The sequence below is a fragment of the Pseudomonas sp. K2I15 genome, from assembly GCF_002204795.1.
Taxonomy (GTDB): domain Bacteria; phylum Pseudomonadota; class Gammaproteobacteria; order Pseudomonadales; family Pseudomonadaceae; genus Aquipseudomonas.
This window is the reverse complement of sequence record NZ_NIXO01000049.1, coordinates 1-49,006: the sequence shown is the minus strand read 5'-3', so window position 1 is coordinate 49,006 and position 49,006 is coordinate 1. Positions and strand designations below refer to the sequence as shown.

The window sequence follows — 49,006 nt, the reverse complement described above, 5'->3', positions numbered from 1 at the left end:
CAACATTTCCATGCTGATCACCCTGTGTTCTCCTGCTCGAAAAGTGAGCAGAAGCAGTTGAACACCTGGGTCAGTTTTCAGTCGGCAGAACAGCCTCTATTGGGTCAGTTTTCGGTCAGCGGCAACACTCACCTACTAGTAGGGACTCATCAGGTCCCGGCATCGCCCTTCTTACGGGGCCTCAAAACTGACCAAGTCGAAAACTCGAAAGATTCAATCATCTGAAGTGAAAGCTCGGAACCAGGAGCATAGTTCCGAAATGGGTAGGTATTTGCTGTTACTGTCCGAGTCCGATACGGGTATTGGAATAGCACGAGTGGGGCCTCCGAATGCTCGTACAGACTGTGAGGGCAGATCAAGGCACTCAGCAATTTGCATAAATAACACACCACAAAATGCCGACATCAGAAACGGGAAATATATAAAAATCAGAGGGTTAGCCTGGCATATTTCGGTAGTACTAACACGTGACCTTCGCGTTACGAGTGCGCTGCTCTACCGGCTGAGCTACACGGGCGGTGGGCTAAAGCTAGCACTGCCTTGGACGTCCGGCAACTCACTGCTTTTCAAGGGCAATCACACCCTGCACCCAAAAGCGCGGCTGCAGGTGATCTTTGCCGGAGCCCATGTAGTGCTGGATACGCTCCGTGAGGTGGGGCACGTCACGAATCGCGACGAACACCAAAAGGCCGACGGCCATGACACCCGCCGCCGTCCACATTTTGTACAACATCGGCACAGGGGCTGCCGGCGAGGTTCGCCACACATGCAATGCCATCAGCCACCCGACCACCAGCGCCAGCCAGAGTTGCGAGACGGGCATCACGATCACGCCATCCACCATGGCCTGGGTCAGCGCACCGATCAGCGAGGCGAACAGGCACAGGCGCAGCAAGTCCACGGGCACTACAGACAACGCACGCTCACGCACTACTCCCAGGGTCGTCCAACCCGCCCGCGTAGCCAACGCGATCACACACAGCGTCGACGGCACACCCCATTCGCTGGCCCACTGCAGAATCGCCTGATGAGGGTGAGCGGCAATGTCGTTGGCGATATCGGCGAAATGCATCGGCCCGAAGCCCAGCCAAGGCCGCTCAACAATCATATTCCAGGCCTGCCACCAGATAGGCCCGCGCGCTGACAAGGTGGTCGTCAGGCGGTCTGCGGCACCGTTGGAAATCTGAATCCCCAAGTACCCTGTCAGCACGGTGAACACCAACCAATACAGCAACAACCCGCAGGCCAGCGCCGCCAACTGCCACGCCAGCCAGCGGCGACCCGAAGCCCCCAAAAACACCAGAGCAGTGCCGGCGATGCCCATGCCTAGCCACGTGCCACGAGTACCGCCGCTGATCGCGATCAGCCACCAGACACACAGCAGCGCAAACACCATTGCCCGCGCAGTACGCGAGACATTTGAAAGCAGCAAGGGAAGTGCCAGCAGCGGCAGGGTGAAGGTCTGGAACTGACCAAAGAAGCGTTTGTTGGAGAATCCGGACAACAGCAAGTCGGTGTTCAATACCGCTTCGCCGCGGGTAAACGCGAGGAGGCCGGCGTGCAGATATTGAATACTTTTGATCATGCACAGCAGCAATACGAACAGGATCAAAACGCGATCCAGGGACTCATCACCATTACGTCTGACCCGGCTGAAAGCAACGGCAGTGGCACCGCAACTGATGACCATCGCAAACTCGGTCAAGGCCCAGAGTGGCTGATGAGCCAGCACTGCAGAAACCAGGCCCATCACCCCAATCAGCGACACCCCGAGCGCTGTCGGCCTATCGACGTATCGCTCTGCCTGCGGCAAGCACAGCCCATACACCACCGCACATACTGCCACCGATATCTGCACCACTCGTTGCCAATCGTGGCTACTGAACGGCGCGCAGATAGCCAGCGTCAGCAGGCACATAACCACGACGAGGAATGTGTTCCCCCGCTGCTGAACGGACAATGTCATAGGCAACCTCTACTTCCTTGTGGCGGGTTGGAGCGGTTACGCACACGCTCTCCATTGTTGCGTAAACAGTAGACGACCTTACGATCAGGCGCCGCCGGCAGTACAACCTTTGACAGCGTATTGGTCTTCTGCCGTGGTGGTGCACTTCCAACCGGTCGTGGCACTACGGGTCAAGGTGATGGTCTTGCCCAATACCGGTGCGGGCGCGTCGAGGATTTCACAGGCAATCGTGCCGGCGCCGGTGGCGATATCGCCGGTCACGTCAATCTTGCAGTTGGCCGTTGGGCTGGTTCCGCCAATCAGGCCCAGGGTCGGCGACGTACCTTGGTTCAGCGTGTCTTCAAATCCCGCCTTCAACGCGGAGACCTCGGCCAGCCCTGCGGTGAACTTGGCCTTGGCCTGGTGCTTGGTGTACATGGGCAGGCCGATGGTGGCCAAAATGCCGATGATCGCCACGACGATCAACAATTCGATCAAGGTAAAGCCTTTCTGACGCATCACATTCACTCTCCAGAATAGAACCTGTCGCGAGGCGTATCCTGCACCCCGTCTCGGTAACCGCGCCAGTGTACTCACCCCCGCGCAGCCAATCCTGTACAAGACGCACAAACTGACATTTTTTCGCTCAAGCCCCCCCGCCCAAATCCGTCACCTGACTAAGCTATAAATCTTCCACTGTCTGTGTGCGGAACTGCGAAATGAATGATGTTTCAGCGATCTATGCCTGGGAAGGCGTCAACCGCAAAGGGCGCAAGGTATCTGGAGAAACCAGCGGTCACAATCCTGCATTGATCAAGGCACTGTTGCGCCAGCAAGGGATCAGTCCTGGCCGCGTACGGAAAAAATTCGTGGGCTGGCCGAGCCTCGCGTCGCCGGTCAAACCGGCAGAGATCGCCCTTTTCACCCGCCAATTGGCAACACTATTAAAGGCCGGTATCGCGCTTCTACAAGCGTTGGATATCATCACCGAAGGCTTCGACAACCGGCATATGCGCGCGCTGGTACAAGGTTTGAAGCAGGAGATCGCCGCCGGCAGCAGCCTGGCGGTCGCCCTGCAGAAACAACCACGTTACTTCGACGAACTTTACTGCAACCTCATTGCTGCGGGGGAGCAGGCGGGCGCACTTGAAGCGCTGCTGGAGCGGGTCGCCACCCACCTGGAAAAAAGCGAACAACTGAAAGCCAGGATCAAGAAGGCCATGACCTACCCCATGACGGTGCTGGCAGTCGCCACCCTTGTCAGCGCGATCTTGCTGATTCACGTCGTGCCGCAGTTCCAGGGCCTGTTTGCCGGCGTCGATGCCGAACTGCCGGGCTTTACCTTGGGGGTCATCAGCCTGTCGGAGTTCATGCAGCAAAACTGGTGGGTGCTGATTTTGGCCGCAGGGGCCAGTTTCGCAGGGCTGCGTAAAGCCTATCGGTCATCCACAGGCTTTCGGCATTGGCTCGATGCCAGTTTGTTGAAAGCCCCGGTGGCAGGCACACTGCTGAAAAAATCCGCGGTCGCCCGCTACGCCCGCACGCTTTCAACCACCTTTGCCGCAGGAGTACCGCTGGTACAGGCATTGGATTCAGTAGCCGGCGCCACGGGCAATGGGCTGTTCAAACAGGCAATCAATCGTATGCGGCACGACGTATCAACCGGAACTCAACTGAATGAAGCCATGGCCGCAAACGGTCTGTTTCCGGGCATGGCGATCCAGATGACCGCTATCGGCGAAGAGTCGGGCACGCTGGACAACATGCTGGAAAAAGTCGCCAGCCACTACGAGGCTGACGTCGATAACCTGGTGGATAACCTCACCAGCCTGATGGAGCCGCTGATCATGGTGGTACTCGGGGGTATCGTCGGGGCATTGGTGCTCGCCATGTACCTGCCGATCTTCCAACTCGGTACAGCATTTTGAGCCTGCCCCTGACCGAAATTCTTGTTTATCAGCCATGGGTGTTTGTATCAGGCGCGCTGGTGCTGGGCCTGATTGTCGGGAGTTTTCTCAATGTGCTGGTGTGGCGCCTGCCGAAGATGCTGGAGCGTGAATGGCGAGCCCAGGCCCATGAGGTCCTTGGCCTTCCCGCCGAGCCCGTCGTCGCCCCCTATAACCTGATGCACCCCAACTCCTGCTGCCCGCACTGCAACCACCCGATTCGCCCCTGGGAAAATATTCCACTGCTGAGCTACGTGTTGCTCAAGGGCCGCTGCTCAAGCTGCCATCAACCTATCAGCGCGCGTTACCCCGTCACAGAGTTGGCGTGTGGATTGATCTCGGCGGTTGTTGCCTGGCATTTCGGCTTCGGCTGGGCGGCCGGCGCGATGATGCTGTTGAGCTGGGGCTTGCTGGCGATGAGCCTGATTGATCTAGACCACCAACTGCTGCCGGATGTGCTGGTGTTGCCGTTGCTCTGGTTGGGGCTGATCCTGAACAGTTTTGGCGTTTTTGTGTCACTGCCCGATGCGTTGTGGGGCGCAGTAGCCGGCTATATGAGCCTGTGGTCGGTGTTCTGGCTGTTCAAGCTGATCACCGGCAAGGACGGTATGGGCTACGGTGATTTCAAGTTATTAGCAATGCTAGGCGCCTGGGGTGGCTGGCAAATCCTGCCGATGACGCTGTTGCTGTCGTCCCTGGTGGGCGTGATGGGTGGCCTGACTCTGTTGCGCCTGCGCAAAGCCCAAGCCTCCACTCCAATGCCTTTTGGTCCGTATCTGGCAATTGCCGGCTGGATTGCATTGCTCTGGGGTGGTCAAATAACCGACTTCTATTTGCAGTCTGTCGGTTTCAGATGACCACTTCTGTTGCAACACCCTGGATTCTTGGCCTCACTGGCGGCATCGGCAGTGGCAAAAGCGCGGCAGCCGAACACTTCGTACGGCTTGGCGTGGACTTGATTGACGCCGACCACGCCGCGCGCTGGGTAGTCGAACCCGGGCGCCCGGCCCTGGCGCAGATTGCCAAGCATTTCGGTGCAAGCGTGCTGCAGCCTGACGGGCAACTGAACCGTGGGGCGCTGCGCAAGCTGATCTTCGAAGTACCCGACGAGCGCCGTTGGCTGGAGGCGTTGTTGCACCCGCTGATCACTGAGGAAATTCGCAGCCATCTGGCGCGCGCCAAATCGCCTTACGCGATTTTGGTGTCACCGTTGCTGATCGAGTCCGGCCAGTACACCATGACCCAACGGGTGCTGGTGATCGATGTGCCGCAATCGTTGCAGATTCAGCGTACCCTGCAGCGCGACGGCATCAGCGAAGAGCAGGTGCAGGCGATTCTCAAGGCCCAGGCCACCCGTGAAGACCGCCTGCGCCATGCCGATGACGTGCTGGTCAATGACCAGGACCTGGCCCGGTTGCATGCCGAGGTCGAGCGACTGCACCACTTTTACCTTACTTTGCGTGGAGGCCGATCATGAGCCAACCCTTGACCGTCGAATGCCCAACCTGCGGCGCACCCGTGGAATGGAAAGCGAACAACCCCAACCGCCCGTTCTGCTCGGACCGTTGCAAACTGATCGACCTGGGCGCCTGGGCGTCGGAAGAACACAAGATCCCGGTCAGCCCGGACGCCGAAGACGAACTGTTCTCCGAAGACTTTCAGCCCAAACACTAAGGCCGCATAAAGCCATAGTCCTGCTGGTCATCGAGATTCTCTGCAAGGTATTGCAGCTCGTCGGCCAGGTCTTCAAAACTGCGCACGCCCTTGCTCTGCTGCACCACCGCACTGAGCATGGCGCGCAGGGTCAAGCCCGGGTCAAAGCCGATTTCCTGCGCCGCGTCCTGGCTTCTGTGTAACTCCTGCCGTGCCCACTCGTACACACTCATGATTGCGCGCTCCTGAAAGTTTTGCAGAGCATGAGACCACTCACGTGTTCAGGATTTGACCTGGATCAAGACCGTGGATCGTCGTCCTTCCAGGGCGCCGAGAGGTAGCGGGTACGGTTGAACGTCTCCAGCCACTCCGGGCAAAACACCACCAGGGCGCTGATCACCATGCCGTTGATAAAGGCCTCGGGGAAAATGATCAGCCATAAGTAGCCGACGAAATCCTCGATCCACTCCGGCATCGCGAAACGGCCGTCGAACCACAGCAAACCCATGCCCGCCAGCAGGCACAACAAGGCCGACAGCGCTGCCGCGAAAAAGCCCGAACAGAAGATATACACAAACGGATTACGCGGCCTCGCACGCTCCACCAGCAGCGCGCAGCCTTCGGTGACCAGCACCGGCAACAGGATCAGCAGCATGCCGTTGATGCCCACGGCAGCCAGGTCCTGGCGGCCAAGCAGCACCAGGCCGAGCTGTGCGGCAAAGCCACCCACTATCGCCAGAGGCCAATCGAGCAGCAGGGTCACGGCGGTCATGCCGATGAAGTGATAGGACACGCCCGTGTCGAAATCCCGGCGTACCAACCACAACATGAACAGCGCGAATACGGTGCCAAACAGCAAATGCTGGCGCCGCCGGTCGGCAAACAACTCGACCCACGGCGAACGCAGGAGCGCCCACATCACCACCGGCGCGTACAGCAGCCAGCCGATGCTGAGGGTTTCCGGCGCCAGTACCGCTGCGCTGATCACGGCTGTACCTGCTCCAGGGCCTGGCGCAGTTCAGCGGCGGAGTCGTACTCGTGCTGCGCCACCAACTTCCCGTGATCCAGTTGCAGCCACAGCACTTTATCCACAGGTGCCGGATAGCCCGGGGTTACACGGGCATCGCGGTCAAGCATCACGCGATAGTTGTAGGCCTGCATGGCCGGCACCGCGAACATCTTCGCAATCAGCCGGGGCATGCGCTGGATATCGGCCAAAAACACCGTGTGCCGGGCCTCCAGATAACCCTTGAGCTGGCCTTGCAGCGCGGCATCAACGATTTTCGCCGCGTCCATGCTGCGCGCTACCAGCAAGGTTTGCGCCTGGTCATCCAGGGTGTAGGCCTGGTCGAACTGGTCAAGCAGCGTCCAGGGCGCAACACGCTCACCCACTTCGAGGGCCTGGGCCCACAAGGGCAAAAGACTCAAGAACAGCACCACAAAAAACTTCACTGCACACACCTCTTAGCCCGGGAAACTGTCGAGTGGCCAGTCTACACCGACCTTTTGACGCGGGACTTCCTGTGGTCATCATTTGGACGCTAAGCTGGTGACATGGATGACTCAGATTATTTGCGCCTGCTCACCGTAGCGGCCGAACAAGCCAACGCGTTCCTGTCCAATGCCCGCAAATGGGAGCGTGAGCGTTGGGTCTGCCAGCGCCTGTTGCAAGGCTTGAACGTGCCCTACCGCGCCGAAGAGTTCCACGCCGCCGGGCAAGAGCCGCCGGACGTGCTGTTTCGCGATGCCAGTTTCGAGGTGTTTTTCGTACTCGACGAAGGCCGTCGCCTGAACGATGAGTGGCGCGACGAGCTGTTGCGTCGACGCAGCGCCTTTTCCCTGAGCCAGTTGGTCCGCCGCGAAGCCAAACCCCGGCGCATTCCCGCCCACGAATTTCTGCTGCGCCTGGCGCCGACCCTGCGCAAGAAGGCTCACAACTATAAAGAGCGCGGGATGGATCTGGGGGAGCTGGACCTGATCGCCTTCGCCAGCCTCAAGCGCGAAGTGCTAGACCTCAACAGTCATTTCCCGCCGCCCACCGAGTACCTGCGCCAGGGCTGGCGCTCGTTGTCCTTGGTGGGCCCGACGTTTGCCCGCGTATTGTTCGCTCATCCGGACGCTCCGGACTTCTTGCGCAACAATCTGGGCCGCAGCATAGTGTTTGATGTGGGCATCAGCCTGTGATCGGGTTGGCGACTATGCTTCTGGCAATGCCGCCAATCCCACGACTGTAACGTGGCGCCCTTTAGCAACGTCTACCTGACGAGGCCTTTATGACCAGCCGCCTGAACCCCGACGACCAACAGCATGTCGAAGAGTACCTGCAACTGTCCCAGAACCAAGTCGAGCGCAAGCCTTTCCGGCCGTGGCTGCTCCTTGCCGTGGTGCTGGTTGCGGTGATCGGCCTGGGTTTGCTGAGCCGCCTTTTGAGTTACCTGACGCTATGAGCTGCCTTGCGCTCGCTCGGGTAACCGCACCGATTTCTTTTAGCCTTGCGAGATATCCCCATGACCCATCGTATTATTATCGTCGGCGGCGGCGCCGGCGGCCTGGAGTTGGCTACCCGCCTGGGTAAGACTCTGGGCAAGCCCGGCACCGCCAGCATCACGCTGGTGGACGCCAACCTCACCCACATCTGGAAACCCTTGCTCCACGAAGTGGCGGCCGGCTCGCTGAACTCTTCGGAAGACGAACTCAATTATGTTGCCCAGGCAAAATGGAACCACTTCGAGTTCCAGCTGGGGCGCATGAGCGGGCTCGATCGTGAGCAGAAAAAAATCCAGCTGGCCGCCACCCTCGACGAAGAAGGCCGCGAACTGGTGCCCGCACGTGTGCTGGGCTACGACAGCCTGGTGATCGCGGTCGGCAGCACCACCAATGACTTCGGCACCGAGGGCGCGGCGCAGCACTGCCTGTTCCTCGACACCCGCAAGCAGGCCGAGCGTTTCCACCAACAGTTGCTCAACCACTACCTGCGCGCCCATGCCGGGCAGACGGATGTGGTGGAGCAGATCAGCGTCGCCATCGTCGGCGCCGGTGCCACCGGTGTGGAGCTGGCCGCCGAGCTGCATAACGCTGCGCATGAGCTGGCAGCCTATGGCCTGGACAAGATCAAGCCGGAAAACATGCACATCACCCTGATCGAAGCCGGCCCACGGGTCTTGCCTGCCCTGCCGGAGCGCATTGGCGGGCCTGTGCATAAAACCCTGGAGAAACTCGGGGTGACGGTGCTGACCAACTCCGCGGTAAGTGAAGTGACTGCCGACGCCCTGATCACCAGCAGCGGCCAGGTGATTCCGGCCAGCCTCAAGGTCTGGGCCGCCGGGATTCGTGCGCCAGGGTTCCTCAAGGATATCGACGGACTGGAAACCAACCGTATCAACCAGCTGCAAGTACTGCCGACCCTGCAAACCACCCGCGACGAGAACATCTTCGCCTTTGGTGACTGCGCGGCCTGCCCGCAACCTGGCACCGATCGCAATGTGCCGCCACGTGCCCAGGCGGCGCACCAGCAGGCGTCGCTGCTGGCCAAATCGCTGAAACTGCGGATCGAGGGCAAGGATCTGCCGTCGTACAAATACACCGACTACGGCTCGCTGATCTCGCTGTCGCGTTTTTCGGCTGTGGGTAACTTGATGGGCAACCTGACGGGCAGCGTAATGCTGGAAGGCTGGCTGGCGCGGATGTTTTATGTGTCGCTGTACCGCATGCACCAGATGGCGCTGTATGGCTTCTTCCGTACTGCGATGTTGATGCTGGGGAGCAAGATTGGTCGAGGGACTGAGCCGCGCCTTAAATTGCACTGATAACACGGTCCCTGATGGGACTCCGGTAGTGTGGGAGTGGGCTTGCTCGCGAAAGCGGTGTGTCAGTCAGTACACCTGGCACTGAAGCACCGCTTTCGCGAGCAAGCCCGCTCCCACATTTTTTGTGGTGAGCCCAGGATTTTCGCGCAAAAAAAATCCCCGTATCTTTCGATACGAGGATTTTTAATATGGTCGGGGTAAGGGGATTCGAACTCCTGACATCCTGCTCCCAAAGCAGGCGCGCTACCGGACTGCGCTATACCCCGGTAAAAAAAAGGCGACCTTTCAGTCGCCTTCTTCGATCAGCGCTTTTGGCCTCTGATCTTAAGATTCGATTCCAGCGTTAACTGGTCTCAAAAATGGTGGGTCGTGTGGGATTCGAACCTACGACCAATTGGTTAAAAGCCAACTGCTCTACCAACTGAGCTAACGACCCAAATATGGTCGGGGTAAGGGGATTCGAACTCCTGACATCCTGCTCCCAAAGCAGGCGCGCTACCGGACTGCGCTATACCCCGGTTTTGAAATTGGCTCCGTGACCAGGACTCGAACCTGGGACCCAATGATTAACAGTCATTTGCTCTACCGACTGAGCTATCACGGAACTACATATTTCAAAGTGTTACGTTGTTGCTTGTTACCTTCTCTTCAACGCTTCCGTATCGCTACGTTAGTGCCTCTGAGGCGCGCTATTCTACAATCTTAAAAAACCCTGTCAACCCTTTAAATTGCTTTTAAGACAATGATTTGCGCTTGTTTCTGATTTCTCCTTGGGGAGAAGAAACCGTTGGGCTGACGTTGCTGCGGGGCGCACTTTACAAGCCTTTGCCTTACAGTTCAACGCCCTATCGAAAAAAAAGGCCCCGCAATGCGGGGCCTCTTCTTATAGCTGTGGCGCTTGGGCTCAGTGGAAGACGATTTCGTCGTTTTCCACGGTGGCCTCGACGCTGGTGCCCGGCATAAAGCTGCCCGACAGGATCAGCTGTGCCAACGGGTTTTCGATCCAGCGCTGGATCGCACGCTTCAACGGCCGTGCGCCATACACCGGGTCGTAACCGACGGCGATCAGCCTGTCCAACGCCTCGCGGCTCAGGTCCAGCGACAACTCGCGCTCTGCCAGGCGGCTGCGCAGGCGACCCAACTGGATCTCGGTGATGCCCGCGATTTGATCCCGCGCCAAAGGCTCGAAGATCACCACTTCGTCGACCCGGTTGATGAACTCCGGCCGGAAGTGGCTGGTCAGCGCGTCCATCACCGCTGCACGCTGGGCTTCACGATCACCTACCAATTCCTGGATCTGTACCGAGCCCAGGTTGGAGGTCATCACGATCACCGTATTACGGAAATCCACGGTACGCCCGTGGCTGTCCGTCAGCCGGCCGTCTTCCAGCACTTGCAGCAACACATTGAACACATCCGGGTGGGCCTTCTCGACCTCGTCCAGGAGGATCACCGAGTAAGGCTTGCGCCGTACCGCCTCGGTCAGGTAACCGCCCTCTTCGTACCCTACGTAGCCTGGTGGCGCCCCAATCAGCCGAGCCACGGAGTGTTTCTCCATGAACTCGGACATATCGATCCGCACCATGGCCTCTTCGGTATCAAAGAGGAACTCGGCCAAGGCCTTGCAGAGCTCGGTCTTACCTACGCCGGTCGGGCCGAGGAACATGAACGAGCCGCTCGGACGGTTAGGGTCGGACAACCCGGCCCGGGAACGCCGCACCGCGTTGGATACCGCGACCACCGCCTCGTCCTGGCCGATGACGCGCTGGTGCAACAGGCTTTCCATCTTCAGCAGCTTGTCGCGCTCGCCTTCGAGCATTTTCGACACGGGGATACCGGTCCACTTCGAGACGACTTCGGCGATTTCTTCCTCGGTCACCTTGCTGCGCAGCAACTGGTTCTCAGGCTTGCCGTGCTGGTCGACCATCTGCAGGCTGCGCTCCAGGTCCGGGATCACCCCGTACTGCAACTCGGCCATGCGGTTCAGGTCGCCTTTACGGCGGGCCGCTTCCAGTTCCTGACGGGACTGCTCGATCTTTTGCTGGATCTGCGCAGAACCCTGCACTTCGGCTTTTTCCGAGGTCCAGATTTCCTCGAGGTCCGAATACTCGCGCTCCAGGCGAACAATTTCTTCCTGGAGTTTTTCCAGGCGTTTCTTCGCCGGTTCGTCCTCTTCTTTCTTCAGGGCCTGGGATTCAACTTTCAGCTGAATCAGGCGCCGATCCAGACGGTCCAGCACTTCGGGCTTCGAATCGATCTCCATCCGAATACGGCTGGCCGCTTCGTCGATCAAGTCGATGGCCTTGTCCGGCAGCTGACGGTCGGTGATGTAGCGATGGCTCAACTTCGCCGCCGCAATGATCGCGCCGTCGGTGATCGCGACTTTATGGTGGACCTCATACCGCTCTTTCAGGCCACGCAGGATCGCGATGGTGTCTTCTTCGCTTGGCTCTTCCACCAGCACTTTCTGGAAGCGACGCTCAAGGGCCGCGTCTTTCTCGATGTACTGGCGATATTCGTTCAGCGTGGTCGCACCGACGCAATGCAACTCGCCACGCGCCAATGCAGGCTTGAGCATGTTGCCCGCATCCATCGAACCTTCGCCTTTGCCGGCGCCGACCATGGTGTGCAGTTCGTCGATAAACAGAATGATCTGCCCTTCCTGCTTCGACAGTTCATTCAGCAGGGATTTCAGGCGCTCTTCGAACTCACCACGGAACTTGGCGCCAGCAATCAGCGAGCCCATGTCCAGCGATAGCAGGCGCTTGCCTTTAAGGCCATCCGGCACTTCACCATTAATGATGCGCTGGGCCAGGCCTTCGGCAATCGCGGTTTTACCCACGCCAGGCTCGCCGATCAGCACCGGGTTGTTCTTGGTGCGACGTTGCAGGACCTGGATGGTGCGACGAATTTCGTCGTCACGGCCGATCACCGGATCGAGCTTGCCTTCTTCGGCGCGCTTGGTCAGGTCCACGGTGTATTTGTCCAGGGCCTGACGCGACTCCTCGTGGTTAGGGTCATTTACCGCTTCGCCGCCACGCAGGTTGTTGATGGCGTTTTCCAGGGCCTTTTTGCTCACGCCCTGACCCAGCAACAATTTGCCGAGCTTGCTGTTGTCGTCCATGGCGGCGAGCAGCACCAGTTCGCTGGAGATGAACTGGTCACCCTTCTGTTGGGCCAGGCGATCGGCCTGGTTAAGCAGGCGCGCCAAGTCCTGGGACATATTCACGTCGCCAGTAGGATTTTGGATTTTCGGCAGTTGGTCGAGCTCTTTGCTCAACTCCTTGCGCAGGCTGTTGATGTCAAAGCCTACCTGCATCAGCAACGGTTTTATGGAGCCGCCTTGCTGCTCCAGGAGCGCTTGCATCAAGTGCGCAGGCTCGATGGCCGGATGGTCGAGGCCAACCGCCAAGGATTGAGAGTCTGATAATGCCAACTGCAATTTGCTGGTTAAACGATCAATACGCATTAGTCACCTTCCTTTTGAGCAGGCCGGAGCTATAAAACATCCTGAATGAAGAAACCTGCCAGATACCCCTATAGATGTGGTCGATTCTGGAAGATTCAAGCTGCCGGCACTTGACGCAGGTCAGGAGAGTCTAGCGTTCCAGCCAGATAAGGGAGGCAAAGCGACCAGTGCGCGGGCTGCGACGGTAGGAATAGAAGCGAGGATCGGTCACGGTGCACAAGCCACCACCGTACACAGCAGTGACGCCGCGGGCTGCGAGACGCAGGCGGGCCAGCTGATAAATGTCAGCCATGAACTTGCCCGGGGTCTGACTGGGGACGAACGCGGCAATCGTTTCCGGAAGTTGCTGCAGAAAGGCTTCACGCACTTCCGGGCCGACTTCAAAGGCTTGCGGGCCAATGGCCGGGCCCAGCCAGACCAGCACTTCGCCCGGTTCAGTATCGAGACTTTCAAACGTCGCCTCCAATACACCAGCCGCCAGGCCACGCCAACCGGCATGGGCCGCAGCGACGCGGGTGCCGGCACGATTGCAAAACAAGGCAGGCAGGCAATCTGCCGTCATTGATGTGCAGGCGATGCCTGGGGTGCTGGTCCAACTGCCATCGGCTTCGGCAGTTCGGCCAGGATCGGCCTCAACCACAACGACACCGTGAACCTGACGCAACCAGGCCGGCTGAATATTGAAGGCATCGGTGAGGCGACGGCGGTTTTCGAGGACGGCGTCGAGGCTGTCCTCAACATGATCACCAAGATTGAAGCTGTCGAACGGCGCCACACTGACGCCGCCCGCACGGGTGGTAACGCAGGCTTTCACCCCGGCCGGCGCGGGCCAGTCAGGAATCAGCCAGTCACTCATCCGATAAACGCCTCGCGATCCTGCTTGAGCAGCAACAACAACCAGACAAAATCGTCTGGAAGTGGCGATTCCCAGCTCATCCGCTTACCGCTCGTCGGATGATCCAGCTCCAGGAAGCGGGCATGCAGCGCCTGCCGTGGGAAGGTTTTCAACGAATCAACCATGGTTGCACTGGCCGCAGGCGGAATACGGAAACGGCCACCGTAGGCCGGATCTCCGACCAACGGGAAGTTGATGTGCGCCATGTGCACCCGAATCTGGTGGGTACGACCGGTTTCCAGCTTCACCCGCACGTGGGTGTGGGAGCGAAAACGCTCAAGCACACGGTAGTGGCTGACAGCTTGTTTGCCGCCTTCCATCACCGCCATGCGCTGGCGCTGCTGGCCGTGGCGACCAATCGGGGCATTGATTTTGCCACCGGCGGTTACCACGCCGATCACGATGCATTCGTAGATCCGGCTGACGCTGCGGCTCTGCAGTTGTGTGACCAACTGCGTCTGCGCCTGAATGGTCTTGGCCACCACCATAAGGCCGGTGGTGTCCTTGTCCAGGCGGTGCACGATGCCGCAGCGCGGGACATTGATGATGTCCGGCACGTGGTGCAGCAAGGCATTGAGCAGGGTGCCATCAGCGTGCCCGGCTGCCGGGTGAACCACCAGGCCTGCGGGCTTGTTGATCACCAGGATGTCGTCGTCTTCATAGACGATGTCCAGTTCAATGTCCTGGGCGATCCATTCTCCCTGGGCTTCCTGCTCGGCAGTCAGCTCAAGAATCGCACCACCATGGACTATGTCTCGCGGGCGGATAACCGCTCCATCCACAGTCAGGCGGCCGTCTTTGATCCAGGCGGAAAGGCGCGAGCGCGAGTGCTCAGCGAATAATTGTGCGGCGACTTGATCGAGGCGTTGGCCGCCCAATTCGGACGGCACCTCTGCGCTAAGTTCAATTTTATCGGACATGCTCAGACTAGGCGTGGCACAGCCTTTGGTTTCGGCTGCGCGCTTGTGGTTAAATACGGCGTCTTTTGCCCCGAGGCTTTCCAAGGGGCGCTCATCATAACAGGACGGCCCCGCCCAAGACAGCGGCCGTCATAGGGACGCAAGCCGCCATGCAAGTGAAACACCTGCTGCTGATCGCCATCCTCGCCATGACTGCTGCTTGCTCGTCAACAAAGGAAGTCGTCGACGAAAACCTGAGCGAGGTCGAGCTGTACCAACAAGCTCAGACCGACCTGAACAACCACAGCTACACCAGCGCCACGGCAAAGCTAAAGGCACTGGAGTCGCGGTATCCGTTCGGGCGCTACGCCGACCAGGCCCAGCTAGAGCTGATCTACGCCAACTACAAGAACGCCGAGCCGGAAGCTGCCAAGTCCGCCGCCGAGCGTTTTATCCGCCTGCACCCACAACACCCGAACGTCGACTACGCCTACTACCTCAAGGGCCTGACCTCGTTTGACCAGGACGTTGGCCTGCTGGCGCGCTTCCTGCCGCTGGACATGACCAAGCGTGACCCGGGCGCTGCCCGCGACTCCTACAACGAGTTCGCCCAGCTGACCAGCCGCTACCCCAACAGTCGCTACGCGCCGGACGCCAAGCAGCGCATGATCTACCTGCGCAACCTGCTGGCTTCCTACGAGATCCACGTAGCCCACTACTACCTGACCCGTCAGGCGTATGTCGCTGCCGCTAACCGTGGCCGCTACGTAGTGGAGAACTTCCAGGAAACCCCATCGGTGGGTGACGGCCTGGCAGTGATGACCGAGGCTTACCAGCGCCTGCACCTGGACGCCCTGGCTGCAACCAGCCTGGAAACCCTGAAGCTGAACTACCCGAACCACCCAAGCCTGGTGGATGGCCAGTTCGTGCCGCAGGTTGCTGAAGCCGACAACCGTTCGTGGCTGAGCAAATACACCCTGGGCCTGATTGAGTCCCGTCCACCGCTGCCGCCGGGCGAAACCCGCGCCAACCAGGACATCATCAAGCAATACCAGGACGCCAAGGATTCGATTCCATCGGACCTCAAGCCGCGTGACGAAAACGGTGACCTGATCGAAGAGCAAGGGCCTCAAGCCCTGGGCAACAACGAAGATCGCTCGTGGTTCAGCTACATGACGTTCGGTGTTTTTGACTGATCGTTCGCCGCGATGCAAAAAGGGAGCTCCTCGGAGCTCCCTTTTTATTGCGCAGCATAATTGCGCTGTGCGCCTGTCACGTCCTTGGCTAAACTGCCTCATTCCTTGTCGAGAAGCTGCCCACCATGGTTCGTCTACTGTTCTGGATTGCCGTTATTGCTGCCGCGGTATGGTTTTGGCGCAAATTCAAAAGCCCGGCCGCCAAACAGCAGCGGCCCAGCGAACCAGGCACGATCCAGATGGTTCGTTGCGCCCACTGCGGCCTTCACCTGCCGCAGGAGCGAGCCTTGAGCCAGCGCCAGGAGTGGTATTGCACCCAGGCGCATCTGGAGCAGGGGCCGAAGTCTATCCAGCGTTGATTCGACCTGCGGGCGCGTAAGGCGCCGGATCAATGATCGGCGTACGCTCCAGCAACAAATCGGCGAACAACTGGCAGGACGCCGGCGCCAGCACCAGCCCATTGCGGTAATGCCCGCAGTTGAGCCACAGCCCATCAAACCCTGGCACCTTGCCAATATAGGGAATGCCTTCCGGCGAGCCGGGCCGCAAGCCGGCCCAATGCCCCACCACTTCGGCATCGGCCAGGGCCGGAATCAACTCGATGGCAGAGGCTTTCAGGCTTTCCAGTGCCGAATCGGTGGGCGTCTTGTCGAAACCCTCATGCTCCAGCGTGCTGCCGATCAGAATGTGCCCATCGCGCCGGGGAATTGCATAACGGCCCTTGGCCAGGACCATGCTCGATAAAAAGTCCGACGCGCATTTGTACAAAATCATCTGACCCTTGACCGGCTCCACGGGCAACGCCAACCCCAGGCTGCCCAGCAACTCACCGCTCCAGGCACCAGCAGCGAGCACCACTTGATCGCCATGGATCGGGCCAAGCGCTGTATTCACGCCAACAACTTTACCGCCCAGCTGAATAAAACCATCAACCGCACACTGTTCATGAATCGTCACGCCTGGCAGGGCCAACAAGGCGGCCTTGAGGGATTTGACCAACCGTGGATTACGCACATTGGCCACGTTCGCCATATAGATCGCCTGGGAAAACCCGGCACCCAGCACCGGCACAGCGTCATGGGCCGCTGAAACATCCACCTTGCTCAACGGGCGCCCTTCGCGGGCTGCCCAGGCAAGCGCCTCGGTTTCATCTTCCAGGTCCAGCCAGTACAGACCGGTGGTGTGAACTTCCGGATCGACACCGGTAGCCGCGAACAGACGCTCCGCCAGTTGCGGGTAAAAATCCTGGGACCAGTGCGCCAGTGCAGTCACCGCAGGGCTGTAGCGCCACGGGTACAGTGGGGAAACAATGCCGCCGCCGGCCCAGGAAGACTCCTGCCCGAGCGCCGAACGATCCAGCAGCACAACCGCCTGCCCCTGGGTCGCCAGGTTGAACGCCGTCAACAAGCCGATTACCCCACCACCCACAACCACTACTTGCTGTTGCTTAGCCATTGTTCGATCCAGCCGATAAAAAGAAAAAGGCACGCCCGGCGCCCAATCGTCCAGCTTCCTCATCATTGCCCCCAACACGCCTTGCGCGTCATATCAGGCGCGGCTCCCGGATTGCTTCGCGCACCGGTACTGCTCAGGCTGAAGGCGGCACAGGGATCGCCGGCCATCACCGACTCAATGGCGGGCGTGGCAAGCAGAACGAAATCCTGAGGGTTCAATGCAGGGGTGATTCTATAGCGATCATTACCGGCGATGACGCCCGTCGCATCAATAAAAGTGCCGTTCCTCGCGTAATAGCGCTCAAGGTGCTGCGCTTGCTCAGTCAGCAGCCCGGCAATTTGTGCGCGATAGACCTTTTTCATATGGCTGGCATACCCGGGATAGGCGACGCCCGCCAGGAGCCCGATGATCGCCACGGCGATCAATAACTCGATCAGGGTGAAGCCTTTGCAATCCTTGCTCATCGTACTGTTCACCTATTGAAGTTGCCGCCACATGATTCGTCGAAAACGTTCACCGGGCCCGCTGCCCACGCGTGCATACACCGTCTCCAGAACGGAGCGCGAGTGGCCACTGGCACCCACCGATGTCACGCGATAAAGGGTTGCCTGGGTTCCTGCAGGGAGATGAACCAAGCCCAGGCCCTGCCCCAGATTTTGAATACCGTAGATGCCATCTTTCATCCCGACCCAGGTGACAGCCGAAACGGGGTTCGTCCCCGGCCCCACTACCGAAAGCGACTCGGCAGGCGGCGCACACGCGGCAATCGAGCGACAAGGGCCCAAGGCAAAACCAGGCGCCTGCACCGCTGACTCGCCGAGCCTGAGCCCGCTTTCAGCCAGTTGAAACGACTGGTTGCGCTGCCGAATGCTCCCAGTAACCTTTTCTTGCGAGATTGCCCCTTGCATCGAAGACAACCCCAGGAACGCCAACAGCAGCAGAAATACCAGGCTGATCAGCAAAACCATGCCAGCCTGCTTTGAACGAGAGCGGTAATAACCCATGAGTGCGCTACTCCAGACGATTACGCAGCGCCGCGACAACGCTATAGGCCTGGTCTTTCACCAGCCCCTTTGGATCCTGAAGTGTCAGCAGAATCCGCACGCTGCGTATCAGCGACTCATCACCGGGGCTGGGGTCGTATCGGGTGACGACCGTTGAGCCAGGCTTTGCGGCCATCCCGAAACTGAAATCAAAGGCTCCCACGTTATCCACAAGCACTGCCTTGCTCGGGGCAGCCAGTGTGCTGAACTTCAACTGCCCACCCTCAAAGGTGTAAGTCAGCTTGCGCAGTGGAAAGCGGATCTGCCCGGGCGCCGGTGCCGGCGGGCTCCCCGCATAGGCCTGGGCAGCACCGGTGCAATCGGACAGCACCGTCCAGTCAGGCTTGCTGCCGCCCTCCCCGACGTCAGCGGTCACCAGCGTCAGGGACCGGGAGCCGCCGGTAGCACTCCAGCCGATGGGACGGTCGAAATCTGCGGGCGCGTTGCTGATGGATGCAGTGGTCAGGCAACCAAACATGCCCGCCTGGCGTATTTCCTGAATTAACTTGCCCAGGACAAACCGTGCGTCATCCTGCAACAACGAAGCCGCCCCCTGACTGGCATGAGTGGTTCGGGAGCTGAGCGCGATCTGGGTCACGCCCATGATCAGCACCAGGCCGAGAGCCAACGCCAGCAGCATCTCCACCAGGCTGAAACCACGAGCAGGCCCGCTCATGGCAATACCCTTGGGTCGACGGCAACCCTACTGGTCAGGGTGAATGTTTCCCGGGCTCCCTGGACCTTCGCCCCACGGGAATCGTCCCAACTGATGCTGATAGTCACCTCTCGCTGATTGACCGCAACCGATCCCTTGGCACTCTCCCCGGCAAATCCCGCGATGTTGGCTTCGAAATCGTGCAGGTCCAGATCACGGACACTCGCGACGGCCGAGCTGGAGGGCGCACGCTCGCTCTGCCCCCACGAGTAATCAGCGCCCGAGTTGGCGCGGACCCGATCGAGCATGTCGTACGCAATGAAACTGGCCTGACTGGTCATCCTGGAACTGTCGGTGTATTTCAACGCATTGAGCTGAATCACCGCCGCTCCCAGGAGGCCAACGGCCAGGATCAGCACAGAGACCAGGACCTCGATCAGGGTCATACCCGCTTGGGTCAGTTGGGGGTGAGTCGTTACGGGACAAGCGTTCATTACCATCGTCATCCATGTCGAAGGTCATCAAAAAGCAGCGGGAAATCTGCCGTGCGACGCAAGACTAGCGCCGGTCTTGCCTGAGCGCTGCACCCCGGAACAAAGCGAAATACTTTGGACAGGATGGCCATCATTCGTCGCCCCGGCCTGGGCGCTATAACTATGTCTGCCACCCGGCACCCACTGAAAAAGCACACCACGTCCACGGAGGGACGGCAGATGAAACAACGAGGTTTCTCGCTGATTGAGCTAATACTGGGACTGTTCCTGAGCGGCATACTGGCCAATCTGGCAGTGCCCAGCTTGAAGGGATTGCTTGAGTCGCAACGACGCCAAAGCGCCGCCGAATCACTCGCCGGAGGTGTACGTTACGCCCGCACGCAAGCCATCGTGCGCAACCGCACGGTGGTCATCCATGCACTGGACGATGACTGGAGCCGGGGATGGAGGGTGATACTGGACCTGAACGGTCGCGGCCACCTGGACGACGATAACCCGGTGCTGCTGGAGCGCCAGGACAGTGGGCAGATACCGATTGTGGGGAACACGCCGGTGAGAACCCAGATCCGCTTCAGCGGCCTGGGTGAACCGCTGCTGTCAGCAGGCGCCTTCAGTGCTGGCACCGTTCACATTTGTGCAACGGACCAGCAACTGAGCCTGCATCAAATAGTGCTGGCGGCCAGCGGGCGCATCAGCCTGCGCAGCAACAAGACCGAGCAGGCGCTATGCCGGGGCTACGCCGGCACTCTGGGGCTCAGAGCAGCGAACGAACCCGCAGCTCCTTGGGCATGGAGAAAGTGATGTTCTCCTCACGACCAGCCAGCTCATCAGCGCCGGTGGCGCCCCAGGCCTGCAGTTGCTGAATAACGCCACGCACCAACACTTCCGGGGCCGAGGCACCCGCCGTGATGCCGATGCGCTCGACACCGTCGAACCAGCTGCGCTGCATGTCTTCGGCACCATCGATCAGGTAGGCCGGAGTGGCCATACGCTCGGCCAGTTCGCGCAGGCGATTGGAGTTGGAGCTGTTCGGGCTACCGACCACCAGCACCACGTCGCATTCGTCGGCCAATTGCTTGACCGCGTCCTGGCGGTTTTGCGTGGCGTAGCAGATGTCGTCCTTGCGCGGCCCGCCAATCGCAGGGAAGCGCGTGCGCAGCGCATCAATGACGCGGCTGGTGTCGTCCATCGACAAGGTGGTCTGGGTAACGAAGGCCAGCTTTTCAGGATTGTGTACCTGCAATGCGGCGACGTCTTTTTCGTCTTCCACCAAGTAGATCGCGCCACCATTGCTGCCGTCGTACTGGCCCATGGTGCCTTCGACTTCCGGGTGACCGGCGTGGCCGATCAGGATGCATTCACGACCATCACGGCTGTAGCGCGCAACTTCGATATGCACCTTGGTCACCAACGGGCAGGTGGCATCGAACACTTTCAGGCCACGGCCTGCTGCTTCGGTACGCACCGCCTGGGAAACACCGTGGGCGCTGAAGATAACGATAACGTCGTCCGGCACCTGGTCCAGCTCTTCAACAAAGATGGCACCGCGACTGCGCAGGTCTTCGACCACGAATTTGTTGTGGACGACTTCATGGCGCACGTAAATCGGCGGCCCGAAGACTTCCAGGGCGCGGTTGACGATTTCAATCGCCCGGTCCACGCCGGCGCAGAAGCCACGGGGGTTGGCGAGTTTGATTTGCATGCTGTGCCTCGTGTCTTGCCCTGTAGGAGCGAGCTTGTGTGGTGAGGGAGCTTGCTCCCGCTGGGCTGCGAAGCAGCCCCAACCTGGGCAATCGAGACACATCAGGTGTATCTCGGTGAACAGTTTGGGAGTGCTACGCACTCCAACGGGAGCAAGCTCCCTCACCACAACAAGCTCGCCCCTACAGTAGGCCGGTTTCGTTAGTTACAGCGCTTTAACGTCGATGATTTCAACATCAAAGGTCAAGGTTTTCCCGGCCAACGGATGGTTGAAGTCGATGGTCACTTGCGCGTCATCAAAGACTTTCACCACACCCGGCAGTTCGGTATTCGCCGCATCGTTGAAGATCACCAGCAAGCCTTCCGACAGTTCCATGTCCTGGAACTGCGAACGCGGGATGATCTGCACGTTTTGCGGGTTAGGTTGGCCAAAGGCGTTTTCCGGCAGGATCTGCAGGTTGCGCTTGTCGCCAGCCTTGAAACCAAACAGTGCCACTTCGAAACCCGGCAGCAGGTTGCCATCGCCGACCTTGAAGGTCGCCGGGGCCTTGTCGAACGTGCTGTCGACCGTGTCGCCATTCTCCAGGCGCAATGCGAAATGCAAGGTGACTTCCGTGTTCTGACCGATGCGTTGCTCAGCCAATACCTGTTCAGTCATGAACGGTCTCTCCGGTTTTCTTACTTTTGAACATATCCAACGCCAGCATGATTGCACCGACGGTGATGGCGCTGTCGGCAAAGTTGAACGCCGGGAAGTACCAGCGGTTCTGCCAATGCACCAGAATAAAGTCGATCACATGGCCCAGGGCAATGCGGTCGTACAAGTTGCCCAATGCGCCACCGAGCACCAGGGCCAGCGCAACCGCCAGCCAGGTGTCATCGCGGCCCAGACGCTTAAGCCAGACCACCAGCACGGCACTGACCACCACGGCGATCAGGGCAAACAGCCAGCGCTGCCAGCCGGAGCTGTCAGCCAGGAAGCTGAACGCAGCGCCGGTGTTGTAGGCCAGGGTCCAGCTGAAGTAGTCGGGAATCACCACGATCTGCTGGTACATCTGCAAGGCGCCTTCGAAATGAGCCTTGCTGAGCTGGTCAATGACCAGCACCAGCACGCTCAGTACGAGCAAGCCTAGGCGTCCAAAACGACTGGCGTTAGGCATAGTGACGAACCTCGCCAGCGCCAGAGATGTTGTCGACGCAGCGACCACAGATTTCCGGATGCTCAGGGTTCACGCCGACATCTTCACGGCAGTGCCAGCAACGGGCGCACTTGGCGAAGGACGACTTGACCACTTTGAGCTTGAGGCCCGGGACTTCGGTCGCGACTGCATCCGCAGGGGCTTGAGCAAACGGCGCCAGGCTTGCAGTGGACGTGATCAGGACGAAGCGCAGTTCGTTGCTCAGCTTGGCGAGGTCAGCGCTCAGGCCTTCTTCGGCAAACAATGTGACTTCGGCCTGCAAGTTGCCGCCAACGGCTTTCGCCGCGCGCTGCACTTCCAGCTCCTTGTTCACGGCAACCTTGACGGCCATTACGCCTTCCCAATACTCGCGGCCCAGTTCGAAGTCGGCCGGGAGTTCGGTCAGGCCTTCATACCAAGTGTTGAGCATCACGGATTCGTTACGCTCGCCCGGCAGGTATTCCCAGAACTCGTCTGCGGTGAAGGCCAGGATCGGTGCGATCCAGCGCACCAGCGCTTCAGAGATATGGTACAGCGCGGTTTGCGCCGAACGGCGGGCCTTGCTGTTGGCGCCAGTGGTGTACTGGCGGTCCTTGATGATGTCGAGGTAGAAACCACCCAGCTCCTGCACGCAGAAGTTGTGGATCTTCGAGTACACGTTCCAGAAGCGGTATTCGCCGTAGTGTTCTTGCAGCTCGCGCTGCAGCAACAGGGTACGGTCCACGGCCCAACGGTCCAGGGCGAGCATTTCCTCGGCCGGCAGGATGTCGGTGGCCGGGTTGAAACCGGTCAGGTTCGACAACATGAAGCGTGCGGTATTACGGATCCGGCGGTAGGCATCGGCGCTACGCTGCAGGATCTGCTCGGACACGGCCATCTCGCCCGAATAATCGGTAGAGGCAACCCACAGGCGCATGATATCGGCGCCCAGGGTGTCGTTGACCTTTTGTGGCGCGATCACGTTGCCCAAAGACTTGGACATCTTGCGACCATTTTCATCGACGGTGAAGCCGTGGGTCAGCAACTCGCGGTACGGGGCGTGATCGTCGATTGCGCAACCGGTCAGCAACGAGGAGTGGAACCAGCCACGGTGCTGGTCGGAGCCTTCCAGGTACAGATCGGCACGCGGGCCGGTCTCGTGGCCCATCGGGTGCGAACCGCGCAGCACGTGCCAGTGGGTGGTACCGGAGTCGAACCACACGTCGAGGGTGTCGCTGATCTTGTCGTACAGCGGCGCTTCGTCGCCCAGCAGTTCGGCGGCGTCCAGTTTGAACCAGGCTTCGATGCCCTCTTGTTCAACGCGCTGGGCAACCACTTCCATCAGTTCGACGGTACGTGGGTGCAGCTCGCCGCTTTCCTTGTTCAGGAAGAACGGGATCGGCACGCCCCAGTTGCGCTGGCGGGAGATGCACCAGTCCGGGCGGTTGGCAATCATCGAGTGCAGGCGCGCCTGGCCCCAGGCCGGGACGAACTTGGTGTCTTCGATCGCTTTGATCGCGCGCTTGCGCAGGGTTTCGCCGCTGGTTGGCTCTTTGTCCATGCCGATAAACCACTGCGCGGTGGCGCGGTAGATCAGCGGGGTCTTGTGGCGCCAGCAGTGCATATAGCTGTGGCTGATGGTTTCGGTGTGCAGCAGCGCACCGACCTCAGCCAGCTTGTCGACGATTGCCGGGTTGGCCTTGAAGATGAACTGGCCGCCGAAGAACTCCAGGGACGGCGCGTACACGCCGTTGCTTTGCACTGGGTTGATGATGTCATCGTTGACCAGGCCGTATTGCTTGCAGATCACGAAGTCGTCTACGCCATAGGCGGGCGAGCAGTGAACCACACCGGTGCCGGCGCCCAGTTCAACGTACTCGGCCAGGTAGATTGGCGACAGACGGTCGTAGAACGGGTGACGGAAGTTGATCAGTTCCAGCGCGGAGCCGGTGGTGGTCGCGATCACCGAACCTTGCAGGTTGTAGCGGGCCAGGCACGACTCGACCAGCTCTTCAGCCAGCACCAGCAGCTTGTCACCAACGTCCACCAGGGCGTAGGTGAATTCCGGGTGCACGTTCAGCGCCTGGTTGGCCGGGATGGTCCACGGGGTGGTGGTCCAGATCACGATGGAGGCTGGCTTTGCCAGGCTCGCCAGACCAAAGGCTTCAGCCAGCTTGGCTTCGTCGGCGATCGGGAAGGCCACGTCGATGGTCGAGGACTTTTTGTCTTCGTATTCCACTTCTGCTTCGGCCAGGGCCGAACCGCAGTCGAAACACCAGTTCACAGGCTTGAGGCCCTTGAACACGAAACCGCCCTTGACGATTTCGGCCAAGGCACGGATTTCACCGGCCTCGTTCTTGAAGTCCATGGTTTTGTACGGGTTGGCCCAGTCGCCCAAGACACCCAGGCGGATGAATTCGGATTTTTGCCCTTCGATCTGCTCGGTGGCATAGGCACGGCACAGTTCGCGGGTTTTATCGGCGCCCAGGTTCTTGCCGTAGGTCACTTCGACTTTGTGTTCGATCGGCAGCCCGTGACAATCCCAGCCCGGGACATAAGGCGCGTCGAAACCCGAAAGGGTTTTCGAGCGGATGATCATGTCCTTGAGAATCTTGTTCAGTGCATGACCGATGTGAATCGTGCCGTTGGCATAAGGAGGGCCGTCGTGCAGGACGAATTTCGGACGATCCTTGCCAATCTCGCGCAACTTTCCGTACAGGCCAATACTGTCCCAGCGCTGCAGGATCTGCGGTTCGCGCTGTGGCAGGCCGGCCTTCATTGGGAAGGCGGTGTCCGGAAGGTTTAGCGTGGCTTTATAGTCGGTCATTTAAGGCTCTTCATTAGCGATGGGCGCTAGGTGCGGCTAGTGCACGGGCGGCGGCGACATCCGCATTGATCGCCGTTTTCAACGCCTCCAGGGAGGCGAAACGCTGCTCTTCACGCAGCTTTTGGTGGAAAGCCACCGTCAAACGCCGGTCATACAAATCACCGGCAAAATCCAAAAGGTGAACTTCCAGGTGGGCTTTGCCATCACCTGCAACCGTGGGCCTGACGCCTATGTTGGCGACTCCGGGCCACGATTGGCCGTCGATGTCGACACTCACCAGGTAAACCCCGGTCAGTGGCACACGACGGCGCTTGAGTTGCACGTTGGCGGTTGGCGTGCCCAGTTGGCGCGCCAGCTTCTGGCCGTGCAGAACCCGCCCGGCAATCCGGAACGGGCGACCGAGCAAACGCTCGGCCAAGGCGAAGTCGGCAGCGGCCAGGGCGTTACGCACTTGGGTACTGCTCACGCGCAGGCCGTCCAGTTCGACGGTTTGCGCGGCTTCGACGGTAAAACCCTGGGTGACGCCGGCTTGTTGCAGGAAATCGAAATCGCCTACCCGGTCGCAACCGAAACGGAAGTCGTCGCCGACCTCCAGGTGCTGCACGCCCAGGCCGTCCACCAGGATACGGTCGACGAACTCGGCGGCGCTGAGGCTGCGCAAACGCTGGTTGAAAGCCAGGCAGAGGACGCGGTCGACGCCTTCTTCAGCCAGCAGTTGCAGTTTGTCCCGTAGACGGGCCAGACGCGCCGGCGCCGTCTCCGGGGTAAAGAATTCGCGCGGCTGTGGTTCAAAAATCACCACGCAGCTGGGCACGCCCAACTCAACCGCACGCTCACGCAGGCGGGCCAGGATAGCCTGGTGGCCACGGTGAACACCGTCAAAGTTGCCAATAGTGGCGACGCAGCCCCGATGCTGGGGGCGCAGGTTGTGGAGACCTCGAACCAGCTGCATAACGCGCTTCTTGCTCATAAAGTGGTCGATTATAACCACACCCGGCCCCGGACGACAGGCAACAGCGCAGGCCATTTGCGCGAATCGATAAAACAACCGTCTTATCGACGAAAAGTCTCTAGCTCAGCGACTTGCGATTGAAATCCCGCAGGCGGAAGCCCATCAGCAGCAACATGCCGAAGTACACCACCACGCCAGCCACCACCAATGCACCGAGGCGCATGAAGCGCTCCAGCATATGGCCCTGATCCCAGGCGGGCATGAAGTGCATCAGGCCCAGCAGTACCGCAGCCATGGCACCCACCGCCACCACCAGCTTGATGGCAAACGGGCCCCAACCTGCCTGAGGCTGGAACATTTTCTGTTTACGCAGTTGGTAAAACAGCAGCCCGGCATTGATGCAGGCACCCACACTGATCGCCAGCGCCAGCCCGGCATGCTTCAGCGGGCCGATGAACGCCAGGTTGAGCAGTTGCGTCACCACAAGGGTAAAGATCGCGATTTTTACCGGGGTACGGATGTTCTGTTGAGCATAGAAGCCCGGGGCCAGCACCTTGATCACGATGATGCCCAGCAGGCCGACGGAATAGGCGATCAGCGCACGCTGGGTCATCGAGGCGTCAAATGCGGTGAACTGGCCGTACTGGAACAGCGCAACCGTCAGCGGCTCGGCGAGTAACCCCAAGGCCACGGCGCAGGGCAGCACCAACACGAAGCAAAGACGCAGGCCCCAATCGAGGATCCGCGAGTATTCGTGGCGGTCCTTGCTGGCATAAGTGCGAGACAACGTTGGCAGCAGGATGGTGCCAAGCGCCACGCCCAGCACGCCAGACGGCAACTCCATCAGACGGTCGGCGTAGTACATCCACGATACGGAGCCCGAGACCAGTAACGAGGCAAAGGCTGTATTGATGATCAGCGAGATCTGGCTGACGGAAACCCCGAGGATTGCCGGCAGCATATTGCGCATCACCCGCCAGACGCCGGTGTCCTTGAGGTTCAGGCGCGGCAGCACAAGCATGCCGATTTTCTTCAGGTGCGGCAGTTGGTACAGCAGTTGTGCCAGGCCACCGGCCAATACCGCCCAGCCCAGGGCCATCACGGGCGGATCGAAGTACGGCGTCAGGAACAGCGCAAAGATAATCATGCTGACGTTAAGCAGGGTCGGCACGAACGCCGGCACCGAGAAGCGGTTCCAGGTGTTGAGGATCGCCCCGGCAAGGGACGACAGGGAAATCAGCAATATATAAGGAAAGGTCACCCGCAACAGATCAGTGGTCAGGGCGAATTTTTCCGGCGTATTGGCAAAACCGGGGGCTGTGGCCCAGATCACCCAGGGCGCGGCGAGCATCCCGGCGATCGTCACCAGCGTCAGCACCAACGTCAGCAAACCCGAAACATAAGCAATAAAGGTGCGGGTCGCCTCCTCGCCTTGCTGGGCCTTGTATTCGGCCAGAATCGGCACGAATGCCTGGGAAAAAGCCCCCTCGGCGAAGATCCGCCGCAGCAGATTGGGCAGTTTAAAGGCAATAAAGAAGGCATCCGTGGCCATGCTGGCACCAAAAATACGTGCCAGCAGCGTGTCACGCACAAACCCCAGAACCCGGGAAATCATCGTGATAGAGCTGACGGCGGCCAACGATTTGAGCAGATTCATTGAAAGAGTTTTTGCCTATAGATAAAGAGCAGGCGAACAAACGGCCCACATATGCGATACTCCGCGCCTGCAACAAGCACAGAGCCAAAGCTCGCGAGTTTACAGGTCAAGCGCCGGAAATAAATCACCCGCCTCTTAAGATCGACCACTCAGCAGTTCGCATCACCCGCCCTTGACAAGACTTCAACTCATCGGCATGATTCGCGGCCTATTTTGTTTGCTATTTCCTAAAAAGTCTTTCGAGGAGCTCGACGGTGGCCAACACACCTTCCGCCAAAAAACGTGCAAAACAGGCTGAGAAGCGTCGCAGCCACAACGCCAGCCTGCGTTCCATGGTTCGTACCTACATCAAGAATGTAGTTAAGGCCATTGACGCAAAAGACGCTGAAAAAGCTCAAGCTGCTTACGTTCTGGCCGTGCCAGTTATCGACCGTATGGCCGATAAAGGCATCATCCACAAGAACAAAGCTGCTCGCCATAAAGGTCGTCTGAATGGCCACATCAAGGCTCTGAACCTTGCTGCTGCAGCCTAAGCGATAAGCTTGTTAAAAAACCGACCTCAGGGTCGGTTTTTTATTACCTGCGATTTGAACAAGCCAAAAAAGAGCCGGCATGCCGGCTCTACGTGTTTAGGCTTATTGCGCGGTAGGCCACGGCAAGATCGGAATCGCCGTCACCGCATTCTGCGGGCTGCCTTCGATCAAGCGGTCGCTGTAGACCAGATACACCAGGGTATTGCGCTTCTTGTCGAGGAAACGCACCACCTGCATGGTCTTGAACACCAGGGACGTGCGCTCCTTGAACACCTCATCCCCATCCTTCAGCTCGCCCTTGAAGCGAATTGCGCCGACCTGACGGCAGGCAATCGACGCCTCGGCGCGATCCTCTGCCAGACCCAGGCCGCCCTTCACGCCGCCCGTCTTGGCGCGGGACAGGTAGCAGGTCACGCCATCCACCTTCGGATCATCAAAGGCCTCGACCACGATGCGGTCATTGGGGCCGACAAACTTGAACACCGTCGACACCTGGCCAATCTCTTCGGCCGACGCCAGCAACGGCATCGCCAGCAGCAAACCGAGCAATCCCTTCATTACGCGCATCGAGACTTCCTTTTTACTTAAACCAGAATCAGGTTATCCCGGTGAACCAACTCCGGCTCAGCCATGTAACCCAACAGACCGACAATCGCTTCAGACGACTGCCCAATGATTTTCTGCGCCTCAAGGGCACTGTAGTTGGCCAGGCCACGGGCGATCTCGCGACCGTCCGGCGCCACACATACCACCATCTCGCCACGGCGGAAGCTGCCCTGGACCAATTTTACACCTACCGGCAGCAGGCTTTTGTTGCCCTGAGACAACGCAGACACCGCACCGGCATCCAGCACCAGGGTACCGCGCGTCTGAAGATGCCCCGCCAGCCACTGCTTGCGCGCCGCCAGCATGCCGCGCTCAGGCGACAGCAGCGTACCGATACGCTCGCCTGCCTTGAGGCGATCCAGCACCCGCTCAATCCGGCCGCCCACAATGATGGTATGCGCGCCTGAACGCGCCGCCAGCCGCGCCGCACGCAGCTTGGTCTGCATGCCGCCACGCCCCAGAGCACCACCGACACTACCGGCTACCGCATCCAGCGCCGGATCATCGGCGCGCGCTTCGTAAATCAACTGGGCATCAGGGTTATTGCGCGGGTCGGCGTCAAACATGCCGTCGCGATCCGTGAGGATCACCAGCAAGTCAGCCTCAACCAGGTTAGCCACCAGCGCCGCCAGGGTGTCGTTGTCGCCGAAACGAATTTCGTCGGTTACCACGGTGTCGTTCTCGTTGATCACCGGGATCACCTTGAGTTCCACCAGGGCGCGCAAGGTGCTGCGGGCATTCAGGTAGCGCTTGCGGTCTGACAAGTCGTCATGGGTCAGCAGAATCTGCGCCGTGTGGCGACCGTGCTCGGCAAAGCTGGACTCCCAGGCCTGCACCAGGCCCATCTGACCAATGGCGGCAGCGGCTTGCAGCTCGTGCATCGCGCTGGGTCGCGCGGTCCAGCCGAGACGGCTCATGCCCGCAGCAACAGCCCCGGACGACACCAGCACCAACTCGACGCCAGCCTCATGCAAGGCCACCATCTGATCCACCCAGACGCTCATGGCCGCACGATCCAGCCCTTTGCCATCCGCCGTCAGCAGCGCGCTACCGATCTTAACGACCCAACGCTGCGCACCTGTCACTTTGCTCCGCATCATCTTCAACCTTAGATTGAGGGCCGCGCGACCCAGCGCCGCCCATAACGTTATTCGTGACTACGTATATCCAGATACCAAAACGCCGCTCGAGTGAGCGGCGTTTAAGTTTATCGCAACGGATCAGTCGCGCACGTAAATGATTTCCGGGCCATCTTCATCATCCACGTCTTCTTCGTCCCAATCATCGTCACCGATGTCATGGACCGACTTCACGCCACTGCGACGCAGCGCGCGCTGGTCGTCCAGCGCCTGCAACTGGGCACGGGCTTCGTCTTCGATGCGCTGATCCAGTTCGGCCAGTTCCGCCTTATAGACAGGGTCGGCAGCCAGGCGATCGGCACGGTCTTCCAGGTAACGCATGATGTCGCGAGTCAGGCGCTCAGTGCCTTCTTTGGCAATGGCGGAGATCACGTAGACCGGACCCGTCCATTCCAGGCGATCGACGATTTCCTTGACGCGCTCTTCGTGCTCTTCCTCGAGGATCTGGTCGCACTTGTTCAGCACCAACCAACGATCACGCTCAGCCAGGGATGGGCTGAACTTGGTCAGCTCGCTGACGATCACTTCAGCAGCGTCCGGCGCACTGGTGTCATCCAGCGGCGCCATGTCGACGAGGTGCAGCAGCAAACGGGTACGGGACAAGTGCTTGAGAAAGCGAATCCCCAGGCCCGCGCCATCGGATGCACCTTCGATCAGGCCCGGAATGTCCGCGACCACAAAGCTTTTCCAGCGGTCGACACTGACCACACCCAGGTTCGGCACCAAGGTCGTGAACGGGTAATCGGCGACTTTCGGCTTGGCAGCAGACACTGAGCGAATGAACGTACTTTTACCGGCGTTCGGCAGACCCAGCAGACCCACGTCAGCCAGCACCTTCATTTCCAGCTTGAGGTCACGCTGCTCGCCAGGCTTGCCCGGCGTGGTCTGGCGTGGCGCACGGTTGGTACTGGATTTGAAACGGGTGTTACCCAGACCGTGCCAGCCGCCATGAGCCACCAGCAGGCGCTGACCGGCTTTGGTCAGGTCACCGATGATTTCCTGGGTAGCGGAGTCGATCACGGTGGTGCCGACCGGAACCCGCAGGACCAGCTCTTCGCCTTTTTTACCGGTGCAGTCAGTGCTGCCGCCGTTGGAGCCACGCTCGGCATCAAAGTGCCGGGTGTAACGGTAGTCCACCAGGGTGTTGAGGTTTTCGTCGGCGATCATGTAGACCGAGCCGCCATCACCGCCATCACCGCCGTTAGGACCACCGTTTTCGATGAATTTTTCCCGACGGAAACTCATGCAACCGTTACCGCCGTCGCCAGCTTTTACTCGGATCGAAACTTCATCAACAAACTTCATAACAAAACGCCTCTCGTCGCGTGGACGAGCTTAAGAAACCAAGACATAAGACTCTTGCAAAAATGAGCGCAGCGACCTCAAGCAACGACCGCAAATCCAGCTGCTTTCGCCCATCACAAACAGCTTTGCAAGAGACTCACCCCACAAACGAAAAAGCCCCGTCGCGAGACAGGGCTTTTCCAGCAACTACGTAATTATGCCGCGACGACTTCAGTCTTCGGGACAATGCTCACGTAACGGCGGTTGAAAGCGCCTTTTACTTCAAACTTGATCACGCCGTCGATTTTAGCGAACAGAGTGTGATCTTTACCCATGCCAACACCGTAACCGGCGTGGAATTGGGTGCCGCGCTGACGCACGATGATGTTGCCCGGAATGATAACCTGGCCGCCATACATCTTCACGCCAAGGCGTTTGGCTTCTGAGTCGCGACCGTTACGGGTACTACCACCAGCTTTTTTGTGTGCCATGAGTCAATTCTCCTAGTGAGGAATTAGGCTGAAATTAAGCCTGAATACCGGTGATTTTGATCTCGGTGTACCACTGGCGGTGGCCCATACGCTTCATGTGGTGCTTACGACGACGGAACTTGATGATGCGGACTTTATCGTGACGACCTTGGGAGATCACTTCAGCCACAACGGTAGCGCCTGCAACAACTGGAGCGCCGATGTTCACGTCATCGCCATTGGCGACCAACAGAACGCGATCAAAAGTAACGGATTCGCCAGTAGCGATTTCCAGCTTCTCGATCTTCAGGTATTCACCTGGGGCGACCTTGTATTGCTTGCCACCAGTAACAATTACTGCGTACGACATGGTATTTCTCCGATAATCCTGCTCACCCAGCGCTTTATAAGAAGAGGTATTGGCTGGCATGGCTGCATGGGATGGACGTCCCGAATGCAATTGCGTAAGGCAGGTGCTGCCCAGGAAGTTCAGGGTGCGCGATTGTACGCAAGCTATGGAGGTGTTGCAAGTAGCCGTCTATCGCGCCTTGACACTACGAGACGCGGGTCCTAGCATGCCGCGCAACCCTTTCGGAGCGACTGTCGCTGATGCAACCCCAAGCTTTCTACCGCGCGGTGGCGGACGATTTTAGCGCCGTCGACGGCATCATCAAGAAGCAGCTGACTTCTAAAGTGCCGCTGGTCTCCAAAATTGGCGACTACATTACGTCGGCCGGCGGTAAACGCCTGCGTCCTTTATTAGTGTTGCTGTGTGGCAAGGCCTTGGGCCGCGAAGGCGATGACCTGCGCCTGCTGGCTGCGACCATCGAGTTCCTGCACACCGCCACCTTGCTGCACGACGACGTGGTCGACATGTCCGGCATGCGCCGTGGTCGCGAGACGGCCAACGCCATGTGGGGCAACGCGCCAAGCGTGCTGGTGGGCGACTTCCTGTACTCGCGCTCGTTCGAAATGATGGTCGAACTGGGCTCGATGCCGGTGATGAAGATTCTTTCACAGGCCACGCGCATCATCGCTGAAGGCGAAGTGCTGCAGCTGTCGAAGGTTCGCGACGCCAGCACCACCGAAGAAACCTACATGGAAGTGATTCGCGGCAAGACTGCGATGCTCTTCGAAGCCTCGACCCACAGCGCCGCAGCCCTCTGCGAAGCGACCCCCGAGCAGAGCGAAGCCCTGCGTACCTTCGGCGATCACCTTGGTGTGGCCTTCCAACTCGTGGACGACCTGCTGGATTATCGCGGCGACGCCGAAACCCTGGGCAAGAACGTCGGTGACGACTTGGCCGAGGGCAAGCCGACCTTGCCGCTGATCTACACCATGCGCGAAGGCACGCCGGAACAGGCCGCCCTGGTGCGCAAGGCGATCCAGAAAGGCGGGATCGAAGACCTGGAAAGCATCCGCGAAGCCGTGGAAGCCTCGGGCTCCCTCGAATACACCGCGCAATTGGCCCGTGACTACGTCGCTCGCGCCATCCAATGCCTGGAAGCCCTTCCAGCCAGCGAATACCGGGACGCCCTGGTTGAGCTGAGTGAATTCGCGGTCGCCCGCACTCACTGATGAACATCTGTAGGAGCGAGCTTGCTCGCGAAGAACGTTAACGATAATGCGTACATCCTGAATAAACGCGGTGTCATTGAGTTCTTCGCGAGCAAGCTCGCTCCTACAGGGACGGCGCTCCCCTCCCCACGCTAAAACCCTATACAATGTGCGCTTTTTAGCCATCCTGAAACTAAAGGAGCTTTAGTGAGCACGTTGCCACCCTGCCCGAAATGCAATTCCGAATACACCTACGAAGACGGCGCCCAGCTGATTTGCCCGGAATGCGCCCATGAATGGGCCGTCGGTGGCGAAGCCGAGGCTGCCAGCGATGAATCCGTGAAGAAAGACTCTGTGGGTAACGTCCTGCAGGACGGCGACACCATCACTGTGATCAAGGACCTCAAGGTCAAGGGCACGTCCCTGGTGGTCAAGGTCGGCACCAAGGTCAAGAATATCCGCCTGTGCGACGGCGACCACGATATCGACTGCAAGATCGACGGTATCGGCCCGATGAAGCTCAAGTCCGAGTTCGTGCGCAAGGTCTGAATCTGCTGCTTCCATCTCGTGCCCTGCACGGGATGGCGCTTCACCCTCCCCGCGTCACTTCCGCACTTCCGCACTGGCGGCAAAAGGCCAGGCCTTTTGATCAAAAACAATATCCACACAGAAAAATCCGGAAATCGCCAATAGGCACTTGCTATTCCTTGAATAAGAATTATTCTCATTGAAACCCATCAAGGAGACGCAACCCATGACTTATTTGATCGATGCCTGGCTGGACCGTCCACACCCATACCTGCGGATCCTCCACCGGGAAACCGGGGAAGTCTGCGCGGTGCTGGAAGAAGAAGCGTTAAGTGAACTGCAGGATCAGGGCGACCTGGACGTCAATGGCCTGAGTTCCAGTGAACCTTCGGTGTTGAAGGAGGTGGTGAGAAACCTGTTTCTGTTCTGCTATGCCCGGGCGTTGCGCCCGGTGACGGATCTCAATGGCAAGTTTCATCCATGAGCAACCGCGCAAAATCAGGTCGCACCAGCTTCATGTGGGAGCGGGCTTGCCTGCGATAGCATCGCCTCGGTAACACGTCAGACCGAGTCGTCTGCATCGCGGGCAAGCCCGGCTCCCACATAAAGCAAGAACAACAGTCAGCGGTCTTACAGAACGTCGAGCAGCTCGACGTCGAATACCAGAACGCTGTGCGGCGGGATGCTGCCAACGCCTTGAGCGCCGTAAGCCAGTTCGCTCGGCACGTACAGACGCCATTTGCTGCCGGCATTCATCAGTTGCAGGGCTTCGGTCCAGCCGGCGATCACGCCGCCAACCGGGAATTCTGCAGGCTGGCCGCGCTCGTAGGAGCTGTCGAACACAGTGCCGTCGATCAGAGTGCCGTGGTAGTGAGTGCGAACCTGGTCTTCACGGCCAGGCTTGGCGCCATCACCTGCAGTCAGCACTTCAAATTGCAGGCCGGAAGCCAGGGTGGTGATGCCGTCACGCTTGGCGTTTTCAGCCAGGAAAGCCAGGCCTTCACCAGCAGCAGCTTCAGCCTTTGCAGCGGCTTCGGCTTGCATGATTTCGCGGATGACCTTGAAGCTGGCGGCCATTTGCTCTTGGTCCACGCGGCTAGGCTTGCCGGCAAAAGCGTCGGTCAGGCCAGCCAGGATCGCGTCCAGGCTCACGCCCGGTGGCGGGTTGTCGCGCAGTTGGTCGCCCAACTGACGGCCAATGCCGTAGCTCACGCGGGTTTCGTCGGTGGACAAGTTAACTTCGGACATGGAACTGCTCCGCTGTAGGACAGCGCCGGAAAACTGCAACATTTCCCGAACCGCCCAGAACTAAAAGGGCGAGCAGACTAGCACACAAGAACGACCGATGATGAGCCCCCGCCCTTACCAGGCAGAGTGGATCGCGATCGGCAAGCGCAGGCTTTCCTCGGCACTGGGCGGCATGCCGCACATTTCGTCGTGCACCGAGGTGTGCACCAGCTCAAACGGCATTTTCGGCATGGCGTGCTTGTGCAGCAGTTGGCGCGCGTGCTCCACCGAGCGCAGGTGCAGGGTTTTGCCCTGGTCATCACCCAACGGGTAGGCCTTGCCCTGCATGCGGGCTTCCAGCACGTAGATGCCACCTTCGAGGGAGATCAGGCTCAATTGGTCAATGCGCCCCACCGTGGCGTAGGCATACAGCTCTTGCAGGTTCATGGCGGCACCTCCAGGACAGAGCTATAGAAATAGGCCGGAACGCCTCGAACCACAAGGCGAATACCGGCCACTCGTCCATTAGTGCTTGGTGACTTTGTCCAGGTAGCCCATGGCAAACGCCGACACCACGAAGGTCATGTGAATGATCACGTACCACTTCAGGTGCTCGGGGTCGACGTTCTTGGCGTCCATGAAGACCCGCAGCAAATGGATCGACGAAATCGCCACGATAGACGCCGCGACCTTCATCTTCAGCGACGAGGAATCCATGGTCCCCAGCCAGTTGAGCTTCTCTTTGCTTTCGTCGATGTCGAGCTGGGAGACGAAGTTCTCGTAGCCGCTGATCATCACCATCACCAGCAAGCCACCCACCAGGGCCATGTCGATCAAGGACAGCAGCACCAGGATCACATCCGACTCGGTCATCGTGAAGACGATGGGAATCACATGGAACACTTCCTGGAAGAATTTCAGCCCCAGCGCCAGCAGCCCCAGGGACAACCCGAAATAGATCGGCGCCAACAGCCAGCGTGAGGCATACATTGCATTTTCGATAAAGCGTTCCATTGAATCTCACACAGCTTGGCTAAAAATGGAGCCGAGTATACCAGCCGCACCCAACCCCCAGAAACCGTCGAGAAAACTGATCTGTACGGCATCTGTAAAAGATTTTTTCTGCTAGTGTCGAGCTATCAACTCGGCTCGATGATGTCGGACAGGAAAACTCAGATAATGGATGTGCGATCCCCTTTGGCCAGCATTGGCCTGTGCGCGGCGTTGCTGATGGGCAGCGGTTGTTCACCCAGCGATGAACACAAGCAAGCCAGCCTCGAAGAGAAAACCGCCAAGTTCGAACAGTCCCTGGATGCCATCCAGGACTCCAAGCTCAAGGACGCCGTGTCCGAGCTCGGTGGCTCGCTGCTGTTGCTGGAACGGGCACGGGCCAAGCTCGCCACCAAGCCCATCGAGGCCGAGTACAGCGAAGACGCCCTGGCGCTGCTCAAGCATTACCCTACGCCCCAGGCCCTGGTTGACACCTACATCAATGGCCTGTTTGTGCTGCGCAAGGCGTCCCATTCGGACTACCTGACGGACCTGCAGCCGATCTTCCCGTTCAACTTCAACATGCCCGACCAATTCCCCTTCCCCCACGGCCTGGAATGGCAGTCGGTAACCCTGAGCAACAACAAGGTCATCCCCTTCCAGCCGGAATGGTCGGAAACCGACCCGGGCATCCAGTTGAGCCCCACCAGTTCCAACCTGACCAACCCCGATGACCTGACGGTCACCTACCCGTTCGTCGAAGGCATCGAGACAGAAAACAAGAGCCAGCCGCAGCCCGTCACCCTCAAGGGCAAGGTAGAAGTGATCGCCCCGCGCAAAGTCTTCACCTTCGATTTGTCGAAAAAGGACGTGGGCCACAAACGCACCGAAGAAAACGTCACCGTCACCCTGCTGACCCTGGAAAAGAACTACGCCGAGATCGAACTGACCAACAGCGCCCCGCTGGCGCCGGAAGTCGCGGACGAATCGCCTAACCCGCTGCTGGTACAGGCTCGCGATACCACCGGGCAATTTCTCTCGCGTTCGGGCTCGATCAACGAAAACGCTGCACAACTGGCGTTCTACGAGAAGCAACTCGCCCAGATGCAAAAGCAGAAGGCCTGGTCCGACGCCTTCGAGAAGCAACTGGAAGACGAGCAGAAAGCCTTCGAACAAAAGCAAGGCAGCCACTACACCAAGGTGTACTTCAATGGCCTGATCGACAACCTGCAAGTCAGTGTCCTAGACTTTTCCCAAGCCACCGTGACCCGCAAAGACCTGGACCTGCCCGTACGGCGCTTCGACAAGAACAGCCTGGAAAAAACCGTGCAGCCCTTGCCGATGCCCGTCACCGTGTATGACGACCAGGCTTCGGACTGGCTCAAGGACGCCACCCTGTCCGAAGACCATCTGAAGAAAAGCGTCACCATCAACCAGTCGGTGGATGACGCCAGCGCGGCGCACGTCGAGTTTGATCACCCCTACACCTTCAACGACGACCTGCTGGGCGACGACCGCGGCGGCGGTGATGCCCCCGTGACCTTCCTCACCGCCAACGAAGAAGGCAAGCTCGGCGAGCCGATCGAACTACCCGCCGAAGCCTACGAGGTCGACCCGGGGCGCGGCACCATTACCTATGACCTGAACCTGTTCCCCGAAAACCCTGGGTTTGCCGTGGGGTCAATGCCGCTGTTCCTGGCCACCATCGAAAAAGGCAGCGTCATTGCCGGGCAACTGCCCAAAGGCCTGGAGCTGAAAGACAACGCGCTGATTGTCGACCAGAATCTGTTCCCCGCTGACAGCTGGCGGTTCTATGCCAAGGACGCCAGTGGCAACTACTTGAAGGAAATTCTCGGCGTCAGCCACCGCGCTGAGGAGTACGGCACGGCGTTGTTCGACGTGCATTACTTCTACGGCCAGCCGACCACGCTGGAGACCTACCAGCGCACCGGGCTGAAAACGGTGCAGTATGGATTTGAAGTGAAGCTGGACAAGCCCGAGGCCGCCCCGCAGAAATAACCTATCGGTGCATGTCCCCTACCACTTGCGGCCGCCCGCCATTGAGCTGTCGCAAGTGCGCTTGCAGGTGCAGGCACCAGATCTGCGGGTCGTCAGCCAGTTCGTACCCGTGCAGGGTCAGGCTTTCGACGATCGAATCGAGGATGGTTTGTGCCACGAAAGGTCCGTGAAACGGGCCTTGGGACTTGATGGTGGAAGGCTGTTCGCCGGTCATTCCGGCGGCAAACAACAAGGTCCACATCCCGGTATCCCCCGCGAGAGGGCGAATGGAACATTCGATACGGGTGACCAGGCCCAGGCACTGGCGGGTGAGGCAGAGGTTGCGCGACATGGCGGCGACCCTCGGTAGATCCGGTATTCAGCCTCGCAAGGCAAGACTGTTTCTATCCAGCGACTCCTGTGGATATCCCTAGAGGTGAGAATAGAAGAAACCCGCTACAAACCAAGGCGGGGGGACCAACGGACAACTGCCGTCACGGCGGCGTCAAAAATATGCCGAAGGGGCCTGAAACCGGCCCCTTCGGCACTGATCACACGGGTTTGGCCTCAGCCAACGCCTCCTGCGCCAGCTCCTTCTCGACTTCCTTCAGGTCATCTTCACTGATCATCTCGGCAATCGCCCGCAGACGCTCCACCACCCGTGCATTGACGCTGCCTTCTGGGAATTGCCCCTCCTCGTCCGGCGAGCCGGCAGGCTCACCCACCAGCAGGCTCAAGGCCTCGTCGGCCTGACGCACGGCGTAGACATGGAACTGCCCCTGCCGAACGGCCTGCAACACCTTCTCATCAAGCATCAGCGTCGCGACGTTGGCCTGGGGAATGATCGCCCCCTGCTCGCCGGTCAGCCCGCGGGCTTCACAGAGGCGGAAGAAGCCTTCGATCTTCTCGTTGACCCCGCCCACCGCCTGCACTTCACCAAACTGGTTGATGGAGCCGGTGATCGCAAAGCACTGCTTGAGCGGCGTCTTCGACAGGGCCGAGATCAAGGTGCACGCCTCGCCCAGGGACGCGCTATCGCCGTCGACATAACCGTAGGACTGCTCCAGGGCGATACTCGCCGAGATCGCCAGCGGGAATTCCTGGGCATAACGGCTGCCCAGGTAACCGGTGAGGATCATCACGCCCTTGGAGTGGATCGGCTGGCCGAGGTTAACTTCACGCTCGATATCCACAATGCCACTGCCGCCCGGGTACACCGAGGCAGAAATACGCGCCGGCACACCGAACGCCGAATCACCGACCTCCAGCACCGTCAGCCCGTTGCACTTGCCCACGGCCGCACCGGCCGTGTCGATCAGGATCACCCCGGCGAGCATGTCATCGAGAATTCGCGCCGACACCCGCCCGGTGCGCGTGGCCTTGGCCTTTAGCGCACGTTCGATATGCCCGGAATCCGTGCGCTCATCACCCGCCAGGTGCCGAATGAAATCCGCCTCGCTGACCAGCTGGAACAAATCACCGATACGCGCCGACAGGCGCCCCTGGTTCTCCGCCAGCCGCGCGCTGTAGGTCGCCAGCCGCGCTACCGCGTCCGAGGTCAACGGCGCCATGCCTTCTTCCGAGGTACGGGTTTTCAGCAACTGGGCGAACTGCTCCAGGCTTTCATCCACCATCGGGATGTCTTCGTCAAAATCCACCAGCACCCGGAACATCTCCTGGAAGTCCGGATCCGCGTCCTGCAACGCGTAGTACAGCTGACGGGAACCAATGATGATGACCTTGAGCTGCAACGGAATTACTTGCGGGTTGAGGGTCACGGTGGCCAGGCGGCCCAGTTCGCCCAACGGGGATTCCATCTTCAGCTTGCGCGATTGCAAGGCACGCTTGAGGGCGTCCCACACAAACGGCTCGCTGAGCATTTTCTCGGCTTCAAGGATCAGGAAACCGCCATTGGCACGGTGCAGTGCACCCGGTCGCAATTGGCGATACGTGGTGTAGAGCGCGCCTTGGTCGGTGCTGTATTCAATACGGCCGAACAGGTTGTCGTAGGTCGGATGCGGCTCGAACACCACCGGCGCGCCACCGTTGACCGGATGGCCCACCACCAGGCTCGGGCAGTACTGCTCTTCCAGCAACTTGCGGGCCTGGGCGTCGGTTTTTGCGTCGTCCACCAACTGCTCGACCACGGTTTTCAGCAGGTAGACCTGCATCGCCTGCAGGTAGCCGCAGACTGCCGCGTTCTCCGCATATTTCTCGGACAACGGCGCCAGCAGTGGCTGCAAGGCCAACGTGATGGTTTCTTCGTTGAACTGGCGCATCTGGTTGTTGGACTCGCGCTTCCACTGGGGCAGGCTGGCGAGTTCTTCGTTGAGGCGTTCTTCCAGCTCGGAAATATCGGTATGGAAACGCTCGCGGTCGGCTTCCGGCAACTGCGAAAACTCGGCCTCGTCCAGGGCCTTGCCATCGAGCATCGGGGTAAACGCGATGTTGGTGCTGTCACGGTACAGCGCCACGTCCTTTTCCAGGGCCAGGCGCTCGATCACGTCCAGGGCTCGGTCGTAGCGCTGGTTGAAGGCACGGTCGATAGCGCTTTTGCGCTGCTGATACGTCGGGTGTTCAAAGACGGCCGGGAAGGTTGCGACGAGGTTGTCGATCAGGCCGTTGATGTCAGTGATGAACGCGGCAGCACCGCCCGCAGGCAGCTCCAGCGCGCGGGGTTCGCGAGGCTCATCGAAATTATTGACGTAGACCCAGTCCGCCGGGGTCTGCAGGCGTTTGCCTTCGGCCTTGAGGTAGCGTTTGACGAACGAAAAACGCCCGGTACCGGGCTCGCCCATCACAAATACGTTGTAACCGGGGCGTGGCATGGCCACACCGAACTGCAAGGCTTCGACCGCACGTTCCTGGCCAAGCACACCGCGAAAGGGCTCCAAATCATTGGTGGTCGAGAAGCTGAACTGTTCAGCGGAAAAAGGACGAGTCAGCGCTTCGGGCGCTAGACGCAAGCTGGCAGCAACAGGATCAGGCATCGGGCTTCCTTACATCAGGCGGGGCAGATGACGGCATTCTGGCGCCGGGTTGGGCCGGCTGGCAAGGCACGGCTTAGGGAAAGCATAGACCCGGGTTCGGGGCTGTAAAAAAACCGCGTGTTTCCGGCTTGTTTCACAAAAAGTCACGGAACCCTTGGATCGTGCCTAAACTCCAACCTGCTGCGGGTTGGACTAATAACCGACCCCTAGGGTGCTGTCAGGCACCTGAACCCTTGTCCATTGGTTTGCACACAAAGAGAACAAAGCTATGAAACGGATCCTTCTCGGTACTCTCTTCACCGTCGTCTCCCTCAATGCAATGGCTGAATCGCCAGGTGGCCCGAACTGCGGTTGGGGCAACATGTTGTTCGAAGGCCAACGCGGCACTCCCGCTCACTTCCTGGCTTCCACCACCAACGGTACTTCGGGTAACGCCACCTTCGGCATGACCTCGGGCACCAACGGTTGCAGCACCAACAGCGCACTGACCTACGGTGGCAAATCCTGGATTGCCATGAATGGCATGATGAACGAGCTGTCCGAAGACATGGCCAAGGGTAACGGCGAAGCGCTGACTACCTACGCCGTGGTACTGGGTGTTGCTCCTGAAGACCGCGAGCACTTTGCCGCCGTGACTCACGAGCACTTCCAGCAAATCTTCAGCAAGGCTGATGTAACGGCTGATGACGTGCACAACAACACCCTGGCAGTTCTGAAAGGCGACACCCGTCTGGCGAAATACGCTACCCAGGCTTAAGCTCGACCCGCCCGTGCCTTTCGAGGCACGGGTTTTATTATTTTTGGACCTGCCTCCCCTTTGGGTCTTTTTATCTCGACTTAAGTTGCCCACATGCTCAAACGCCTTGCCTACCTGGCACTCTTCGCCTGCGCCCCGCTGTATGCGGCGCCGCACCTTGATGATCAACGTTTGCAGCAACTGGCCAACGACCCGTTCTGGCTCTCGCTGGGGCATTACGAGTCCGGCAAGTTCGAAGGCTGGCGCAGTTATGTCAGCGACAAGAAATTCTTCCTCGCACCCGATGGCGCCCACCATCCGGACCAGGAGCTGAAGGCGACCGTAGAGGCGCTGTACGCCCCGGCCAGCCTCGGCGAAAAACACGCCCAATGCGTTTACCCGGCACGTACCCGCTGGCTCAAGGACCAGTTGCACCTGACTGACTTGCCGGCGCTGGACTGCAAGGAATTCAAGCAATGGTTCAAGGACGTCGCCCCCCACAGCGCAGTGATGATCTTCCCGGCGGCCTACCTCAACAGCCCATCGTCAATGTTCGGCCATACCCTGCTGCGCATCGACCAGGCTGACGTGCAGAGCAACAACACCGCCCTGCTCAGCTATGCGATCAACTTCGGCGCCTATATCGAAGGCTCCGACAACAGCATCCTCTACGCCTGGAAAGGCTTGATGGGTGGTTATCCCGGCCTGTTTGCGCTGGTGCCCTACCAGGAAAAACTCTCGGAATACCGTAGCCTGGAGAACCGCGACCTGTGGGAATACCGCCTGAACCTGACCCAGGTCGAGACCGAACGCATGGTCGAGCACGTGTGGGAACTCAAGCAGATCCAGTTCGACTACTTCTTCTTCGACGAAAACTGCTCCTATCGCCTGCTGGAGCTGCTGCAGGTGGCCCGCCCGAGCCTGCGGCTGACCGAACAATTCCCGCTGACCGCCATCCCCACCGACACGGTAAAAGCCGTGAAAGAGGCCGGCCTGGTGGAGAAAATCGACTATCGTCCGTCCCGTGAGCGCGAACTGCTGGAACGCGCCAAGCCGCTGAACAGTGACGAGCAGCAATGGGTGTTGAAGATCAGCGACGACCAGAAACAACTGCAAGCCCCTACCTTCAAGGCCATCGCCAAAGACCGCCAGGCCCTGATCATCGATGCCGCCTACCGCCTTGGCCGCTACCGCGCCAACGGCCTGGAGCGCGACACCGAACGTTCCCAGCGCAGCTTCGAACTGCTGCGGGCGATCAACCAGAACCCCGCGCCGGACTTGAAAATCGAGCGCCCAGGTCTTCCCGAAGACGGCCATGAGTCGCGCACTTGGCAAGCCGGCATCGGCACCCGGGGCGACAAGGCATTTGGCGAATACGGCCTGCGCATGGCCTACCACGACCTGAATGACAACGCCGAAGGCTTCCCCCTGGGCGCGCAGATCGAAATCCTGCAAATGAAACTGCGCCAGTACGAAGGCAATCACTGGCAGTTGCAGCAACTGGACCTGGCGACCATTCGCTCACTGACCCCGCGTAACGAACTGCTGCAGCCTTGGTCCTGGCAAGTGACCGGCGGCCTTGAGCGCGTGCCGGGCAAGCATGATGACGAGACGCTGGTGAGCCACGTCAACGGCGGCGCCGGCGGCACCTGGCAACTGCGCGACGACATGCTCGGCTTCGCCCTCGGCACCGTGCGCGTGGAACATAACAGCGACTTTGGCGAAGCGATCTCCCCGGCGGCCGGTTTCAATACCGGCGTGCTGTGGCGCAACCCGCTGGGCAACCTGAGCCTGGAAGCCAAGGGTGATTTCTTCACCAATGGCGAAGTGCGGCGCAGTATCAGCCTGAATCAACAGTGGGAATTGTCGCGCAACCTGGGGCTGAGATTGAGTGCGCAGCGTGAATACAGCCACTTGGCGACACCGGTGAATGAGGTGATGCTGGAGGTGAAGTGGTATCACTATTAATCCATCAGGAGCTTTACCGACATGGCAGTCAACTGCACCAGCCTTGAACAAGTCCGGGAAAACATCGACCGTCTTGATCGCCAGATCGTCGCGCTATTGGCCGAACGAGGGGGCTTTGTCTCCCAGGCTGCGCGGTTCAAAAAAGACAGTGACGGGGTTAAGGCACCGCAGCGGGTTGAGCAGGTGATCGCCAAGGTTCGCGATCTCGCTCATACCGTTGGCGCCAATCCGGACGTCACAGAGCAAGTCTATCGGGCGATGATTGCAGCGTTCATCCAGCAAGAACTGGCAGAACACGCCGCGCTGACACTTGACTCAACTGCGCCATAATCTTGTGGCGAGGGAGCTTGCTCCCGTTGGGCTGCGCAGCAGCCCCAAAACCAGACACCTCACCCTATCTGAAATATCTCAATAGCCTGAACAGGGGCCGCTTCGCGCCCCAACGGGAGCAAGCTCCCTCGCCACAAGTTCCGCGCCAGCCTTGAAGTAGCAAGCCCCCTACAATTCCATCTCGGCTCAGAAATTTTCTTGCCCCTCACAACTCATTGATAAATAAGCGCGAAAAGTCATACGATTTTTTAGCTTTTTTCATCCGATACAAATCAGCTCTATTCCATTCTCTTTATCAGAATTAATGTCTAGTATCGGATGGCAATCAAATTGCCACCACATCTATACACGGATCTGAATAGGTAAGAGGCTCATATGGATTTTTTTGAAAAGCTCACTAGTCTGGCGGCTAAAGTCCGACTACAAGGCCCTGCAATTCAAACAGAAGAAGCCACAAAAAACGCTTTTGTAATGCCGTTTATAAATACAGTATTGGGCTACGACGTATTTGATCCACAGGAAGTAACGCCGGAATTTGTCTGCGACATCGGGACAAAAAAAGGTGAAAAGATCGATTACGCCATTATGAAAAATGGAGAGGTACAAATACTCATCGAATGCAAAAAAATCGGTGAGTCACTCAGCATCAATCACGCGTCACAGCTGTTTCGCTATTTCCACGTCACAAGCGCGAGGATTTCGATTCTCACCAACGGCCAGGTCTATCGCTTTTTCACTGATCTGGACGCACCCAACAAAATGGATGAAAAGCCATTCTTAGAGTTGGATTTGCTGGACATTGACGAGTACTCAGTACCGGAGCTGACCAAGCTGACGAAGTCTGCCTTCGATGTAGATTCGATCATCAATGCTGCCGGAGAGCTGAAATACGTCAGCCAAATCAAAAAAGTGATCGCCGCGCAAGTCATCAAGCCAGATGACGATTTCGTCAAGGTTTTCGCTTCCCGCGTGTACGAAGGCGTGATTACACAGAAAGTTAGAGAGCAGTTTTTTGAGTTAACTCGAAAGGCGTTAAGCCAGTTCCTCAACGATCAAATCAATGATCGACTTAAGTCAGCAATGAGCGGCTCCATTCAGCCGGCTCTGGCCTCACTGCCCACTTCTCCCGCCGCTAATACCGAAGTTACAGAGCGCGACGAATCAGAAGATAAAATACTCACTACCTTGGAAGAACTTGAGGGATATCACATAGTAAGGGCTGTCGTACGCTCGGTGGTGGATGCCAAACGAATCGTGCAGCGAGATACACAGAGCTATTTTGGGATATTGCTGGACGACAATAATCGCAAGCCGATTTGTCGCCTTCATTTCAACCGCAGTCAGAAATACATTGGGATTTTTGACGAGGAGAAAAATGAAACCCGACATGCGATTTCGTCGATTGACGAGATTTACGAATACTCAGACCAGCTGAAAAAAACAGTGGGTTACTACGACTGAAGGCAGGATGGTGAGGGCTGCTATGCAGCCCTGCGCGGGACAAGCCCGCTCACCACAGGGATAAGTATTTGTCTCTAGGTGACGGGCGTCATCGCTTGGGAGAGGTCGTCCACCACTGCCTTGCCCATCTCGCATAGATAATGCGCTGCCCACGCATATTGCTCACCTCGTACATCCATGGCGGCTTCCATTGCGAGTGTCTTGGAGTAGTGAAGCAGTGTGGAGGCATGTTCCAGCGCTTCACCAATCGGCATGCCTGCGTTGACACGGAACAGGGGCTTCTCGTTTTCGCCATAGTTGCCGAAAGTGACTACACCGACGGTAATGATTGAGGACAGCGGTGGATCGGGGACGACTTTAGTCATGATGTCTCTTCTAAGTGAAAAAAGGGACCACCACGACACGTCGCTAAACATGAAGGGGTGGCAGCTGTACGCAGGTTAGCGAACCGGTCACCTAGACACCCGGCAGATCCGAGGATCTCCCGCGCACAGCCGCCATAACACGATATGGCCGACAAAAAATCCGTCTGCCAAGTGTGTAAAAAGGTTGCGTCTTGGTGGTTCGGGTCGCTAAACCCGTTCGCTGTTCTCACAGCGAAGTCAGGAGGCTAGTGATCCAAACCCTAAGGCGCAATAGGGTGGAGATTCTCTAGGAATCGTCCTGCAATTTAAAGGGAATCGTCGTTAATGGCCCTTTAACTCAACGCCTTTCTCACGTCCCTTTCACATCTCCCCAACGAATCGCCTTCTAAACTCCGTCCATCAGCCGTTCAACGGCCAGGGAGCAAGCGATGTGGCGGTACGCAGTAATGCTGGGCCTGTTGGCCCTGCTATCGGGTTGCCAATCAACCCATGAGGATTTACTGGCCAAGGGTTACCCACCCGCCTTCGCCGACGGCTACGACGACGGTTGCAGCAGCGGCCGCCAAGCCGCCGGGGTGATCACCGGGGAATTTCGCAAGAACGTCCCCCGCTACCTGAAAGACCGCACCTACGCCGAAGGCTGGGATGACGGCTTCCGCCAGTGCAAGGCGATGCGCGAGAGCGAAGACCTCAATGACTACAAGAACCGCCACTGGGACGACCGCGAACGCGCCTGGCAACAGGAAAAAGACCGCGACGCCGCACGGGCCTTTCGCTCGCAATAGGTCGCTTTCAGACATCCAGCGAAACTTAAGCCCTGCGACCATGGCCCAAACTCCATAGCAGGAGAACGTCATGAGTCGAGCTTTCGTCAACGAAGACAGCGCCGCCGCCCAGGCCAACCAACCGGTGGAACGCCAGGTCAGCGCGCAACCCAATCACCTCACCGCCCGTGGGCTTGCGCAGTTGCAGGCCAAAGTTGCGCAGTTACAAAACGAGCACAGCGAAGAGTCCGCCAAGGGCGAGCAGGCCGATAAACAGCGCCAGGCCGACCTTGAGCGGGATTTGCGTTACTTCAACCAGCGCCTGCAAAGCGCCCAGGTGGTGGCGCCGGCGACCTCCACCGACAAGGTGCAGATTGGCAGTTGGGTGACCTTTGCCAATGAACAGGACGAAGAGCAGCGCATTCAGTTGGTGGGCGAAGACCAGGCCGACGCCACGGTGGGCCTGATCAATTGGGGCTCGCCCCTGGGCCGGGCGCTGCTGGGTGCGCAGGTCGGCGACGAGGTGCTGTGGAAGCGCCCCGTCGGTGATCAGTTGATCGAAATCCTGCGCATCGAGCCCGAGGTTTAAACGATGCCTTGGGCCAGCATCGCGTCCGCGACTTTCACAAAGCCTGCGATGTTCGCGCCCTTCACGTAGTTGACCCGCCCGCTCTCTTCGCCGTAATGCACGCACGCATGGTGGATCGACTGCATGATGGTGTGCAGCTTGCTGTCCACTTCACCGGCAGTCCACAGCAGGCGCATGGCGTTCTGCGACATCTCCAGCCCGCTCACCGCCACGCCGCCTGCATTGGACGCCTTGCCCGGCGCGAACAGGATGCCGGCCTCGATAAAGATATCCACAGCCTCAAGGGTGGTGGGCATGTTGGCGCCTTCGGCCACGCACACGCAGCCGTTGCGCAACAGGGTGCGCGCCGCTTCGGCGTCCAGTTCGTTCTGGGTCGCGCAGGGCAGTGCAATGTCGCAGACCAGTTCCCACGGCGCTTTGCCGGCGCGGAACTCCAGGCCGAAACGCGAGGCCAATTCGCTGATGCGCCCGCGCTGGACGTTTTTCAGCTCCAGCAGTGCCGACCATTGTTCTTCGGTCAAACCGCTTTCGCAGTACAGGGTGCCTTCGGAGTCTGACAGGGAAATCACCTTGCCGCCCAGGTCCATGACCTTGCGCGCCGCGTATTGAGCGACGTTGCCGGAACCGGAGATAGCCACGCGCTTGCCTTCGACACGCTCGCCGTTGCGCTTGAGCATTTCTTCAGCGAAGTACACACAACCAAAACCGGTGGCTTCCGGGCGGATCAAGCTGCCGCCGTAGCTCATGCCCTTGCCGGTCAGCACCGAGGTGAACTGGTTGCTCAGGCGCTTGTACTGGCCGAACAGGAAACCAATCTCACGGGCGCCCACGCCGATATCACCGGCCGGCACATCCACGTCCGAACCGATATGGCGGTACAACTCGCTCATGAACGCCTGGCAGAAACGCATCACCTCGGCGTCGCTCTTGCCCTTGGGGTCGAAGTCCGAGCCGCCCTTGCCGCCGCCCATGGGCAGCGAGGTCAGGGAGTTCTTGAAGGTTTGTTCGAAGGCGAGGAATTTCAGCACCCCCAGGTTCACCGACGGGTGGAAACGCAGGCCGCCTTTGTATGGGCCGATGGCGCTGTTCATCTGGATCCGGAACCCGCGGTTGACTCGCACTTTGCCCTGGTCATCTTCCCACGACACCCGGAACACAATCGCACGCTCCGGCTCGCAGATGCGCTCCAGGATGCCCGAGGTCAGGTAGTGGGGATTGGCCTCAAGAAACGGCCACAAACTGCGCAGGACTTCTTCCACGGCCTGGTGGAATTCAGGCTGGTCGGGGTCGCGTTTCTTGAGGCGGGCAAGGAAGGATTCAACGGATTCGATCATGAAAAGTCTCGGCAAATTTATTGTCGTTAAAGGAGATTTGTCCCGGACTTTATCAATTCATGCTGCACCGTGACAGGGCAAAATGTCGCTTTTGTGAATTTAAATGGTGCATTAGATATAAATACAGGCTGTTTTTTGCACCTTAATGAGGATTTCAATCCAGATTTCGCACCAACAGGTGAACCGCTTTCGCGAGCAAGTCGAATGAATTCAACTCGGTCCACCTGAAAACACGCAAAAAAAAACGGAGCCCGAAGGCCTAATGCCAGTCAGTTAAGCTGACTGGCTTTTTTATTTCTGATCGGATATTTCGGTGATTTGAGCCGGATGGCCCGCGGATAAATGCGCTCCTCACGCCGATGAGGCAGGACGTAATGCATGGCTGAG

The 49,006-nt window shown here is 59.0% G+C and carries 53 protein-coding genes and 4 tRNA genes; 22 read left to right on the top strand and 35 right to left on the bottom strand.

Translation table 11 applies throughout. The annotated features are described in order from the left end of the window. Positions 1-225: hypothetical protein (locus tag CEC48_RS31690; protein WP_218192540.1), on the top strand; the 225-nt coding region annotated here is incomplete at its 5' end. 331 nt (positions 226-556) lie between these two features. On the opposite strand, the gene CEC48_RS23975 is transcribed toward CEC48_RS31690, so the two are convergent. Both CEC48_RS23975 and CEC48_RS23970 read right to left on the bottom strand, forming a co-directional pair. Next, a complete protein-coding gene (locus CEC48_RS23975; protein ID WP_088425998.1) occupies positions 557-1,966 on the bottom strand; it encodes an O-antigen ligase in 1,410 nt (469 codons plus the stop codon). 84 nt (positions 1,967-2,050) lie between these two features. After that, positions 2,051-2,464 (bottom strand): pilin, encoded by a 414-nt coding sequence (locus CEC48_RS23970; protein ID WP_088425997.1) that lies wholly within the window; start codon positions 2,462-2,464, stop codon positions 2,051-2,053. Positions 2,465-2,664: 200 nt separating this feature from the next. Between CEC48_RS23970 and CEC48_RS23965 the strand changes: the two genes are divergently transcribed. Genes CEC48_RS23965 through yacG form a run of 4 tightly spaced genes read left to right on the top strand, consistent with a single transcriptional unit; the run spans position 2,665 to position 5,565 of the window. Further along, a complete protein-coding gene (locus CEC48_RS23965) occupies positions 2,665-3,873 on the top strand; it encodes a type II secretion system F family protein (RefSeq protein WP_088425996.1) in 1,209 nt (402 codons plus the stop codon). Next, positions 3,870-4,748: an A24 family peptidase gene (locus tag CEC48_RS23960; RefSeq protein WP_088425995.1), complete on the top strand. Its 879-nt coding sequence runs from the start codon at positions 3,870-3,872 to the stop codon at positions 4,746-4,748. The genes CEC48_RS23965 and CEC48_RS23960 overlap by 4 nt, the downstream gene beginning before the upstream one ends. Then, on the top strand, positions 4,745-5,368 hold the full coding sequence (coaE, locus tag CEC48_RS23955) for a dephospho-CoA kinase (protein WP_088425994.1): 624 nt from the start codon (positions 4,745-4,747) through the stop codon (positions 5,366-5,368). Before CEC48_RS23960 ends, coaE begins: the two co-directional genes overlap by 4 nt. Then, a complete protein-coding gene (gene yacG / locus CEC48_RS23950; protein ID WP_088425993.1) occupies positions 5,365-5,565 on the top strand; it encodes a DNA gyrase inhibitor YacG in 201 nt (66 codons plus the stop codon). The genes coaE and yacG overlap by 4 nt, the downstream gene beginning before the upstream one ends. On the opposite strand, the gene CEC48_RS23945 is transcribed toward yacG, so the two are convergent. The 3 genes from CEC48_RS23945 to CEC48_RS23935 all read right to left on the bottom strand — a co-directional run bounded on the left by CEC48_RS23945 (position 5,562) and on the right by CEC48_RS23935 (position 6,996). Then, positions 5,562-5,777: a hypothetical protein gene (locus tag CEC48_RS23945; RefSeq protein ID WP_088425992.1), complete on the bottom strand. Its 216-nt coding sequence runs from the start codon at positions 5,775-5,777 to the stop codon at positions 5,562-5,564. The genes yacG and CEC48_RS23945 overlap by 4 nt on opposite strands. A 65-nt stretch (positions 5,778-5,842) precedes the next feature. Next, positions 5,843-6,532: an energy-coupling factor ABC transporter permease gene (locus CEC48_RS23940; protein WP_088425991.1), complete on the bottom strand. Its 690-nt coding sequence runs from the start codon at positions 6,530-6,532 to the stop codon at positions 5,843-5,845. Further along, positions 6,529-6,996, bottom strand: a complete 468-nt coding sequence (locus CEC48_RS23935) for an FAD/FMN-containing dehydrogenase (protein WP_088425990.1) — start codon at positions 6,994-6,996, stop codon at positions 6,529-6,531. The genes CEC48_RS23940 and CEC48_RS23935 overlap by 4 nt, the downstream gene beginning before the upstream one ends. A 102-nt stretch (positions 6,997-7,098) precedes the next feature. On the opposite strand from CEC48_RS23935, the gene CEC48_RS23930 reads away from it, so the two are divergent. The 3 genes from CEC48_RS23930 to CEC48_RS23920 all read left to right on the top strand — a co-directional run bounded on the left by CEC48_RS23930 (position 7,099) and on the right by CEC48_RS23920 (position 9,350). Continuing rightward, complete coding sequence (locus tag CEC48_RS23930) at positions 7,099-7,728, top strand: DUF1780 domain-containing protein (RefSeq protein WP_008437312.1); 630 nt, start codon at positions 7,099-7,101, stop codon at positions 7,726-7,728. A gap of 89 nt (positions 7,729-7,817) precedes the next feature. After that, positions 7,818-7,991 carry a DUF3094 family protein gene (locus CEC48_RS23925; protein WP_010174986.1) on the top strand — a complete coding sequence of 58 codons (174 nt, stop codon included), beginning with the start codon at positions 7,818-7,820 and terminating at the stop codon, positions 7,989-7,991. A gap of 60 nt (positions 7,992-8,051) precedes the next feature. Continuing rightward, positions 8,052-9,350, top strand: a complete 1,299-nt coding sequence (locus CEC48_RS23920) for an NAD(P)/FAD-dependent oxidoreductase (RefSeq protein WP_088425989.1) — start codon at positions 8,052-8,054, stop codon at positions 9,348-9,350. A gap of 189 nt (positions 9,351-9,539) precedes the next feature. Here CEC48_RS23920 and CEC48_RS23915 read toward each other — a convergent pair. The 7 genes from CEC48_RS23915 to rluD form a co-directional block, all read right to left on the bottom strand. Further along, a tRNA-Pro gene (locus CEC48_RS23915) sits at positions 9,540-9,616 on the bottom strand. Positions 9,617-9,710: 94 nt separating this feature from the next. Beyond that, a tRNA-Lys gene (locus CEC48_RS23910) sits at positions 9,711-9,786 on the bottom strand. 5 nt (positions 9,787-9,791) lie between these two features. Further along, positions 9,792-9,868, bottom strand: a tRNA-Pro gene (locus tag CEC48_RS23905). A 10-nt stretch (positions 9,869-9,878) separates the two neighbouring features. Then, positions 9,879-9,954 (bottom strand) — tRNA-Asn (locus CEC48_RS23900). 300 nt (positions 9,955-10,254) lie between these two features. Then, the gene (gene clpB / locus CEC48_RS23895) at positions 10,255-12,819 is read right to left on the bottom strand and encodes an ATP-dependent chaperone ClpB (RefSeq protein WP_088425988.1); all 2,565 of its coding nucleotides are present in this window, start codon (positions 12,817-12,819) and stop codon (positions 10,255-10,257) included. A 130-nt stretch (positions 12,820-12,949) separates the two neighbouring features. Next, on the bottom strand, positions 12,950-13,675 hold the full coding sequence (pgeF, locus tag CEC48_RS23890; protein ID WP_088425987.1) for a peptidoglycan editing factor PgeF: 726 nt from the start codon (positions 13,673-13,675) through the stop codon (positions 12,950-12,952). Continuing rightward, positions 13,672-14,634 (bottom strand): 23S rRNA pseudouridine(1911/1915/1917) synthase RluD, encoded by a 963-nt coding sequence (gene rluD / locus CEC48_RS23885; RefSeq protein WP_088426001.1) that lies wholly within the window; start codon positions 14,632-14,634, stop codon positions 13,672-13,674. The genes pgeF and rluD overlap by 4 nt, the downstream gene beginning before the upstream one ends. A gap of 149 nt (positions 14,635-14,783) precedes the next feature. On the opposite strand from rluD, the gene CEC48_RS23880 reads away from it, so the two are divergent. Together CEC48_RS23880 and CEC48_RS23875 are read left to right on the top strand one after the other, a co-directional pair. Further along, the gene (locus CEC48_RS23880; protein WP_088425986.1) at positions 14,784-15,809 is read left to right on the top strand and encodes an outer membrane protein assembly factor BamD; all 1,026 of its coding nucleotides are present in this window, start codon (positions 14,784-14,786) and stop codon (positions 15,807-15,809) included. 125 nt (positions 15,810-15,934) lie between these two features. Then, complete coding sequence (locus CEC48_RS23875; RefSeq protein ID WP_088425985.1) at positions 15,935-16,168, top strand: PP0621 family protein; 234 nt, start codon at positions 15,935-15,937, stop codon at positions 16,166-16,168. On the opposite strand, the gene thiO is transcribed toward CEC48_RS23875, so the two are convergent. The 5 genes from thiO to pilV form a co-directional block, all read right to left on the bottom strand. Continuing rightward, complete coding sequence (thiO, locus tag CEC48_RS23870) at positions 16,155-17,264, bottom strand: glycine oxidase ThiO (RefSeq protein ID WP_088425984.1); 1,110 nt, start codon at positions 17,262-17,264, stop codon at positions 16,155-16,157. The genes CEC48_RS23875 and thiO overlap by 14 nt on opposite strands. A 62-nt stretch (positions 17,265-17,326) precedes the next feature. Further along, entirely contained in the window at positions 17,327-17,728 is a 402-nt protein-coding gene (locus tag CEC48_RS23865; protein ID WP_088425983.1) for a type IV pilin protein, read from the bottom strand. Between the two features lie 12 nt (positions 17,729-17,740). Beyond that, positions 17,741-18,268, bottom strand: a complete 528-nt coding sequence (locus CEC48_RS23860; protein WP_088425982.1) for a PilX N-terminal domain-containing pilus assembly protein — start codon at positions 18,266-18,268, stop codon at positions 17,741-17,743. A 7-nt stretch (positions 18,269-18,275) separates the two neighbouring features. Then, on the bottom strand, positions 18,276-18,983 hold the full coding sequence (locus CEC48_RS23855) for a PilW family protein (protein ID WP_088425981.1): 708 nt from the start codon (positions 18,981-18,983) through the stop codon (positions 18,276-18,278). After that, positions 18,980-19,456: a type IV pilus modification protein PilV gene (gene pilV, locus CEC48_RS23850; RefSeq protein ID WP_088425980.1), complete on the bottom strand. Its 477-nt coding sequence runs from the start codon at positions 19,454-19,456 to the stop codon at positions 18,980-18,982. Before pilV ends, CEC48_RS23855 begins: the two co-directional genes overlap by 4 nt. A gap of 219 nt (positions 19,457-19,675) precedes the next feature. Here pilV and CEC48_RS23845 point away from each other — a divergent pair, with 219 nt between their 5' ends. Continuing rightward, entirely contained in the window at positions 19,676-20,257 is a 582-nt protein-coding gene (locus CEC48_RS23845) for a GspH/FimT family pseudopilin (protein ID WP_088426000.1), read from the top strand. Here the strand turns inward: CEC48_RS23845 and ispH are convergent. The 6 genes from ispH to murJ form a co-directional block, all read right to left on the bottom strand. After that, positions 20,211-21,158: a 4-hydroxy-3-methylbut-2-enyl diphosphate reductase gene (gene ispH, locus CEC48_RS23840; RefSeq protein WP_088425979.1), complete on the bottom strand. Its 948-nt coding sequence runs from the start codon at positions 21,156-21,158 to the stop codon at positions 20,211-20,213. The genes CEC48_RS23845 and ispH overlap by 47 nt on opposite strands. 204 nt (positions 21,159-21,362) lie before the next feature. Then, positions 21,363-21,800: a peptidylprolyl isomerase gene (locus tag CEC48_RS23835; protein WP_176438775.1), complete on the bottom strand. Its 438-nt coding sequence runs from the start codon at positions 21,798-21,800 to the stop codon at positions 21,363-21,365. Positions 21,801-21,807: 7 nt separating this feature from the next. Then, positions 21,808-22,317, bottom strand: coding sequence for a signal peptidase II (gene lspA, locus CEC48_RS23830; RefSeq protein ID WP_088425977.1), 510 nt, complete (start codon positions 22,315-22,317; stop codon positions 21,808-21,810). Continuing rightward, positions 22,310-25,141 (bottom strand): isoleucine--tRNA ligase, encoded by a 2,832-nt coding sequence (gene ileS, locus CEC48_RS23825; RefSeq protein ID WP_088425976.1) that lies wholly within the window; start codon positions 25,139-25,141, stop codon positions 22,310-22,312. The genes lspA and ileS overlap by 8 nt, the downstream gene beginning before the upstream one ends. A gap of 13 nt (positions 25,142-25,154) precedes the next feature. After that, entirely contained in the window at positions 25,155-26,093 is a 939-nt protein-coding gene (ribF, locus tag CEC48_RS23820; protein WP_076014011.1) for a bifunctional riboflavin kinase/FAD synthetase, read from the bottom strand. 118 nt (positions 26,094-26,211) lie between these two features. Then, positions 26,212-27,750, bottom strand: coding sequence for a murein biosynthesis integral membrane protein MurJ (murJ, locus tag CEC48_RS23815; protein WP_088425974.1), 1,539 nt, complete (start codon positions 27,748-27,750; stop codon positions 26,212-26,214). Between the two features lie 254 nt (positions 27,751-28,004). Here murJ and rpsT point away from each other — a divergent pair, with 254 nt between their 5' ends. After that, positions 28,005-28,283 carry a 30S ribosomal protein S20 gene (gene rpsT / locus CEC48_RS23810; RefSeq protein ID WP_003215870.1) on the top strand — a complete coding sequence of 93 codons (279 nt, stop codon included), beginning with the start codon at positions 28,005-28,007 and terminating at the stop codon, positions 28,281-28,283. A gap of 102 nt (positions 28,284-28,385) precedes the next feature. On the opposite strand, the gene CEC48_RS23805 is transcribed toward rpsT, so the two are convergent. The 5 genes from CEC48_RS23805 to rplU all read right to left on the bottom strand — a co-directional run bounded on the left by CEC48_RS23805 (position 28,386) and on the right by rplU (position 32,152). Continuing rightward, a complete protein-coding gene (locus CEC48_RS23805; protein ID WP_008432835.1) occupies positions 28,386-28,850 on the bottom strand; it encodes a CreA family protein in 465 nt (154 codons plus the stop codon). 17 nt (positions 28,851-28,867) lie between these two features. Further along, on the bottom strand, positions 28,868-29,986 hold the full coding sequence (gene proB / locus CEC48_RS23800) for a glutamate 5-kinase (protein ID WP_010174957.1): 1,119 nt from the start codon (positions 29,984-29,986) through the stop codon (positions 28,868-28,870). A 123-nt stretch (positions 29,987-30,109) separates the two neighbouring features. Then, positions 30,110-31,333: an Obg family GTPase CgtA gene (cgtA, locus tag CEC48_RS23795; RefSeq protein WP_076014014.1), complete on the bottom strand. Its 1,224-nt coding sequence runs from the start codon at positions 31,331-31,333 to the stop codon at positions 30,110-30,112. Between the two features lie 194 nt (positions 31,334-31,527). After that, positions 31,528-31,803, bottom strand: a complete 276-nt coding sequence (rpmA, locus tag CEC48_RS23790) for a 50S ribosomal protein L27 (RefSeq protein ID WP_003215862.1) — start codon at positions 31,801-31,803, stop codon at positions 31,528-31,530. Between the two features lie 34 nt (positions 31,804-31,837). Next, positions 31,838-32,152, bottom strand: coding sequence for a 50S ribosomal protein L21 (gene rplU / locus CEC48_RS23785; protein ID WP_003176051.1), 315 nt, complete (start codon positions 32,150-32,152; stop codon positions 31,838-31,840). A gap of 239 nt (positions 32,153-32,391) precedes the next feature. Here rplU and CEC48_RS23780 point away from each other — a divergent pair, with 239 nt between their 5' ends. From CEC48_RS23780 to CEC48_RS23770, 3 genes are all read left to right on the top strand, one after another. After that, positions 32,392-33,360 (top strand): polyprenyl synthetase family protein, encoded by a 969-nt coding sequence (locus CEC48_RS23780; protein WP_003215860.1) that lies wholly within the window; start codon positions 32,392-32,394, stop codon positions 33,358-33,360. A gap of 186 nt (positions 33,361-33,546) precedes the next feature. After that, positions 33,547-33,888 carry a zinc ribbon domain-containing protein YjdM gene (locus tag CEC48_RS23775; protein ID WP_003215858.1) on the top strand — a complete coding sequence of 114 codons (342 nt, stop codon included), beginning with the start codon at positions 33,547-33,549 and terminating at the stop codon, positions 33,886-33,888. Positions 33,889-34,093: 205 nt separating this feature from the next. After that, entirely contained in the window at positions 34,094-34,351 is a 258-nt protein-coding gene (locus tag CEC48_RS23770; protein WP_088425973.1) for a hypothetical protein, read from the top strand. A gap of 146 nt (positions 34,352-34,497) precedes the next feature. Here the strand turns inward: CEC48_RS23770 and CEC48_RS23765 are convergent, their stop codons facing one another. The 3 genes from CEC48_RS23765 to CEC48_RS23755 all read right to left on the bottom strand — a co-directional run bounded on the left by CEC48_RS23765 (position 34,498) and on the right by CEC48_RS23755 (position 36,108). Further along, positions 34,498-35,115, bottom strand: a complete 618-nt coding sequence (locus tag CEC48_RS23765) for an FKBP-type peptidyl-prolyl cis-trans isomerase (RefSeq protein ID WP_088425972.1) — start codon at positions 35,113-35,115, stop codon at positions 34,498-34,500. A gap of 114 nt (positions 35,116-35,229) precedes the next feature. Continuing rightward, complete coding sequence (locus CEC48_RS23760; RefSeq protein WP_088425971.1) at positions 35,230-35,541, bottom strand: DUF6482 family protein; 312 nt, start codon at positions 35,539-35,541, stop codon at positions 35,230-35,232. A 78-nt stretch (positions 35,542-35,619) separates the two neighbouring features. Further along, positions 35,620-36,108 (bottom strand): TIGR00645 family protein, encoded by a 489-nt coding sequence (locus tag CEC48_RS23755; protein WP_088425970.1) that lies wholly within the window; start codon positions 36,106-36,108, stop codon positions 35,620-35,622. A gap of 165 nt (positions 36,109-36,273) precedes the next feature. Here CEC48_RS23755 and CEC48_RS23750 point away from each other — a divergent pair, with 165 nt between their 5' ends. Beyond that, the gene (locus CEC48_RS23750; protein WP_088425969.1) at positions 36,274-38,103 is read left to right on the top strand and encodes a hypothetical protein; all 1,830 of its coding nucleotides are present in this window, start codon (positions 36,274-36,276) and stop codon (positions 38,101-38,103) included. Between the two features lies 1 nt (position 38,104). On the opposite strand, the gene CEC48_RS23745 is transcribed toward CEC48_RS23750, so the two are convergent. Both CEC48_RS23745 and CEC48_RS23740 read right to left on the bottom strand, forming a co-directional pair. Beyond that, a complete protein-coding gene (locus CEC48_RS23745) occupies positions 38,105-38,434 on the bottom strand; it encodes a hypothetical protein (RefSeq protein ID WP_017477813.1) in 330 nt (109 codons plus the stop codon). Between the two features lie 199 nt (positions 38,435-38,633). Next, positions 38,634-41,072, bottom strand: coding sequence for a Lon protease family protein (locus tag CEC48_RS23740; RefSeq protein WP_088425968.1), 2,439 nt, complete (start codon positions 41,070-41,072; stop codon positions 38,634-38,636). Positions 41,073-41,340: 268 nt separating this feature from the next. On the opposite strand from CEC48_RS23740, the gene CEC48_RS23735 reads away from it, so the two are divergent. The 4 genes from CEC48_RS23735 to CEC48_RS23720 all read left to right on the top strand — a co-directional run bounded on the left by CEC48_RS23735 (position 41,341) and on the right by CEC48_RS23720 (position 45,567). After that, positions 41,341-41,829, top strand: coding sequence for a DUF3015 domain-containing protein (locus CEC48_RS23735; RefSeq protein WP_088425967.1), 489 nt, complete (start codon positions 41,341-41,343; stop codon positions 41,827-41,829). Positions 41,830-41,922: 93 nt separating this feature from the next. Further along, positions 41,923-43,776: a DUF4105 domain-containing protein gene (locus CEC48_RS23730; RefSeq protein WP_088425966.1), complete on the top strand. Its 1,854-nt coding sequence runs from the start codon at positions 41,923-41,925 to the stop codon at positions 43,774-43,776. Positions 43,777-43,797: 21 nt separating this feature from the next. After that, positions 43,798-44,106, top strand: a complete 309-nt coding sequence (locus CEC48_RS23725; protein ID WP_088425965.1) for a chorismate mutase — start codon at positions 43,798-43,800, stop codon at positions 44,104-44,106. Between the two features lie 375 nt (positions 44,107-44,481). Then, positions 44,482-45,567: a type I restriction endonuclease gene (locus tag CEC48_RS23720; protein ID WP_088425964.1), complete on the top strand. Its 1,086-nt coding sequence runs from the start codon at positions 44,482-44,484 to the stop codon at positions 45,565-45,567. A gap of 74 nt (positions 45,568-45,641) precedes the next feature. Here CEC48_RS23720 and CEC48_RS23715 read toward each other — a convergent pair whose 3' ends face one another. Then, positions 45,642-45,932 (bottom strand): DUF3077 domain-containing protein, encoded by a 291-nt coding sequence (locus CEC48_RS23715; protein ID WP_088425963.1) that lies wholly within the window; start codon positions 45,930-45,932, stop codon positions 45,642-45,644. A gap of 428 nt (positions 45,933-46,360) precedes the next feature. Here CEC48_RS23715 and CEC48_RS23705 point away from each other — a divergent pair, with 428 nt between their 5' ends. Next, positions 46,361-46,717, top strand: coding sequence for a hypothetical protein (locus CEC48_RS23705; RefSeq protein ID WP_088425961.1), 357 nt, complete (start codon positions 46,361-46,363; stop codon positions 46,715-46,717). A gap of 70 nt (positions 46,718-46,787) precedes the next feature. Continuing rightward, a complete protein-coding gene (locus CEC48_RS23700) occupies positions 46,788-47,285 on the top strand; it encodes a GreA/GreB family elongation factor (RefSeq protein WP_088425960.1) in 498 nt (165 codons plus the stop codon). On the opposite strand, the gene gdhA is transcribed toward CEC48_RS23700, so the two are convergent. Further along, on the bottom strand, positions 47,282-48,619 hold the full coding sequence (gdhA, locus tag CEC48_RS23695) for an NADP-specific glutamate dehydrogenase (RefSeq protein WP_088425959.1): 1,338 nt from the start codon (positions 48,617-48,619) through the stop codon (positions 47,282-47,284). The genes CEC48_RS23700 and gdhA overlap by 4 nt on opposite strands. Positions 48,620-49,006 lie beyond the last annotated feature (387 nt).

Bases quoted from the DNA above. Each gene is read 5' to 3' on its own strand.
- CEC48_RS23700 (WP_088425960.1), top strand. From the start codon at position 46,788: ATGAGTCGAGCTTTCGTCAACGAAGACAGCGCCGCCGCCCAGGCCAAC.
- CEC48_RS23735 (WP_088425967.1), top strand. From the start codon at position 41,341: ATGAAACGGATCCTTCTCGGTACTCTCTTCACCGTCGTCTCCCTCAAT.
- CEC48_RS23715 (WP_088425963.1), bottom strand. From the start codon at position 45,932: ATGACTAAAGTCGTCCCCGATCCACCGCTGTCCTCAATCATTACCGTC.
- gdhA (WP_088425959.1), bottom strand. From the start codon at position 48,619: ATGATCGAATCCGTTGAATCCTTCCTTGCCCGCCTCAAGAAACGCGAC.
- CEC48_RS23970 (WP_088425997.1), bottom strand. From the start codon at position 2,464: ATGCGTCAGAAAGGCTTTACCTTGATCGAATTGTTGATCGTCGTGGCG.
- CEC48_RS23965 (WP_088425996.1), top strand. From the start codon at position 2,665: ATGAATGATGTTTCAGCGATCTATGCCTGGGAAGGCGTCAACCGCAAA.
- CEC48_RS23750 (WP_088425969.1), top strand. From the start codon at position 36,274: ATGGATGTGCGATCCCCTTTGGCCAGCATTGGCCTGTGCGCGGCGTTG.
- CEC48_RS23865 (WP_088425983.1), bottom strand. From the start codon at position 17,728: ATGAGCAAGGATTGCAAAGGCTTCACCCTGATCGAGTTATTGATCGCC.
- clpB (WP_088425988.1), bottom strand. From the start codon at position 12,819: ATGCGTATTGATCGTTTAACCAGCAAATTGCAGTTGGCATTATCAGAC.
- CEC48_RS23755 (WP_088425970.1), bottom strand. From the start codon at position 36,108: ATGGAACGCTTTATCGAAAATGCAATGTATGCCTCACGCTGGCTGTTG.
- CEC48_RS23730 (WP_088425966.1), top strand. From the start codon at position 41,923: ATGCTCAAACGCCTTGCCTACCTGGCACTCTTCGCCTGCGCCCCGCTG.
- CEC48_RS23930 (WP_008437312.1), top strand. From the start codon at position 7,099: ATGGATGACTCAGATTATTTGCGCCTGCTCACCGTAGCGGCCGAACAA.
- ispH (WP_088425979.1), bottom strand. From the start codon at position 21,158: ATGCAAATCAAACTCGCCAACCCCCGTGGCTTCTGCGCCGGCGTGGAC.
- pgeF (WP_088425987.1), bottom strand. From the start codon at position 13,675: ATGAGTGACTGGCTGATTCCTGACTGGCCCGCGCCGGCCGGGGTGAAA.
- ribF (WP_076014011.1), bottom strand. From the start codon at position 26,093: ATGCAGCTGGTTCGAGGTCTCCACAACCTGCGCCCCCAGCATCGGGGC.
- CEC48_RS23720 (WP_088425964.1), top strand. From the start codon at position 44,482: ATGGATTTTTTTGAAAAGCTCACTAGTCTGGCGGCTAAAGTCCGACTA.
- pilV (WP_088425980.1), bottom strand. From the start codon at position 19,456: ATGAACGCTTGTCCCGTAACGACTCACCCCCAACTGACCCAAGCGGGT.
- CEC48_RS23945 (WP_088425992.1), bottom strand. From the start codon at position 5,777: ATGAGTGTGTACGAGTGGGCACGGCAGGAGTTACACAGAAGCCAGGAC.
- murJ (WP_088425974.1), bottom strand. From the start codon at position 27,750: ATGAATCTGCTCAAATCGTTGGCCGCCGTCAGCTCTATCACGATGATT.
- CEC48_RS23805 (WP_008432835.1), bottom strand. From the start codon at position 28,850: ATGCGCGTAATGAAGGGATTGCTCGGTTTGCTGCTGGCGATGCCGTTG.
- CEC48_RS23875 (WP_088425985.1), top strand. From the start codon at position 15,935: ATGGTTCGTCTACTGTTCTGGATTGCCGTTATTGCTGCCGCGGTATGG.
- rpmA (WP_003215862.1), bottom strand. From the start codon at position 31,803: ATGGCACACAAAAAAGCTGGTGGTAGTACCCGTAACGGTCGCGACTCA.
- coaE (WP_088425994.1), top strand. From the start codon at position 4,745: ATGACCACTTCTGTTGCAACACCCTGGATTCTTGGCCTCACTGGCGGC.
- cgtA (WP_076014014.1), bottom strand. From the start codon at position 31,333: ATGAAGTTTGTTGATGAAGTTTCGATCCGAGTAAAAGCTGGCGACGGC.
- thiO (WP_088425984.1), bottom strand. From the start codon at position 17,264: ATGGCTAAGCAACAGCAAGTAGTGGTTGTGGGTGGTGGGGTAATCGGC.
- CEC48_RS23975 (WP_088425998.1), bottom strand. From the start codon at position 1,966: ATGACATTGTCCGTTCAGCAGCGGGGGAACACATTCCTCGTCGTGGTT.
- CEC48_RS23705 (WP_088425961.1), top strand. From the start codon at position 46,361: ATGTGGCGGTACGCAGTAATGCTGGGCCTGTTGGCCCTGCTATCGGGT.
- CEC48_RS23845 (WP_088426000.1), top strand. From the start codon at position 19,676: ATGAAACAACGAGGTTTCTCGCTGATTGAGCTAATACTGGGACTGTTC.
- rplU (WP_003176051.1), bottom strand. From the start codon at position 32,152: ATGTCGTACGCAGTAATTGTTACTGGTGGCAAGCAATACAAGGTCGCC.
- CEC48_RS23770 (WP_088425973.1), top strand. From the start codon at position 34,094: ATGACTTATTTGATCGATGCCTGGCTGGACCGTCCACACCCATACCTG.
- CEC48_RS23920 (WP_088425989.1), top strand. From the start codon at position 8,052: ATGACCCATCGTATTATTATCGTCGGCGGCGGCGCCGGCGGCCTGGAG.
- CEC48_RS23740 (WP_088425968.1), bottom strand. From the start codon at position 41,072: ATGCCTGATCCTGTTGCTGCCAGCTTGCGTCTAGCGCCCGAAGCGCTG.
- CEC48_RS23725 (WP_088425965.1), top strand. From the start codon at position 43,798: ATGGCAGTCAACTGCACCAGCCTTGAACAAGTCCGGGAAAACATCGAC.
- CEC48_RS23745 (WP_017477813.1), bottom strand. From the start codon at position 38,434: ATGTCGCGCAACCTCTGCCTCACCCGCCAGTGCCTGGGCCTGGTCACC.
- lspA (WP_088425977.1), bottom strand. From the start codon at position 22,317: ATGCCTAACGCCAGTCGTTTTGGACGCCTAGGCTTGCTCGTACTGAGC.
- yacG (WP_088425993.1), top strand. From the start codon at position 5,365: ATGAGCCAACCCTTGACCGTCGAATGCCCAACCTGCGGCGCACCCGTG.
- CEC48_RS23880 (WP_088425986.1), top strand. From the start codon at position 14,784: ATGCAAGTGAAACACCTGCTGCTGATCGCCATCCTCGCCATGACTGCT.
- CEC48_RS23925 (WP_010174986.1), top strand. From the start codon at position 7,818: ATGACCAGCCGCCTGAACCCCGACGACCAACAGCATGTCGAAGAGTAC.
- CEC48_RS23780 (WP_003215860.1), top strand. From the start codon at position 32,392: ATGCAACCCCAAGCTTTCTACCGCGCGGTGGCGGACGATTTTAGCGCC.
- CEC48_RS23860 (WP_088425982.1), bottom strand. From the start codon at position 18,268: ATGGGTTATTACCGCTCTCGTTCAAAGCAGGCTGGCATGGTTTTGCTG.
- ileS (WP_088425976.1), bottom strand. From the start codon at position 25,141: ATGACCGACTATAAAGCCACGCTAAACCTTCCGGACACCGCCTTCCCA.
- CEC48_RS23760 (WP_088425971.1), bottom strand. From the start codon at position 35,541: ATGAACCTGCAAGAGCTGTATGCCTACGCCACGGTGGGGCGCATTGAC.
- CEC48_RS23855 (WP_088425981.1), bottom strand. From the start codon at position 18,983: ATGAGCGGGCCTGCTCGTGGTTTCAGCCTGGTGGAGATGCTGCTGGCG.
- proB (WP_010174957.1), bottom strand. From the start codon at position 29,986: ATGCGGAGCAAAGTGACAGGTGCGCAGCGTTGGGTCGTTAAGATCGGT.
- CEC48_RS23765 (WP_088425972.1), bottom strand. From the start codon at position 35,115: ATGTCCGAAGTTAACTTGTCCACCGACGAAACCCGCGTGAGCTACGGC.
- rluD (WP_088426001.1), bottom strand. From the start codon at position 14,634: ATGTCCGATAAAATTGAACTTAGCGCAGAGGTGCCGTCCGAATTGGGC.